The 55875-nt window shown below is 69.2% G+C and carries 62 protein-coding genes and 1 pseudogene; 34 read left to right on the top strand and 29 right to left on the bottom strand.

Translation table 11 applies throughout. The features are described 5' to 3' along the window. The first annotated feature begins 131 nt into the window (after window positions 1-131). The gene (locus tag AU194_RS11320; protein ID WP_369804094.1) at window positions 132-551 is read left to right on the top strand and encodes a transglycosylase family protein; all 420 of its coding nucleotides are present in this window, start codon (window positions 132-134) and stop codon (window positions 549-551) included. A gap of 64 nt (window positions 552-615) precedes the next feature. Here AU194_RS11320 and AU194_RS11315 read toward each other — a convergent pair whose 3' ends face one another. The 8 genes from AU194_RS11315 to hisD form a co-directional block, all read right to left on the bottom strand. Next, window positions 616-1356: an enoyl-CoA hydratase/isomerase family protein gene (locus tag AU194_RS11315; protein WP_231743302.1), complete on the bottom strand. Its 741-nt coding sequence runs from the start codon at window positions 1354-1356 to the stop codon at window positions 616-618. Further along, window positions 1356-2870, bottom strand: a complete 1515-nt coding sequence (locus tag AU194_RS11310; RefSeq protein WP_059089330.1) for an aldehyde dehydrogenase — start codon at window positions 2868-2870, stop codon at window positions 1356-1358. Before AU194_RS11310 ends, AU194_RS11315 begins: the two co-directional genes overlap by 1 nt. 55 nt (window positions 2871-2925) lie before the next feature. Further along, on the bottom strand, window positions 2926-3693 hold the full coding sequence (locus AU194_RS11305; protein ID WP_059089329.1) for an ABC transporter ATP-binding protein: 768 nt from the start codon (window positions 3691-3693) through the stop codon (window positions 2926-2928). Window positions 3694-3723: 30 nt separating this feature from the next. Next, window positions 3724-4569: an ABC transporter permease gene (locus AU194_RS11300; RefSeq protein ID WP_082698594.1), complete on the bottom strand. Its 846-nt coding sequence runs from the start codon at window positions 4567-4569 to the stop codon at window positions 3724-3726. A 2-nt stretch (window positions 4570-4571) separates the two neighbouring features. Beyond that, window positions 4572-5408, bottom strand: coding sequence for an ABC transporter permease (locus AU194_RS11295; RefSeq protein ID WP_059089328.1), 837 nt, complete (start codon window positions 5406-5408; stop codon window positions 4572-4574). Then, a complete protein-coding gene (locus AU194_RS11290; protein ID WP_157576021.1) occupies window positions 5405-6448 on the bottom strand; it encodes an ABC transporter substrate-binding protein in 1044 nt (347 codons plus the stop codon). Before AU194_RS11290 ends, AU194_RS11295 begins: the two co-directional genes overlap by 4 nt. Next, window positions 6445-7191 (bottom strand): GntR family transcriptional regulator, encoded by a 747-nt coding sequence (locus tag AU194_RS11285; protein WP_059089327.1) that lies wholly within the window; start codon window positions 7189-7191, stop codon window positions 6445-6447. The genes AU194_RS11290 and AU194_RS11285 overlap by 4 nt, the downstream gene beginning before the upstream one ends. 87 nt (window positions 7192-7278) lie before the next feature. Then, the gene (gene hisD, locus AU194_RS11280) at window positions 7279-8622 is read right to left on the bottom strand and encodes a histidinol dehydrogenase (RefSeq protein ID WP_059089326.1); all 1344 of its coding nucleotides are present in this window, start codon (window positions 8620-8622) and stop codon (window positions 7279-7281) included. Window positions 8623-8776: 154 nt separating this feature from the next. Here hisD and AU194_RS11275 point away from each other — a divergent pair, with 154 nt between their 5' ends. Further along, the gene (locus AU194_RS11275) at window positions 8777-9769 is read left to right on the top strand and encodes a LacI family DNA-binding transcriptional regulator (RefSeq protein ID WP_059089325.1); all 993 of its coding nucleotides are present in this window, start codon (window positions 8777-8779) and stop codon (window positions 9767-9769) included. A gap of 9 nt (window positions 9770-9778) precedes the next feature. Here AU194_RS11275 and AU194_RS11270 read toward each other — a convergent pair whose 3' ends face one another. After that, window positions 9779-10765 carry an amidohydrolase family protein gene (locus AU194_RS11270; RefSeq protein WP_059089324.1) on the bottom strand — a complete coding sequence of 329 codons (987 nt, stop codon included), beginning with the start codon at window positions 10763-10765 and terminating at the stop codon, window positions 9779-9781. 156 nt (window positions 10766-10921) lie between these two features. Between AU194_RS11270 and AU194_RS11265 the strand changes: the two genes are divergently transcribed. The 3 genes from AU194_RS11265 (at window position 10922) to AU194_RS11255 (ending at window position 14321) form a co-directional block, all read left to right on the top strand. Next, complete coding sequence (locus AU194_RS11265; protein WP_059089323.1) at window positions 10922-12487, top strand: CdaR family transcriptional regulator; 1566 nt, start codon at window positions 10922-10924, stop codon at window positions 12485-12487. A 95-nt stretch (window positions 12488-12582) separates the two neighbouring features. After that, window positions 12583-13554, top strand: a complete 972-nt coding sequence (locus AU194_RS11260) for a cyclase family protein (protein ID WP_059089322.1) — start codon at window positions 12583-12585, stop codon at window positions 13552-13554. Between the two features lie 8 nt (window positions 13555-13562). Next, window positions 13563-14321 (top strand): SDR family NAD(P)-dependent oxidoreductase, encoded by a 759-nt coding sequence (locus AU194_RS11255; RefSeq protein WP_059089381.1) that lies wholly within the window; start codon window positions 13563-13565, stop codon window positions 14319-14321. Between the two features lie 13 nt (window positions 14322-14334). Here the strand turns inward: AU194_RS11255 and AU194_RS11250 are convergent, their stop codons facing one another. Further along, window positions 14335-14985: a hypothetical protein gene (locus AU194_RS11250; RefSeq protein WP_059089321.1), complete on the bottom strand. Its 651-nt coding sequence runs from the start codon at window positions 14983-14985 to the stop codon at window positions 14335-14337. 116 nt (window positions 14986-15101) lie between these two features. Between AU194_RS11250 and AU194_RS11245 the strand changes: the two genes are divergently transcribed. From AU194_RS11245 to AU194_RS11220, 6 genes are all read left to right on the top strand, one after another. After that, a complete protein-coding gene (locus AU194_RS11245; protein WP_059089320.1) occupies window positions 15102-16400 on the top strand; it encodes an acyltransferase in 1299 nt (432 codons plus the stop codon). Further along, window positions 16393-16728 (top strand): hypothetical protein, encoded by a 336-nt coding sequence (locus tag AU194_RS11240; RefSeq protein WP_157576020.1) that lies wholly within the window; start codon window positions 16393-16395, stop codon window positions 16726-16728. Before AU194_RS11245 ends, AU194_RS11240 begins: the two co-directional genes overlap by 8 nt. Next, on the top strand, window positions 16719-17264 hold the full coding sequence (locus tag AU194_RS11235; protein ID WP_369804086.1) for a class I SAM-dependent methyltransferase: 546 nt from the start codon (window positions 16719-16721) through the stop codon (window positions 17262-17264). The genes AU194_RS11240 and AU194_RS11235 overlap by 10 nt, the downstream gene beginning before the upstream one ends. A gap of 30 nt (window positions 17265-17294) precedes the next feature. Further along, complete coding sequence (locus tag AU194_RS11230; RefSeq protein ID WP_059089318.1) at window positions 17295-17906, top strand: hypothetical protein; 612 nt, start codon at window positions 17295-17297, stop codon at window positions 17904-17906. A 25-nt stretch (window positions 17907-17931) separates the two neighbouring features. Beyond that, complete coding sequence (locus AU194_RS11225) at window positions 17932-18726, top strand: glutaminyl-peptide cyclotransferase (RefSeq protein ID WP_059089317.1); 795 nt, start codon at window positions 17932-17934, stop codon at window positions 18724-18726. 97 nt (window positions 18727-18823) lie between these two features. Next, window positions 18824-19051 carry a hypothetical protein gene (locus tag AU194_RS11220; RefSeq protein WP_231743299.1) on the top strand — a complete coding sequence of 76 codons (228 nt, stop codon included), beginning with the start codon at window positions 18824-18826 and terminating at the stop codon, window positions 19049-19051. 13 nt (window positions 19052-19064) lie between these two features. On the opposite strand, the gene AU194_RS11215 is transcribed toward AU194_RS11220, so the two are convergent. Then, window positions 19065-19415 carry an STAS domain-containing protein gene (locus AU194_RS11215; protein WP_231743297.1) on the bottom strand — a complete coding sequence of 117 codons (351 nt, stop codon included), beginning with the start codon at window positions 19413-19415 and terminating at the stop codon, window positions 19065-19067. 648 nt (window positions 19416-20063) lie between these two features. Between AU194_RS11215 and AU194_RS11210 the strand changes: the two genes are divergently transcribed. Beyond that, window positions 20064-20873: an RNA polymerase sigma factor SigF gene (locus tag AU194_RS11210; protein ID WP_059089315.1), complete on the top strand. Its 810-nt coding sequence runs from the start codon at window positions 20064-20066 to the stop codon at window positions 20871-20873. Between the two features lie 5 nt (window positions 20874-20878). On the opposite strand, the gene AU194_RS11205 is transcribed toward AU194_RS11210, so the two are convergent. Beyond that, window positions 20879-21517 (bottom strand): heme-binding protein, encoded by a 639-nt coding sequence (locus tag AU194_RS11205; RefSeq protein ID WP_059089314.1) that lies wholly within the window; start codon window positions 21515-21517, stop codon window positions 20879-20881. 164 nt (window positions 21518-21681) lie between these two features. On the opposite strand from AU194_RS11205, the gene AU194_RS11200 reads away from it, so the two are divergent. Next, complete coding sequence (locus AU194_RS11200; RefSeq protein ID WP_059089313.1) at window positions 21682-21936, top strand: CsbD family protein; 255 nt, start codon at window positions 21682-21684, stop codon at window positions 21934-21936. Between the two features lie 51 nt (window positions 21937-21987). On the opposite strand, the gene AU194_RS11195 is transcribed toward AU194_RS11200, so the two are convergent. From AU194_RS11195 to AU194_RS11165, 7 genes are all read right to left on the bottom strand, one after another. After that, window positions 21988-23463, bottom strand: coding sequence for an AMP-binding protein (locus tag AU194_RS11195; RefSeq protein WP_059089378.1), 1476 nt, complete (start codon window positions 23461-23463; stop codon window positions 21988-21990). Window positions 23464-23465: 2 nt separating this feature from the next. Further along, window positions 23466-24623 carry a PP2C family protein-serine/threonine phosphatase gene (locus AU194_RS11190; RefSeq protein ID WP_059089312.1) on the bottom strand — a complete coding sequence of 386 codons (1158 nt, stop codon included), beginning with the start codon at window positions 24621-24623 and terminating at the stop codon, window positions 23466-23468. A 14-nt stretch (window positions 24624-24637) separates the two neighbouring features. Further along, on the bottom strand, window positions 24638-25435 hold the full coding sequence (locus AU194_RS11185; RefSeq protein WP_059089377.1) for an alpha/beta fold hydrolase: 798 nt from the start codon (window positions 25433-25435) through the stop codon (window positions 24638-24640). Window positions 25436-25474: 39 nt separating this feature from the next. Then, window positions 25475-27085 carry a GAF domain-containing sensor histidine kinase gene (locus AU194_RS11180; protein WP_369804092.1) on the bottom strand — a complete coding sequence of 537 codons (1611 nt, stop codon included), beginning with the start codon at window positions 27083-27085 and terminating at the stop codon, window positions 25475-25477. Between the two features lie 247 nt (window positions 27086-27332). Continuing rightward, window positions 27333-28997 carry an acyl-CoA synthetase gene (locus AU194_RS11175; RefSeq protein WP_059089311.1) on the bottom strand — a complete coding sequence of 555 codons (1665 nt, stop codon included), beginning with the start codon at window positions 28995-28997 and terminating at the stop codon, window positions 27333-27335. A gap of 45 nt (window positions 28998-29042) precedes the next feature. After that, the gene (locus tag AU194_RS11170; RefSeq protein ID WP_059089310.1) at window positions 29043-29465 is read right to left on the bottom strand and encodes a hypothetical protein; all 423 of its coding nucleotides are present in this window, start codon (window positions 29463-29465) and stop codon (window positions 29043-29045) included. A 77-nt stretch (window positions 29466-29542) separates the two neighbouring features. Continuing rightward, window positions 29543-29923 carry a hypothetical protein gene (locus tag AU194_RS11165; protein ID WP_059089309.1) on the bottom strand — a complete coding sequence of 127 codons (381 nt, stop codon included), beginning with the start codon at window positions 29921-29923 and terminating at the stop codon, window positions 29543-29545. 80 nt (window positions 29924-30003) lie between these two features. Between AU194_RS11165 and AU194_RS11160 the strand changes: the two genes are divergently transcribed. From AU194_RS11160 to AU194_RS11150, 3 genes are read left to right on the top strand one after another with little or no spacing between them, the layout of a single operon-like run. After that, window positions 30004-30828, top strand: coding sequence for a nuclear transport factor 2 family protein (locus tag AU194_RS11160; RefSeq protein ID WP_059089308.1), 825 nt, complete (start codon window positions 30004-30006; stop codon window positions 30826-30828). Between the two features lie 9 nt (window positions 30829-30837). Beyond that, the gene (locus AU194_RS11155) at window positions 30838-31026 is read left to right on the top strand and encodes a hypothetical protein (RefSeq protein WP_059089307.1); all 189 of its coding nucleotides are present in this window, start codon (window positions 30838-30840) and stop codon (window positions 31024-31026) included. A gap of 53 nt (window positions 31027-31079) precedes the next feature. After that, complete coding sequence (locus AU194_RS11150; protein WP_059089306.1) at window positions 31080-31652, top strand: hypothetical protein; 573 nt, start codon at window positions 31080-31082, stop codon at window positions 31650-31652. On the opposite strand, the gene AU194_RS11145 is transcribed toward AU194_RS11150, so the two are convergent. Further along, complete coding sequence (locus AU194_RS11145) at window positions 31649-32743, bottom strand: alpha/beta hydrolase (protein WP_059089305.1); 1095 nt, start codon at window positions 32741-32743, stop codon at window positions 31649-31651. The two genes, AU194_RS11150 and AU194_RS11145, sit on opposite strands and share 4 nt — an antisense overlap. Before the next feature lie 74 nt (window positions 32744-32817). Between AU194_RS11145 and AU194_RS11140 the strand changes: the two genes are divergently transcribed. From AU194_RS11140 to AU194_RS11125, 4 genes are read left to right on the top strand one after another with little or no spacing between them, the layout of a single operon-like run. After that, the gene (locus AU194_RS11140) at window positions 32818-33375 is read left to right on the top strand and encodes a type 1 glutamine amidotransferase domain-containing protein (protein WP_059089304.1); all 558 of its coding nucleotides are present in this window, start codon (window positions 32818-32820) and stop codon (window positions 33373-33375) included. Between the two features lie 8 nt (window positions 33376-33383). Beyond that, window positions 33384-34706 (top strand): NAD(P)/FAD-dependent oxidoreductase, encoded by a 1323-nt coding sequence (locus AU194_RS11135; protein ID WP_059089303.1) that lies wholly within the window; start codon window positions 33384-33386, stop codon window positions 34704-34706. A gap of 32 nt (window positions 34707-34738) precedes the next feature. Further along, the gene (locus AU194_RS11130) at window positions 34739-34930 is read left to right on the top strand and encodes a hypothetical protein (protein WP_059089302.1); all 192 of its coding nucleotides are present in this window, start codon (window positions 34739-34741) and stop codon (window positions 34928-34930) included. A 3-nt stretch (window positions 34931-34933) separates the two neighbouring features. After that, complete coding sequence (locus AU194_RS11125; protein ID WP_059089301.1) at window positions 34934-35401, top strand: NUDIX domain-containing protein; 468 nt, start codon at window positions 34934-34936, stop codon at window positions 35399-35401. Between the two features lies 1 nt (window position 35402). On the opposite strand, the gene AU194_RS11120 is transcribed toward AU194_RS11125, so the two are convergent. Next, a complete protein-coding gene (locus AU194_RS11120) occupies window positions 35403-36752 on the bottom strand; it encodes a serine/threonine-protein kinase (RefSeq protein WP_059089300.1) in 1350 nt (449 codons plus the stop codon). A 40-nt stretch (window positions 36753-36792) separates the two neighbouring features. Here AU194_RS11120 and AU194_RS11115 point away from each other — a divergent pair, with 40 nt between their 5' ends. Then, the gene (locus AU194_RS11115) at window positions 36793-37137 is read left to right on the top strand and encodes a hypothetical protein (RefSeq protein WP_059089299.1); all 345 of its coding nucleotides are present in this window, start codon (window positions 36793-36795) and stop codon (window positions 37135-37137) included. A 3-nt stretch (window positions 37138-37140) separates the two neighbouring features. Here AU194_RS11115 and AU194_RS11110 read toward each other — a convergent pair whose 3' ends face one another. Further along, entirely contained in the window at window positions 37141-38247 is a 1107-nt protein-coding gene (locus AU194_RS11110) for a PDR/VanB family oxidoreductase (RefSeq protein ID WP_059089298.1), read from the bottom strand. After that, on the bottom strand, window positions 38248-39147 hold the full coding sequence (locus tag AU194_RS11105; RefSeq protein ID WP_059089297.1) for a metal-dependent hydrolase: 900 nt from the start codon (window positions 39145-39147) through the stop codon (window positions 38248-38250). 105 nt (window positions 39148-39252) lie between these two features. On the opposite strand from AU194_RS11105, the gene AU194_RS11100 reads away from it, so the two are divergent. From AU194_RS11100 to AU194_RS11090, 3 genes are read left to right on the top strand one after another with little or no spacing between them, the layout of a single operon-like run. Continuing rightward, a complete protein-coding gene (locus AU194_RS11100; protein WP_059089296.1) occupies window positions 39253-40098 on the top strand; it encodes a lysophospholipid acyltransferase family protein in 846 nt (281 codons plus the stop codon). 10 nt (window positions 40099-40108) lie between these two features. Further along, the gene (locus AU194_RS11095) at window positions 40109-40543 is read left to right on the top strand and encodes an SRPBCC family protein (RefSeq protein ID WP_059089295.1); all 435 of its coding nucleotides are present in this window, start codon (window positions 40109-40111) and stop codon (window positions 40541-40543) included. Window positions 40544-40545: 2 nt separating this feature from the next. Then, window positions 40546-41334, top strand: coding sequence for an SDR family oxidoreductase (locus AU194_RS11090; protein WP_082698592.1), 789 nt, complete (start codon window positions 40546-40548; stop codon window positions 41332-41334). Between the two features lie 2 nt (window positions 41335-41336). On the opposite strand, the gene AU194_RS11085 is transcribed toward AU194_RS11090, so the two are convergent. Both AU194_RS11085 and malQ read right to left on the bottom strand, forming a co-directional pair. Continuing rightward, window positions 41337-41747, bottom strand: a complete 411-nt coding sequence (locus tag AU194_RS11085) for a hypothetical protein (RefSeq protein WP_059089374.1) — start codon at window positions 41745-41747, stop codon at window positions 41337-41339. Between the two features lie 91 nt (window positions 41748-41838). Continuing rightward, window positions 41839-43977 (bottom strand): 4-alpha-glucanotransferase, encoded by a 2139-nt coding sequence (gene malQ / locus AU194_RS11080; RefSeq protein ID WP_059089294.1) that lies wholly within the window; start codon window positions 43975-43977, stop codon window positions 41839-41841. Between the two features lie 127 nt (window positions 43978-44104). Between malQ and AU194_RS11075 the strand changes: the two genes are divergently transcribed. Further along, entirely contained in the window at window positions 44105-45304 is a 1200-nt protein-coding gene (locus AU194_RS11075) for an MFS transporter (RefSeq protein ID WP_059089373.1), read from the top strand. Here AU194_RS11075 and AU194_RS11070 read toward each other — a convergent pair. Together AU194_RS11070 and AU194_RS11065 are read right to left on the bottom strand one after the other, a co-directional pair. Next, window positions 45273-45596 (bottom strand): multidrug efflux SMR transporter, encoded by a 324-nt coding sequence (locus AU194_RS11070; RefSeq protein ID WP_059089372.1) that lies wholly within the window; start codon window positions 45594-45596, stop codon window positions 45273-45275. The two genes, AU194_RS11075 and AU194_RS11070, sit on opposite strands and share 32 nt — an antisense overlap. Next, entirely contained in the window at window positions 45596-45934 is a 339-nt protein-coding gene (locus tag AU194_RS11065; RefSeq protein WP_059089293.1) for a multidrug efflux SMR transporter, read from the bottom strand. The genes AU194_RS11070 and AU194_RS11065 overlap by 1 nt, the downstream gene beginning before the upstream one ends. A gap of 39 nt (window positions 45935-45973) precedes the next feature. On the opposite strand from AU194_RS11065, the gene AU194_RS11060 reads away from it, so the two are divergent. From AU194_RS11060 to AU194_RS11035, 6 genes are all read left to right on the top strand, one after another. Continuing rightward, window positions 45974-47533: a carboxylesterase/lipase family protein gene (locus AU194_RS11060; protein ID WP_059089292.1), complete on the top strand. Its 1560-nt coding sequence runs from the start codon at window positions 45974-45976 to the stop codon at window positions 47531-47533. Between the two features lie 38 nt (window positions 47534-47571). Further along, window positions 47572-48510 (top strand): sterol desaturase family protein, encoded by a 939-nt coding sequence (locus tag AU194_RS11055; protein ID WP_059089291.1) that lies wholly within the window; start codon window positions 47572-47574, stop codon window positions 48508-48510. A 30-nt stretch (window positions 48511-48540) separates the two neighbouring features. Next, on the top strand, window positions 48541-49062 hold the full coding sequence (locus AU194_RS11050) for a cation:proton antiporter regulatory subunit (protein ID WP_059089290.1): 522 nt from the start codon (window positions 48541-48543) through the stop codon (window positions 49060-49062). A 3-nt stretch (window positions 49063-49065) separates the two neighbouring features. After that, the gene (locus AU194_RS11045) at window positions 49066-50220 is read left to right on the top strand and encodes a cation:proton antiporter (RefSeq protein WP_059089289.1); all 1155 of its coding nucleotides are present in this window, start codon (window positions 49066-49068) and stop codon (window positions 50218-50220) included. Between the two features lie 10 nt (window positions 50221-50230). Next, entirely contained in the window at window positions 50231-51637 is a 1407-nt protein-coding gene (locus AU194_RS11040) for an FAD-binding oxidoreductase (protein ID WP_059089371.1), read from the top strand. 117 nt (window positions 51638-51754) lie between these two features. After that, window positions 51755-52426 carry a hypothetical protein gene (locus AU194_RS11035; RefSeq protein ID WP_059089288.1) on the top strand — a complete coding sequence of 224 codons (672 nt, stop codon included), beginning with the start codon at window positions 51755-51757 and terminating at the stop codon, window positions 52424-52426. Window positions 52427-52430: 4 nt separating this feature from the next. Here AU194_RS11035 and AU194_RS11030 read toward each other — a convergent pair whose 3' ends face one another. After that, entirely contained in the window at window positions 52431-52871 is a 441-nt protein-coding gene (locus AU194_RS11030) for a nitroreductase/quinone reductase family protein (RefSeq protein WP_059089287.1), read from the bottom strand. Between the two features lie 103 nt (window positions 52872-52974). Here AU194_RS11030 and AU194_RS11025 point away from each other — a divergent pair, with 103 nt between their 5' ends. The 3 genes from AU194_RS11025 to AU194_RS11015 are packed head-to-tail and all read left to right on the top strand — an operon-like array spanning window position 52975 to window position 55685. Next, complete coding sequence (locus AU194_RS11025; protein ID WP_059089286.1) at window positions 52975-53652, top strand: TetR/AcrR family transcriptional regulator; 678 nt, start codon at window positions 52975-52977, stop codon at window positions 53650-53652. 45 nt (window positions 53653-53697) lie between these two features. Next, window positions 53698-54195, top strand: a complete 498-nt coding sequence (locus tag AU194_RS11020; protein WP_059089285.1) for a VOC family protein — start codon at window positions 53698-53700, stop codon at window positions 54193-54195. Then, complete coding sequence (locus AU194_RS11015; protein ID WP_059089284.1) at window positions 54192-55685, top strand: FAD-binding protein; 1494 nt, start codon at window positions 54192-54194, stop codon at window positions 55683-55685. Before AU194_RS11020 ends, AU194_RS11015 begins: the two co-directional genes overlap by 4 nt. Here the strand turns inward: AU194_RS11015 and AU194_RS32560 are convergent. Next, window positions 55682-55875: pseudogene (locus tag AU194_RS32560) on the bottom strand (hypothetical protein); the annotation flags it as partial. The gene AU194_RS11015 and the pseudogene AU194_RS32560 sit on opposite strands and share 4 nt — an antisense overlap.

Here is a 55875-nt window from a genome sequence, read left to right as displayed (position 1 = left end):
TGAACAACTATCACGATCTCCACAAGGTTCACTGTGATAACGCCAGTAACAATACGGTCACGCATTCGGCGGCCGAAGGGATTCTCGTGGACCTTGCCAAGGGAGTGGGCGTGGCGCTCACCGCGGCAGCACTGTCGGCGACATCGCTGTCGGTCGCCGCACCGGACGCCGCTGCCAGCACCGTCAACTGGGATGCGATCGCCCAGTGCGAGTCCAGCGGCAACTGGTCGATCAACACCGGCAACGGCTATTACGGCGGACTGCAGTTCCTGCCGTCGACGTGGAAGGAGCACGGCGGGGTCGGCTCGCCGGAGAAGGCGCCGCGCGAGTACCAGATCCTCGTCGCCGAACGCGTCCTGCGCACGCAGGGGATCGGCGCGTGGCCCGTCTGCGGCGCGTTCGCGCTCTCACCGCGGTCCACGGCCCCGCCCGGAACCGGCAGTACATGCCGCCTGATGGCCGGTGTGGTGCTCGGCGTGGTGAATCTCAACAGGATGTGCGTCGCGCTGACGAACCAGGCCCGCATGGTTGCGGCCGCGCTCGTGCGCTGACCCGGGTCGCCCCGGCAACGAGAACGGGGGAAGCCGGGTCTCCCAGCTTCCCCCGCGATCGATCTCAGTGACCGGGTGTGTGCAGACGCTTGAGTGACCCCAGGACCAGTCGGTCGGCGGCCAACTCGTAGGCCTGCGGCACCGACAACGACTCCACCGAGCGCAGCATGGACTTGATCCCGTTGTGCACCCGCGGTTCGCCGGCCAGCAGCGCCTCCACCTTGGCGGTCACCGCGGCGTCGAGTGCGTCGACGTCCTCGACGACCTCATTGAGAAGACCGATGCTCACCGCCTCCTCACCGGAAACCGGCGCACCACTGGCGGTGAGCCAGAACGCCGCCCGGCGGCCCACCATGTGCGGCAGCCACGCCAGCACCAACGCCGGCGCCAGGTTGATGCGGACCTCCGGGAAGCTGAGCCGGGCCGCCCGCGTCGCGACCGCCACATCGCACAGCGCGGCCAGGCCGACACCGAACCCGGCGGCGTCGCCGTGCACCCTGGCCACGGTCACCAGCGGCGTGGCGGCCAACGCCTCGTTGACGGCGATGAGCCTGCGAACCTCGGTCGGCAGGTCGTCCGGCGTTGCTGCGGTGCGTTCGCGTCCCAGGCAGAAGCTGTCGCCGGCCGCGGACAGCACGAGCACGTGCACCCCGTCCGGCGGGTTGGTGAGCACCCCGGCCAGCGCGTCACACATGTCCATCGTCATGAGGTTGCCGCCGGGGCTGTCCAGGTGGACGGTGAGGACGGCGCCCTCCCGTTCGAACGTCAGTCCTGGGACCGTGGCGATCTCGTCGGTCATCGTCATCAGTTGAGCCTCTCCGTGGCGACCCCGCCGTACCAGTCGACGTCGTCGGGCGCGGTGCGGATGGTCACCGCACGGACGTGGGTGAACGCGTCGAACGATTCGGTGCCGCCTTCGCGGCCGTGTCCGCTCTCCCGGACCCCGCCCCACGGCGACGACGGATCGAGCCGATGGTGGTCGTTGACCCAGACGATGCCGTGCTCCAGCTTCGACGCGACCCGGTGGGCCCGCGCCACATCGCGCGTCCAGATCGACGATCCGAGGCCGTAGGGCGAATCGTTGGCGATGGCGATCGCGTCGGCCTCGTCCTTGAAGGGAATCACCACGAGGACGGGGCCGAAGATCTCCTCCCGCGCCACCCGCATCTGGTTGGTCACGTTCGAAAGCACCGTCGGCGCAACGAAATAACCGTCCAGACCCGGAACGTCGACGGCCTTTCCGCCGGTGGCCAGCGTCGCGCCCTCATCGATGCCGATCTGGACATAGTCGAGGATGCGCTTGCGGGCCCGATCCGAGATCACCGGGCCGAGTTGGGTGTCGGCCAGGCTCGGATCGCCGATCCGGATCTTCTCCGCCTGAGCGACCAGACCGGCGACGAACTCGTCGTACACGCTCTCCTGCACCAGCACCCGCGTTCCGGCGATGCAGGTCTGGCCGGCACCGACGAACCCGCCGAATGCCGCGCCCCGCGAGGAAACCTCGGGGTCGATGTCGTCGAACACCAGAACCGGGGTCTTACCGCCCAGCTCCACCGTCGAACTCGCGAACCGGCGCGCGGTGGCGACCGAGATGATCCGCCCGACCTCGGTGCCGCCGGTGAACACGACCTTGTTCACCAGCGGGTGTTCGGCCAGGCCCGCACCGGCCACCGGCCCCAGACCCGGGATCACGTTCAACACGCCCGGGGGGATACCGGCCTCGAGCGCGAGATCGCCGATCAGCAGCGCGGTCAACGGCGTCTGCTCAGAAGGCTTGAGCACCACGCTGTTTCCCGTCGCCAGCGCCGGCGCCACACTCTTGGACGCGATCATCAGCGGGTGGTTGAACGACGACAGCGTCGCGACCACGCCGAGCGGGAAGCGCGAGGTGTAGGAGTGGTACGGACCCGACATCGGCACCACCGCATTCCGGTCGGCCAGCAGCAGGGCGGCGTTGTACCGGTACCACTCGGCCAGCCGGGTGATCTGCGCCTTGGTCTCGGTGATCGGCCTACCGTTGTTGTCGGCCTCCAAGCGGTACAGCTTGTCCATCTCCCGCTCGAGCAGATCACCGAACCGGTTGAGGATGCGCGAACGCTGGTGGATCGGCATCTCGGACCACACACCGGAGTCGAACGCTTTCCGCGCGGAGACGACGGCGTCATTGGTGTCCTCGGCGCTGGCACTGTGGCAGCGGGCGAACACCCGCGCGGTGGCCGGGTTGATCACCTCGAGGATCTCACCTCCACCCGGGCGGTGCTCACCGTCGATGAGCAGGCCGTGCACGTGTTCGCCGTTGAGCGAATCCGGCGTGGCCACAGCGGAAGTCGTAACCGATTGAGACAATTTGCTTTTCCTTCTGATTCGATAGGTATCAGGCGCCGGCGGGAACCGCGGAGCGCTGACGGGCGCTGGCTTCGAGCTCTTCGAAGCGGCGCAGGATCGACGACTCCAGCACCGCGACCTCGGTATTGGAGGCCTTGCGCGGACGAGGAAGATCGACGGTGATGTCCTCGTGGATGGTGCCGCCCGGTGCCAGCATCAGGATGCGGTCCGAGAGCTCGGCCGCTTCCTTGACGTCGTGGGTGACGAAGACGACGGTCTTGCGGGTCTGCGCCCAGATCTCTTGGAGGTGCTCGCGCAGACCGCGCGCGGTGATCGCGTCGAGGTGGCTGAAGGGCTCGTCCATCAGCAGCACGTCCGGTTCGATCGAGAGCGCGCGGGCGATACCGACGCGCTGCTGCTGCCCGCCGGAAAGCTGTCCGGGCCACTTCTTTTCGGCGTGGCCGAGTCCGACGCGCTTGAGCGCCTCGTGCACACGCTGTTTGGCGGCGTCGTCGCGCACCTGCTGGACGTACATCAGGTTGTCGAAGATCGACCGCCATGGCAGCAGCCGCGGCTCCTGGAAGACGTAGGCGAGTTTGGCCGACTGGCCGGGGCCGCCGATGGTGACGGTGCCCGAGGTGGCGGTCTCGATTCCGGCGATGATGTTGAGCAGCGTGGTCTTCCCGCAGCCCGACGGCCCCACCAGGGAGACGAAGGACTGGTCGGCGATCTCGAATCCGATGCGGTTGATGACGGTCTGCGGTCCGGTGGGTGTGCTGAACACCTTGAGTAGATCTGTCACGGTGACGTTGGCCATGAGGAATCTCCTTGGGGGATGAGTGCGGGTCTACGCGGCGGCTGCCGCAGTGGGTTCGCCGGGTTTGGCTTCGCCGTCGCGCCAGCGGAAGGCACGTCGGGACAGGCGCTCGAGCAGGACGCGGTCGGTCAGCACCATGAAGGCGATGAAGAACGCGATCCAGGCGACGAACCCGGGCAACTGATTGGCGTCGTACCAGTAACGGGCCCGGTGTCCGACACCGTCGGCCGATCCGAACCACTCCGACAGGAGCAGCCCGTTCCAGCCCGACATGACGCCGAATCGGATACCGGCCACCACGTAGCCGGTGACCGACGGCAGCACGGCATGGCGCAGGCGGCGCGCCGGCGGGACGTCGTAGGACTGCGACATGTCGAGCAGCGCCGGTGGAATCGACCGCGCTCCGGCCGCGACGTTGACCACGACGAACGGGATCGCCGACAGGATGACCGTGAGGATCGGCGCGGTGTCGGAGAACCCGAACCACATGGCGCACAAAAGCGCCCAGATCACGGCCGGGATGGCCAGGCCGACGAGGTTCACGTCGCCGAAGAGGTCGTCGAAGACCCGGAACGTGCCGATCGCCAATCCAATGATCACCCCGAGGACGATCGAGATGACCATGCCGATCACGAAACGCTGCATGCTGATGGCGAAGTTGAAGAAGAACTCGCCGCGTTGGATTTCTTCGATGGCGGCCTCGACCACCGGGGCGGGGCCGGGGATGCGGTCGCCGAACGTGCCGGCCAGCTGCCACAGCAGCAGGAACAGCAGTCCGGCTGCGGCGGTGGCGCCGACCGGGCCGGTCAGCCAGCCGGGTGCGGCCTTGCGGCTCGCGGTGACCGTGTCGCCACGGTCGATCACGGGTGCGCTCATTGTCAGCGACCCCCTCTCCATGCGAAGAACCGTTGTTCGAGGCCGGCCAGGATGACGCGCTCGATCAACAGAATGAAGAGCACGAAGAACCCGGTCCAGGCCAGCACACCGGCCACTGAGAACTCTTGGAACGATTGGCGAATCATGAAGCCGATGCCGCTGCGGCCACCGAACACCTCGGTGAGCGCCTCGACCTTCCAGGCCATCGCGAAGCCGTAGCGCAGCGCGGCGAACAGGAACGGCATGACCGACGGCAGGAACACCGACTTGATGACGTCACCACGCCCGAGCCCGTAGACCGTGCTCATGTCGACCAGGCGGCGGTCGACCTCTTCGACACCCTGGGCGACGTTGAGGGCGACGTAGGGCAGGGCGACGAACGAGACCACCACGATGGGCCCGATGGCCCCGATGCCGAACAGGATCAGCGCGAATACCGCGAAGGCGAGGCCCGGCACGTTGCCCAGCACCAGCAGCGGCTGCTGCCAGAAGTACTTCTGGTAGCGGACACGGCCCATCAGCAGGCCGAGGGGAACACCGAAGAGTGTGCCGATGGCGAAGCCGAGCGCGATTTTGACGATGCTCGAACCGAACTGGACGAACGCGGTGCCGTCGGCGGCGAGGTGCCACATCTCGGCGCCGACCGTCCACGGTGCGGGCAGCACGTACTCGGTGAACACCACCAGTGAGCAGAATGCCCAGACCGCAAGCAGGAGCGCGTATCCGACGAAGTGGAGTCCGATCCGCCGTGCCGAGGCGGCGATCGCGCCGACGGGCGCCGCCCCCGTTGCCGGGGGAGCGGTCGCCGTCTCAGCGGGATCGTTGGCGGTCACGGTCACGACTGGCCGCCCTGCTCAGAGGGGCGGAACTTCGGGAGCGACTGATCTTCTGCCATGAAACCGGTCTCCTTGAGGAACGGGAAGACCTTGCCCTCGTTGTCCGCCCAGGCCTGGTCGAACCGGACGTCGCGAACAAACCAGTCGTGTTCGGCGATGTAGTCCTGTACGAACGCGATGTCCTCGGGTGCCTCCACCGCGAAGTGCTGCGGGTAGGTCTTGATGATCTCGGCCTTGTTGGCCTCCCACTCCTTCAGACCGCGCTGCCAGACGTCGAGGAAGAACTCGACCTTGTCCGGGTTCTCCTTCGCCCACTCGTTGCCGGCCAGGAACACGTTGATCATCGGGCCCTCGTGGCCCTGGACGACGAGTTCGGAGTACATGTCGGCGGCCGACTTGCCGTCGTAGAGCACCTTGAGCTCACCACTGCGCAAACCGGGGGCGGCGAACTCGGGCAGGCACACGCACGCGGCGACCTCACCCTTGGTGACGAGATCGGCCTGCTGCTGGGGATCGGAGACGATCAAGTTGTAATCGCCACCGCCGGTGCGGAAGTCGACGCCGTGCATTTTCTGTGCGTAGGCGCCCCAGAGCAGAGTCGCCGATACTGCGGTGTAGACCGACACGTCCTCGCTCTTGATGTCCGCGAGACTCTGTGCGGGGTTGTCCGCACGGGTGATGATCACGCTTCGGTCGAGGTTGTACTTGCCGATGATGATGGTGTCGCGGCCGGTCTCCTCTTCGATGACCGGCACCTCGTAGGACGCCGAGGAGACGATGTCGGCGTGCCCGCCGGCGAAGACGCCGAATTCGTCCCAGGTCGACGAGGCCTCGATGTTGATGCCGGACTCGGCCTCCATCTCCTCGAGGATTCCCTGATCGGTGATGAAGTCCCACACCGGATCCGGTGCGAAGGTGAACCGGATGGTCCCGCCCTCCCCGCCGCCCCCGCCGGAGTCCGGGCGGGAGACGCATGCGGTCATCGCGAGCGCGGTTGTGGTGGCGAGCACCGCGGCGGCGATCCGGCGTCCGAGTACTTTCACGATTGTGTTCCCTTCGTTCTGTCGCCCCTTGGCGTCGTTGCCGAGGGTGCGGATGCTTGCTGATCGCGATCGTGGTAGCTGATGAGGTCGTCGCCCCCGGTCGCGGACGGGTGCTCCAACAGGTAGGACAGGATGAAGTCGTGCGAGGTCGCCAGGTGTTCGCGAGTGAGCTTGGCCGCCAACCCCGGGTCGCCGCTCTCTACCGCGCTGAGGATTGCGGCGTGTTCGGCGTGCAGGTGCTCGGTCTGACCGATCACCTCCAGGTGCATGAACAGGTAACGGTCGGTGAGCCGGCGTAGCTGTTCGACGAGGTCGATCATTCGGGGACGTCCCGCCCGCTTGTAGATCGCGGCGTGGAATTCCGCGTTGGCGGCCAACCAGATCGGCGTCTCGCTACTGGTCTCCATGACCGCCATCTGCTTGCGCATCATCAGGATGTCGGCCCTGCCGACCTTCGGGACCGCGATCTGGGTGGCCAGCGGCTCGACCGCTTCCCGCAGTTCGTAGAGCTCCTGGAGTTCCGGGATCGACATGCCGATGACCACGGCGGTGGCGTTGGAACTGGGGTGCACCAAACCTTCGCCGGCGAGCATCTGCAGTGCATCGCGAACGGGGATGCGGCTCACCCCGAACCGCTCGGCGATGCTCAGCTGCGACAGCCGTGACCCGGGTGCGATCTGGCCCTGCAGGATCTCGATTCGCAGTTCCGCCGCGATGCGACTGGCAGCACTGGTGTATGCCATTTGGATCTCCTTGTCTACCAACTGCAGGAAATGTATACATCCGAATTTGTGTTGTCAATCACTTCGGACCTCGCTGGATGATCGGCCTCACACCTGCGCGTTGACCTGCGTCTTCGCCCAGGCAGGGGCGCTGTCGGGTGCCCACGGCAGGGGAGCGCCGGCGTACTTGGTCGCCCGCACGTCACCGGAGCGGGCATGTCCCTCGAAAAACTCGACCCGCGCTGCGCGGCCGAGCACCTCGCCGAGTCCCGCGCTGGCGGCTTGATCGGTGACCTCCTGATAGGTCACCGTTTTGAGGTACTTGCCCACCCACAATCCGCCGGTGTATCGCGCCGCGCCGCGGGTGGGCAGGGTGTGGTTGGTCCCGATCACCTTGTCGCCGTAGGACACACACGTGCCCTCGCCGAGGAAGATCGCACCGTAGTTGCGCATCGCTGTCAGGGCGTCGCGTGGTGTCGCGGTCAGGATCTGGACGTGTTCGCTCGCGGTTTCATCGGCGAGTTCGTACGCCTCGTCGAGACTGCGGGCGACGATCACCTGTCCGTGGTCCCGCCACGCCGCTTCGGCGTAGTCGCGGGTCGACATCGTCGGCAGGATGTCGTCGACCAGATCGATCACCTCGCGACCCAGCGCCTCTGACGTGGTGATGAGGATGGCGGGGGAGTCGGGTCCGTGTTCGGCCTGCGACAGCAGGTCGACCGCGACGATGAACGGATCGGCCGTATCGTCCGCCACGATCAATGTCTCGGTGGGCCCGGCGAAGAGGTCGATGCCCACCTCGCCGAACAACTGCCGCTTCGCCTCGGCGACGAAGGCATTGCCCGGTCCGGCCAGCAGGTCGACCTTGCCGATGGACTCGGTGCCGATCGCCATCGCTGCGACGGCCTGGACGCCGCCGAGCAGGTAGATCTCATCGGCGCCCGCCAGGCTCATCGCGGCCACCGTCGCCGCGGGGACCTCGCCGCGGATCGGCGGCGTGCACGCGGTGACCCGTTCGACCCCGGCCACCTTCGCGGTGACGATCGTCATGTGGGCCGAAGCCACCAGGGGGTAACGGCCACCGGGGATGTAGGCGCCCGCGGCCGTCACCGGAATGTTGCGCTGTCCGAGGAACACGCCGGGTTCGGTCTCCACCTCGAAGTCGCGGATCGAGGCCAGCTGGTGTTCGGCGAACCGCCGCACATTGCGCTGCGCGAGTTCGATGTCCTCGATGGTCTGCCGCGGCACCGTCGCGATGATGTCGGCGATCTGCTCCGGCGTGAGCCGGAAGCTGTCCGGGTTCCAGTTGTCGAAGCGCGCGGAGTACTCCCGGACGGCTTCGTCGCCACGGCGGCGGATATCGGCGATGACGCCGGTGACGGTCGACATGATGTCTGTGTTGCGTTCGGCGCCTGCGGTATTGACCGCCGCGCCCTTGAGTACCTGGCCCATGTGAAAGAACTCCCCTTGCGTCGGTTGTGGCTGTGACGGCGACCATATTTGCATACGTATGCAAAAGTCAATGGTGATGGAAATCGACTGGGTGATCAGGAAAGATGATCGGCGCGGGTAACAGTGCACGCATACGTAGGCAGGAGCATCGAGAGTGGCGTTCACCAGTCATGACGTCGCCAAGATCGCCGGCGTCTCGCAGTCGACGGTGTCCCGGGCGCTGCGGGGCGTGCCAGGGATCGCGCCGGAGACCGTTGCCAGAGTGCGGGAGGCGGCCGAGGCGCTGGCCTATGTTCCGAGTGAAGCGGGACGGTCGCTGTCGACCCGGCAAGCCCGGTCTGTCGGGGTGTTCACCGAGGACCTGACGAACCCGTTCTATCCGGCGCTTGTCGAGCCGGTGCGAAAGAAGTTGGAAGAACGCGGCTTTCGCACCATTCTGTTGACGGAGCCGGACGCCGCCGGTGCGGCCGACAGCCTTCCGCGCGGGGTCATCGACGGCGCGATCATCGCGACAGCGCACCTTCGCTCTCGGTTACCCGCCGATCTGCGCGCCCGCGGCGTACCCTTCGTGCTCGTCAACCGCTCCGTCGACGGGGTCGACTGCGACCGCAGCACGGTCGACAACATCGCCGGCGGCCGACTCGCCGCGGAGTTCCTGTGCGAACTCGGCCACCGGAATGTCGCCGCAATCTTCGGACCGCCCGACACGAGTACCGGACGTGACCGCGAACTCGGGTTCCGCCAGGGGCTGAGTCAGCGCGGCCTGAACCTGCCCGAATCCAGTGTTCGCCGTGGGGCCTTCACCTTCGAGACCGGCTACGACGGCGTCGCGCGGTTGCTGCGCAGACGGCGCCGCCCGACCGCGGTCTTCTGCGGCAACGACGTGATCGCCCTCGGGGCGTTGAATGCGGCGCGGGCACAGGGCTGTCGCGTCGGCGAAGACCTGACCGTCATCGGGTTCGACGACATCGCCATGGCGTCCTGGGAGCTGGTCGACCTGACCACCGTGCGATGTGATGTGACGTCGATGGCGCAGACGGCAGCGGATCTGATGGTCGACCGCATCACCGACCCGGAGTCCCCGTTCCGCGAGGTGATCCTCGAACCACTCATGGTGGTCCGAGGATCACACCACCGCCCCGGCTGATCGACGGGGTCACGACCAGTCCAGCCACCTGAGCGCGTTGGCGCGCAACACATCTCGGTCGAGCCCCAGCGCGGTGGCTGAGCGGACCGGGTGCTGATCGGCCATGTCGAACGGGTAATCGGAGCCGAGGGTGATGCGGTCGGGGTGCACGGTCTTACACAGGAGTTCGCCGGCCTCGACCGAATGGGCCAGGCAATCGGCGTAGACGTGCTCACGGAACACCTCGCTGGGAGGTGTGGCGCTGTCGGCCGATACGTCCCGGCGCATGCGCCACCCATGGTCCCAGCGCCCCAGCAGCGCGGGCGCCACCCCGGCGCCGTGCACGAACGCGATGCGCAGGGACGGTGCGCGGTCGAAGGTGCCACCGAGCAGGATCGAGGCGATCGCCGTCGCCGACTCGACGGGGTTGCCGATCAGATTCTGCAGGTAGTGGTGGTTGAAGCCGGGCCTCGGCTGCTGCGTCGGATGCACCAGCACCGCGAGGCCGGCCTCTGCGCAACTGTCCAGTACGTGGTGCAGCTCGGGATCCCCCAGCGTGAGCGAACCGACGACCGGCGGTACCGAGACACCCCGGACGCCGTCGGCGACAAGCTGTTTCACCTCCGCCGCCGTTGCGCTGCGGTCCTGCAGCGGCAGCACGCCCAGGGGAACGAGGCGATCGGAATCCTTCTCGCACATCCGCATGAGCCCCACGTTGACCCTGCGCGCGTAGTCGGCGGCGGCGTCGGGCGCGGCGGTGACGGCGAATGCGTAGGGCGGTGCGGACACCACCCGAACCGCGATGTCTTCGTCGTCCATATCGGCCAGGATGCGCGGGACACCGGAGATCTGATCGCGGGTCACTGCGATGGGAAAGTCACCGAGGTGGAGCTCGTCGGCGCCACGCTCCGCCAGGTGGCGGGCACCGTCGGCGCCCGGAATCTCGTAGCAGTCCTCCGGCAGCAGATGTGCGTGGATGTCGATGTGGCCCGGTGCGAGCGTGGGCGGGGTCGTCACGTGGATTCCAGTCTCTTTCGTCGTCGCGTTTCGTGCCGGCTCGCTGAAGTGTAGGAGGCGCCGAGCGAGCGCTGCTCCTCCAATCGGAGGAAGATGGACTGTCGCCGCGCTACGAAGGGTTAACAGCCGGCGCGCTGGGTCCGGCACACTGACGGGGTGACCACCGCGCTCAACCCCCCGGACGTCGCTCGCCTACTCGGTGAGGACGTGGTGACGACGGTGGTCCCCTCCGGCGATGCGAACACCAGGATCCGATCGGTCGGGGTGTTCGACGCAGCGTCGGACGTGTGCCCGGAGGTGCTGCTGCTGGTGGGCGCATCACCGACCGATTGGCCCGATGTGATCACCCGGTCTGCCGCCATGGGCACCTGCGTGGTGGTCCTCGGCCCCATCCCCGGTGGCGTGCGGGATGCTGTTCGCTCGGCGGCGGTGCAGGCCGGGGTCGGCCTGCTCGAGCGCAGTCCCGATGTGCCGTGGCTGACGCTCTCCGACCTGATCCGCGATCTCGTCTCTCAGGTCGACACCGATGAGATCCGCGAATCCGGTGTGGCAGTGGAGGACTTGGCGGGTCTTGCTGAGTCGCTCGCCGAGATGCTCGGCGGCCACGTGATCATCGAGGATGCGAAGTTCCGTGTGCTGTCCTACTCGAGTTCCACCGGGCAGGTCGACCGCGGCCGCGACATCGCGATCCTCGGTCGTCGCATTCCTGACGACTGGCTCAAGCACCTGGAGTCCCTCGGTGTCATCGACACACTGCTCGGCACCGACGAGGTGGTGACCGTCGACGACGGCCCCTTCGAGGCGAAGCGCCGCCTGTTGTGTTCGATTCGCGCAGAACGATTCCTGCTCGGTGTGTTGTGGGTGGCCGAGGGGGAGAAGCCGTTACCGGACGACATCCAAGGGCGGATGATCGCCGCAGCCCGCACCGCGGCGCCGTTCCTCCTGCGGCATCAGGAGGCAGGCTTCCAACGACGTGCGATGCAGAACAGGCAGATGCGTCTGTTGCTGGAGCAGGGCACCATCCCGCGATCCACGGCCGAGGAGTACGGGCTGTCGCCCGCTGCCGGGTACACCGTCCTCGGCCTGCGTGCCTTCCCGGACGCGTTGCTGACGAACCTCGACCGAAACCGGACCGTCGAATCGCTGCGCATGTACTGCCAGTCCTACCGTCGGCGCGCGGCGACCACGACGATCGGGCACACCGTGTACTGCGTGCTCGCCCATGAGGGCGAGAGCTCCGACGCGCGGCTGGGTGATTTCGCCTCCGCGGCCGGTGAACACGTACGGCGGGCACTGCTGGGACGCGGCGTCCAAGTGTCGCTGAGCCGCACCGTCGGCCAGCTGCACGACATTCCCGCCGCGCGCCGCCAAGTCGACGAGGTCTTCGAGACCTGTTCTCCCACAGCCGATCTCACGGTGACCACCTACGATGACGCGTTGGCGCGGATCGCACTGTCGCGCGTCTCGCAGTTCGTGACGTCCACGGGGATCGACTACCCGAAGCTCGCCCGCCTACGCGCCGAAGACGAGGCAAGCGGTTCGGACTACACCGCGACGCTCACGGCGTACCTGTCGGCGTTCGGCAACGTCGTCGCCGCGGCACGGCGGATGAACGTCCACGTCACCACATTGCGGTACCGGCTGAAGCGCATACAGGCGATCTCGGGTATCGACCTCGACGATCCGGCGGAGCGGCTCCTGTGCGAACTGCTCCTGCGGTAGCTCGCCGCGCGCTTCCTCTGATCGTCGAGTCGTCGGGCCCGACTTCTCGTCTTTGAGAGCAATCGATGGAACGCTGTGCGCCGTAGATTTCCGCCATGACCACCAGCCAGCAACAGTCCATCACCTTCGACCTCTTCCACGAGCTGTACGAGTCCTGCAACAACTGGGGACGCTGGGGGACCGAAGACCAAAGGGGCACACTGAACTTCATCACCCCCGACGTGATCAGTGCCGCCGCCACGATGGTGCGGACCGGTAAGGCGATCTCACTTCAGCTCCCGCTCGACGGGGCGGGCCCGCAGACCGGCGCGTTCGGACGCGTCAACCCCGTGCACCAGATGGCGGCGACCGGCACCGACCACCTGGCGGGTACGCAGACCTACAGTGCCGACCCGCTGGGTTGGGGTTTCGCCGACGACAGCCTGTTCCTGTTCCTGCAGGGGGGAACGCAGTGGGATGCGCTCGGGCACATCTTCCGCGACGGCAAGATGTTCAACGGGTTCAGTGCCGGTGAGGTGACGTCGTCGGGTGCCGCACGCGGCGGCGTCGAGCACATGCCGACGATCGTGACACGCGGTGTGCTGTTGGACATCCCGCGGGTGAAGGGCAAGACGCACCTCGAGCCGGGGGAGGCGATCTACCCGGAGGACCTGGATGAGGCGTGCGAATTCCACGGGGTCACCGTGGGACGCGGGGACATCGTGTTGATCCGGACCGGCGACATGGCCGCGCGTCGCAACCTGCCCGGCTGGGGCGGCTACTCCGCCGGCGATGCCCCCGGGTTGTCGCTGTCGGTGGCGCGATGGTTGTACGACAAGGAGGTCGCGGGGATCGCGACCGACACCTGGGGCGCCGAGGTCCGGCCCAACGAGCTCGAGGGGACGTTCCAGCCCCTGCACCTCGTGATGATCGTGTCCATGGGGCTGCTCGTCGGCGAGATCTGGTACCTCGACGCGCTGGCTGACGATTGCGCCGGCGACGGCCAGTACGAGTTCCTCCTCGTAGGACCCCCGCTGGTGATCCCCGGTGCGGTCGGCTCGCCGGTGAACCCGCAGGCCATCAAGTGAGTTCAGCGGTGGACGCCCTGGTCGGGGGGACATCCCTCGCCGGCAAGCACGCGTGGGTGACGGGTGCCGGCTCCGGGATCGGCCGGGCGTCGGCCGTCGCGCTCGCCCGGCTGGGCGCCACCGTTCACCTCGTCGGTCGAACCGCGGAGAACCTCCACGAAACCGCCCGTATGGTCGGTGACCACGGCGGATCGGCCGAGGTGCACGCCGGCGACGTGACCGACGGCGCCTTCGTGGCATCGCTGATGACCGGTCAGCGTGTCGACGTGCTGGTCAACAGCGCCGGGCGCAACATCGCCCAACTCGTCGACGACATCACCCGGGACACGTACGCCGCCGTCATGGACGTCAACGTCGGGGCCGTCCTGTTCGTCACGCAGCAGGCGGTCGCCCGTATGCGCGAGCACGGAGACGGCGGATCCATCGTCTCGATCGGCTCGCAGATGGGACACGTCGGCGGCCCCCAACGGACCATGTACTGCGCTTCGAAGTGGGCGCTCGAAGGGATGACGAAGGCACTGGCACTGGAACTGGCGGCCGAGGGAATCCGGGTGAACACCGTCGCGCCGACGTTCGTGGAAACCGAGTTGACGGCCCAGAGCCTCGCGAGGCCGGAGTTCAGGGACTGGGTGCTGGGGGAGATTCCGATGCGCAGGCTCGGCACGGTGGACGAAGTCGCGGCCGCCGTCGCCTACCTGGCCTGCCCCGCGTCAGCCCTGACCACCGGTACCTCTCTGCTGGTCGACGGTGGGTGGACCGCCCACTGAGCCGCCGTCGCCGCTACGGCTTCATCGAGCCCAGGTAGTACGTCTCGCGTCCGGTGGGGTAGCCGCCGCCGTTGGTGGCGATGTGGACGTGGTCGTAGTGGTTGGCGGTCTCGTTCCCGTAGTCGGCGGTCCAACTCGGCGCGCCGATCCCCGGGTAGAACCCCTGGCGCCAGATGACGTGCAGCACGCCCCAGCGCTTCGCATTCGCCAACGCCAACCCCGCGACCTGGTTGCCGAGTTCGATGCCCTCTTCGGAGCCGTGATTGGGGATCATCACGTCGATGGCCAGCCCGTTCGGATGCCATTTCAGCGGATCCTGCCGGTATCCGCCGATGGTCTTGATCTCCGGGAACATCGCGTTGATCGCGCGCGCCACCCAGATCGTGTGGACCTGCAGTCCGCCTTCGGGGGCGATACCGGCCGGCAGTTCCACATTGAAGTTCTGCGCGACGGTCGGCGCACTGGCGGCCAGCAGCGCGGCCTCCGCGGGCGGGGCGGTCTGCACCGGTTCCGGCAGTGACGGCGGCACCGCGGCCTGCGCAACCGGCGTCCGGGCCTCCGATGCCGGTTCGGGGTGCGAGGCGTAGACCATCCCCGCCGAGATGGCGAGCGATGCGGCGAGCGCCACCCAGCGGCCCGCCCCGTTCGCCATCTGCCAACCCATGGGCAGCACTTTAGAGTCCGACCGCAGGCATTCGGCGCTGATTCGCCGTGTTGTGTCCGCGTTGCCGCGTAGTCCTACTCATGTGCACACACGGCACGGCGGGGAATGCTGTACCCATGACGCACCAGGACCCGCCGCGCAGCCGTGACCGCGCCGTCGACGTCGCCCGCCTCGCCGCGCTGGTGATCGTCATGTTCGGCCACTGTGTCCTGCTCCTCGCCACCATCGACGCCGACGGCGTGTGGATCGGCAACCTGCTGGGCGAACTGCCCGCGCTCGCGCCCGTCACCTGGGTCGTCCAGGTGATGCCGCTGTTCTTCCTCGCTGGCGGAGCGGCGGGCGCCTACGGCTGGCACGACGGACGCCGTTGGGGTGCATGGCTTTTCACCCGCGCCCAACGGCTGTGCCGCCCGGTCTTCTGGTATCTGGCGGTCTGGGTGGCGGGTCTGCTGCTGGTCCGGCTGATTCTCGGGGCGGAGTCCGCGGATGCGCTCGGCCGCGAGAGCGTCGCGCTGCTCTGGTTCCTCGGCGTGTATCTCATCGCACTGGCCTTCGTGCCGGCCCTGACCCGCCTGCGGTCCGGCCGGGCGTTCGCGACCGTGGTCGCGGCGCTGCTCGCGACGGCCTGGGGGATCGACACCGTCCGGGCGGCCGTCGGCACACCCGAGGCCGGCGTCGCGAACTTCGTCATCGTCTGGCTGATCCCCGTCGTCATCGGGGTGGCCTACGCCCGCGGGGTGCTGCGCGCGCCGATCTCGCTCAGCGTCGCCGCGGCCGCGCTCGTGGCCCAGACCCTCCTGGCGGTCACCGGGGTCTACGAAGTCGCGCTCGTCGTGACCGGCGCCGAACACGTCTCCAACGTGTCGCCGCCAACCCTGTTGCTCGCGCTGCACTGCACATGGATGTCGTGCGCCTTCGCCGCCGTCGCCGGACCCGTCCGGCGCTGGGCCGACCGGCCACGTGTCTGGCGGATCGTCGCCACCGGCAACGGCGGGGCGATGACCCTGTACCTCTGGCACATCCCCGCCATCGCGATCGCGGCCTTCGCCCTGCACGCCGTCGGCCTGGACGCCTATGACGTGGACGCGCCCGACTTCTGGTCGATGATGGCGGTGCGCGCCGTCGTGTTCGCCACGGTGATGGCAGTGCTGTTCCGCCTGCTCACGCCGCTGGAGCACCGGCCGCTCCCGTGGTGGGACCGGCCGGTGGCGACCGGTTCCCGGGCGACCGCCAGCGGGGTGCTCACCTGCCTGGCCGGCATCGCGCTGGTCCTGATGGCCAAACAGGGGCTGGCCGGCGGGGAAGGCTGGGCGGCACTGGCCGGATTCCTCACCGCGGCGGTCGCCGCCCGGCTGTGCGCGGGCTCGTCGGCCGCGACATGTCGGAGCCAAGATGCACACTTCACCCGTGTATGACGCCACCCCGTCCATCGACCCGACGCCCCGGGTGCCCGGGTTCCATGACGTGTACTGCCGCCTGACCTGGACCCCGCACGATGCCGCGGCGCCGACCACCACGGTGACCGGGGCCTACCTCGACGCCGAGTCGCCCTCGGGCACCGTGTCGCTGGGTTGCGGAATCGGATCGGCGCTGACCGATCTCGGGATCGCCGACCTCGTCGACTACGACCACCTGGTGCCACTGGCCGATGCGGTGAGCAACCAGCTCGCAGGCTCACCCGCGGCGCAGGTCCGGTGCCGGCTCGGCACCGCGCGCGTCGAACTGGTGCCGCGGTGGCCCTGAGCGACGCCGCCCACTGGGACCGCAGATACGCCGGGACCGCACCGGTCGACGAGGCCGGACTGCCCGCCGTCCTCGCACCGTTCGCCCCGGAGTTCCCCGCCACCGGCACGGCACTGGACATCGCGTGCGGACAGGGCCGAATCGCGTTGTGGCTGGCGGCGCGGGGCCTGAGCGTCACCGGCTACGACATCTCCGCGGTGGCCGTCGAGCACGCCAGGGTCGCGGCCCGAACCCAGGGCCTGGCCGACCGCTGCCGCTTCGAGGTCGCCGACCTCGACGACGGATTGCCCGCGGGCCCGCCCGTCGACGTCATCGTGTGCCACCTGTTCCGGGATCCGCGGCTCGATCGGGCGCTGACCACCCGCCTCGCGCCCGGCGGCCTGCTGGCCGTCGCCGCGCTCAGCGAGGTCGGCGGGGTCCCGGGGCGCTACCGCGCCCGCGCCGGGGAACTCACCGACGCGTTCGCCGGACTCGACGTCGTCGCGTCCGGGGAGGGGTCGGGGACAGCCTGGCTGCTCGGCCGCGCGTCATGTTGAGATCCGGGCGGTCTGGGTAGCCAGACGCTTATGGCTGAGACTCTGGCAGCGTTGCCGTCCGCTCTGCGATCGACCGTCTCCGGCGCGCTGGGAGACCCGTTGCGGGTGTTCGCCGAACCGGGACCCGTCTACGAGGCCGACGTGGCGTTCGACGAGGACGTTCCGCTGCCCCCGCTGACGCAGCTGATGCGCCCCGGCCGGCGGTACACCACTTACGTCCGGATCGCGCCGACGGCCGCCACCGCCGTCGTGCGCACCGTGTGCGTCAAGTTCCCCGACGCCTACGGGCCCGGCAGTGACCAGGACTTCCTCTTCGCCTCCTCCGGTGACGGTGCGCCGTTGCACCACTTCACGTTTCCGCGCGGGCACGCCGACGACCAGCTCTACTCCTCGCTGTGGCTCTACCTCGCCGGGGTGCGACCGGTGGTCTTCGGTGCCGCGGCACCGCCCGGCTCGCAACCGGGCGCACTCGGCCGCGGGGATCGACTCGACTTCCTCGTCGGCGGTGTCATCGGCCGCTTCCGCCGGGTGGGCGATATCCGGCTGGGCAGCGAGATCCCGCAGGCGTCGTTGACGTTCGCCGCGAGCAACTCCGGGGGCGGATTGCGACCGCTACCGCCTGCGCTGTTCTACCGTGGCTGAACCCCGTCGCCGGCGATGGGGCACGATGTCGGTGATGAAGAGGTTCCGGGTCGCGACCGCGCTGTGCGCCACCACCATGCTGCTGGCGGCGGGGTGCGCCGACGCCCAGGACGCTGCGGCCGCACCGGACACACCGACGCAGATGCGCATCACCGAGCTGGGTGAAACCCCGCACGACACCGCGGCGTTCACCCAGGGCCTCGAATTCGACGGTGCCGCGCTGCTGGAGACCACCGGACTCGCCGGGCAGTCGCAGCTGCGCGAACTCGACCCCGCCACCGGTGCGGTGCGCCGCGCCGTGCCCCTTCCGGGTGGCTACTTCGGCGAGGGCATGACCGTCGTCGGCGACCGGGTGTGGCAGGTGACCTATCGCGACGGCGTCGCAATCGAATGGGACACAGCGACATTCACCCCGCTGCGGGAAGTGCCCATCGACGGTGAGGGCTGGGGCGTGTGCCTGGACAGCGATCGCATCGTCCGCAGCGACGGCACCGACCAGCTCCGGTTCGTCGCCCCCGCCGGCTTCACCGAGACCGGCAGGGTGCGCGTCACCAGCCCCGGCGGCGAACCGGTCGGTGGCCTCAACGAGTTGGAATGTGTGGACGGTCAGGTGTGGGCGAACGTCTGGCCCACCGACGAGATCGTCCGGATCGACCCGTCCACCGGTGCGGTGACCGCATCCGTCGACGCCTCGATGCTGCGCGGTGACGAGCCGGAAACCAACGTGCTCAACGGAATTGCCTATGCCGGTGACGGGGAGTTCCTGCTCACGGGCAAGAACTGGTCGACGGTCCACCGGGTGCGTTTCGACCCGTCCTGAGACCGGAGATGTGACGAAGGTCACCGATTGGTCTCGATTTTCGCCGACGCGGCGCGGGGTCCCCGGGTGACGGCCAAGGCGGCGTGAGACTTTCCGCATGCGGGTCGAGGAAACCATGTGGGATGTGCTGTTACCGAAGGACGTTGACGAGCGGTGCGGGTATGCGCCGCGCGCCGCACTGGCCGAACTGGTGGCCAAGAAACTGCCGTCGTACAAGCGGCTGCTGCGAGTGGTGACCTGGTCGCCCGACGCGGGCCACCTGTTCCGGCCCACGCCGAACTTCCGGCGCTACGCGGTGTGTTACGAGGTGGAACTGGCCACCTAGCGGGCGGCGGTGGTCAGCCGGCCCAGGAGACCGGCTGGCGCCGCCGCGCGACACGGTCGAGCCGAGTGCGGGCCGCGTCGACCGTGTCGGCCAGCGGCAGTTCGCCCTGCGGATCGCAGATACGCAGCAGTCGGCGTACCTCTCGACCCGGGACGATGACCCAGTCGACGTCGATTCGAGTGCACCCCACGCTCATGTAGTGCAGCGCGCTGAAACCCTGTGACCCGAAGAAGGTGACGCCCGTCAGGTCGACGATCAGTTGGGTCGACGACGTGATGTGGCGCTCGACGTACCTGCCGAGATCGCGCCCGTTCGTCGCGTCCACTTCGCCGACCGCGCGAACCGTGGACAGCGTCGAAGACACTGGGCGAATTGAGAACTCGGCCCGCCCACACCGTTGCGGCGCCTCCGCTGCCGACGGGTCGGGACGGAAAACCCGGATGGTTCCGACGTCGATCATGGGTGGGACTCCCTCGATTGTGATGCCCCGTCGGTTTGTGCGATCACCGCGATCGGCAGCTCGCTCGCGGCCGGGGGATGGGCCGGCAAGCCTCGCGCGGTGGATCGCCGCTGGCTGCTGTTCTCAACCTGTGACGCAGATTACTACGGAATGCGTCGTATTACTACAAGCCTTAACAGCTTCTCAGAAACCTCGTCACCTGCATGTTTGCTGGATCGTCCGGAAGCAGCGTCCGATATTTACGGCTGCGTCGGTCCGGCGACGACGGATTGCGTGGTTCTCGAAATCGGTGTTGTCGCACTGGGGACGAAAGCCGATCAAGGGAGTAGAGTCTCTGGTATCCCGTTCGGGAGGCGACACCGTTTAGTTCCAAGCGGCCCGCTGAAAGCGGTGGTCGGATCAAGCCAACGGTCCCCGCCGGGTTCCGCTGATGTCTCCGCCGAGTGACGACGCTTCGTGGCGACTTCACTTGACTGCCTCTCGGGCAAAGCAAAGCCAACGCGCGACCACGCGCGCGCTTTCGCGTCCGCACCGAGTCCGGAAGGACCCGCGATGACGATTATCGACGAATCACCCCAGTTGGCGGCGCGCAAGCCCGCCACCCGTACCCAAGACGACTACTCGGACGTGCCCGACATGTTCCGGCTCCTCGCGGCGTTGGCCGCCGAGTCCCCGGAATTCGCCCGCCAGCGCGAACGCATCGTGACGCGGTGTCTGCCGTTGGCCGACCACATCGCCTTCCGTTATCACCGCAAGGGCGAGAACCTCGACGATCTGGTGCAGATCGCCCGGGTCGGGCTGATGCACGCCGTCAACCGCTTCGACCCCGAGAACGGTGCGAACTTCCTGTCCTTCGCGGTGCCGACGATGCTCGGCGAGATCCGCCGCCACTTCCGCGACAACGGCTGGGCCATGCACGTCCCGCGCCGGCTCAAGGATCTGCACGTGCAGATCACCAGGGCCACACCCCGGCTGACGCAGACGCTCGGACGTGCACCGACCGCCACCGATCTGGCCCGTGAGTTGGGGGCGGATCGGCAGGAGGTGGTGGAATGCCTCGTCGCCGGCGACGCCTACAGCCTGCGCTCGATCGACAGCCCGATCTCCTCGGCCGACGACACCACCCGCTCGCTCGCCGACACCCTCGGTGAGGTCGACGGCGACATGGAACACATCACCGACCGCGAGTCGCTGCGCCCCCTGCTGGCGGCGCTCACCGAACGCGAACGCACCGTGATCAGCCTGAGGTTCTTCGCGTCGATGACCCAGACGCAGATCGCCGAGCGCATCGGTGTCTCGCAGATGCAGGTCTCGCGAATCCTGGCCAAGACACTGCAGCAACTGCGCGACGGGATGAGCTGACCCGCTCAGCCCTTCGTACGCTCCCGTACGGCGATCGCGACCTCGTTGCGACGCCGAAACGGGAGCGTCCACGGTGGATCGTAGAACCACGCGGCCGGTTCGCCGACCGCTTCGAAGTCGCTGTGCCGCAGCGCGTTCCGCAGCTTCTCGGTGTGCTTCGCAACAGCATCGGGGCTGCGGTCGCCGGTGAACGTCAGCACCGCGACCGTCTCCGGCGGCACCACCGTCAACCGGACGCGCTCGTCGTTCGGGGTCGGGAGCGTGTCCATCGTCCACTTCGACGGCATGAAGAACCGGATGGTCCATTCGCCGGGGGAGTCGGCCGACTGGGCGACCGGCGCCGTCATCGCGATCGTGGTCCCACGCTGCTGGGTGACCGGCGCGGTCATCGCGATCTCGGTGTCCCGATGGTTACCCCCGAAGATGTAGGACGCCAGCCGGCGGAAGCCGTCGTTGCGGGCCGACTCCTCGTCGGCGGCCACGGTGGTCTCCGCGGCGATGCGCTGCTCGTAGCGGCGGATCTCCACCGAATCCGACAGGCGTTGTGTCCTATACGGCGGCTCCTCGGTGCCGTGGCGGATCCCGACCAGGGCGCCCGCTCCCTCGGCCACCTGGCCGCCGATCTTCAGTAGTGAACCCAGCACAATTTCGGTCCTTTCGTCGTACCCGGGTTAGCCCCGCCTTTCGCCTGACAAACGGTCACGTCGGCAAGCGTCACCGACGGGACAGGTTTGGCACATGATCACTTTCGGGAACAGACCCCGCGAGTGCCCCGGTGCGGGGCGTCGACGAGAAGGGACGAGCCGACATGGCCGACGACAGCAGCGGTAACACCGGCCCGGAAGAAGCCATCAAGGGCACGGTCGAGGGCGTGAAGGGTAAGGCGAAAGAGGTCGCGGGCGCGGTGCTCGGCCGCGACGATCTCTACCGCGAGGGCCAAGCCCAGCAGGACAAGGCCGACGCACAGCGCGACGCCGCCAAGAAGGAGGCCGAGGCCGAAGCCGCACGCGGTTCTGCCAAGGTCGCCGAGGAGCGGCAGAAGTCCGAGCAGACCGGCAACTGACTCGACACAGTCGGCCCGCACCACACGGTGCGGGCCGCTCGTGTCTGCGGGTCACCTCCCCAACGCGGCCCTGGCCTGCCTGCGGATCTGGTTCTTGTCGACTTTCCCGTTCGTCGTCAGCGGCAGCGCGTCGACGAACAGCACATGCCGGGGGCGCTTGAACGCCGTCAACCGAGCACGCACGTGCTCGACGAGCAGCGCCTCGGTGGGACGCGCACCGGGAGCCGCCACCACGACCGCGCACACCGCCTCACCCCAGTACTCGTCGGGCACACCCACGACCGCCGCCATGGCGACGTCCCGGTGATCGGTCAGGACGTCCTCGACCTCACGGGAGGACACGTTCTCTCCGCCCGTCACGACCACGTCCTTACGGCGGTCCACCACATACAACCTGCCGTCGGCGTCGATGCGCCCGATGTCGCCGGTGCGCAGCCACCCGTCGACATCGACCGCGGCCCGGTCGGGCCAGTAGCGGGGCGTCACCTGGGCTCCCCGCACCGCGATCTCCCCGTCTCCGGTGATCCGGACGTCGACGTGCGGATGCGCAAAGCCCGCGCTGCTCAGCACATCCGGCCGGTCGGCCAGCCCGCGGCGGTGGTCCCCGGGCCCGAGGAAGGTGACGTTGCCGCCGGTCTCGGTCATGCCGTAGCCCTGGTGGAAGTCGACGTCGAGCCGGTCGAGGGCGGCGCGCAGCAGATCGGCCGGGATGGCGGCGGAGCCGTAGGCGATCGAGCGCAGCGTCGGCAGCGCCGCACCGGTCTCCCGCAGATGCGTGAGCAGGGCGTGCAGCATGGTCGGCGCGAGCGAACACGACGTGACCCCGTGCTCGACGACCGCATCCGCGAAGGCGTCCGCGCGGAACTGCGCGGCGAGCACGACCGTGGCGGCGACGGCGTGCTGGACGAGCATGTTGTATCCGGCGATGTGGCACATCGGGAACGGCAGCAGGTACACCCCACCGGGGTCGACCGCACGTCCGATGACCGAACCGCCGACCGCGGCCAGGATCGAACGATGGCTGTGCACAACCCCTTTCGGGGTACCGGTCGATCCGCTCGTGAACAGCACCCAGGCGGCATCCTCGGCGGTCGGACGCCCGTCGGCGGGACGGTCCGGGTGCGCGGTGAGTTCGGCCGCATCGGTGGCCAGCACCCGGCGCACCGACGGCACCTGCGAGTGCAGGTCCGCCAGCGCGGCCAGGTACGCGCGGTCGCCGACCACGACGGTGGGTGCGGTGGTCGCCAGTTGCGCGTACTGCTCCGCCGCCTTGAGTCGTTGGTTGACCAGGACCAGGACCCGCCCGGCGCGCGGCACCCCGTAATACAGCCGTGCGTAGGCGGTGCTGTTGTCGGCGACGACGGCGATGCGGTCCCCGGGTGCGGTGTGCCGGTCGACCCACCCGCTCACCGCGCCGATCTCCCGGTCGAACTGTGCGAAAGACGTTGCGGCGCCGTCGGTGTCGATGACTGCCGGGCGATCCGGTGCGGTGGCGGCCGCGGACGCCACGAGGTCGTGCAGGAGCATCGTCACCGAGGCACCCCGAGTGCGAGCACCGCAGCGTCGTCCTCCACGCCCGCCCCCAATTCACTGAGCAGATCCCGCAACGTCTCGACGATCGCGACGGCGGTGGTGGGTGCGTGCGCGCGGGCGAGGTCCATCAGCGCGTCGTGGTCGTCGTACCGCTCGACACCGCTGCCGATCCGGGCCTCGGTGACGCCGTCGGTGTACATCACCAGCGTGTCGCCTGCGCCGAGATGGACCCGGGCCGAGGCGAACCGGGCGTTGTGGAAAATGCCGACCGCCTGACCGCCCTCGGTGCTGACCTTGTGCACGCCGCCGTCGGCGCGCAGCAGCAGCGCGGGCGGATGGCCGCCGCTGGCCAGGCGCACATCGAATCCGTCGTCGTGGCGCACCAGGAGCCCGAAGATGACCGTGCAGAAGTGGGAGCGGTCCGCGCCGAACTCGTTGAGCAGCACGGTGTCGAGGTTGTGCAGCACCGCCTCCGGATCCTCGTCGAACACAGCGGCCGCGCGCAACGTGTACCGCGTCAGCGACGCCACCGTCGCCGCGTCGACACCCTTACCGCAGACGTCGCCGAGGAAGAACGCCGACCGGCCCGGCGCCAGCGCGAAGAGGTCGTAGAAGTCGCCGCCGACGTCGTCGTGCGACGCGGTGTGCAGGTGTGCGCACGCCTCGAGTCCGGCGGGCGGGGACAGCGCGGGCGGCAACAGGGACCGCTTCAGCGTGCGCGCCAGCGCGGTCGCCCTGGCCTTCTCCTGTTCGGCGCGGCGCCGTTCGGCCAGCAGCTCCTGCTCGTAGGCCCGGCGGTCGCTGGCGTCCTGCAGGACGAGCCGGATCGTCTCCGTCGCCCCGGTCGGTCCGGTCCGGACGTTCGCGGCGATCAGGGCTGGCAGCCGCTCACCCGTTCCGGTGACGAGTTCGACTGCCACGCCCTGCAATTGCCCGGTGAGGTGAAGCAGCGGCGCGAAGTGTGTCTCGAAATGGATGCGGCTGCCGACGCTCAACAGGTCGGTGAACGGGCTGCCCAGCAGGTCCTCGCGGGAACGGCCGAGCCATCGGACCAGCGTCTCGTTGACCGACAGGATCCGGCGGTCGGGCCCGGTGGCGAGCTGGCCGCACGGGGCGTTCTCGTAGAGATCCTCGACGATGTGCTGCGGCGCCATGCCGTCGGGCCGTCTCACGTCGACCGCGCGAACGCGGCGATGGCCTCGGTGGTCTCCTCCGGGGCGCTCAGATGCGGACAGTGGCCGGTGGTGTCGAGGGTGAGCAGCGTGCTGTCCGCGATACGGCCGTGCACGAACGCGCCGACCCCCTGCGGCGCGATGGCGTCGACGGCGGACTCGATCACCAGCGTCGGGATACGTACCCCGTCGAGGTCGCCGCGATTGTCCGACAGGAACGTCGCGCGGGCGAACACGCGCGCCCGGATGGGGTCCGTACGGCAGAAACTCTCGGACAACTCCTCAGACAGCTCGGGCTGCCCCGGCGCACCCATGATGACCGGGGCCATCGACCGCGACCAGCCCAGGTAGTTGCTCTCCAGCGATTCCAGGAGTTCCTCGACGTCGGCGCGAGAGAACCCGCCCCGGTAGTCGCCGTCGTCGACGTAGCAGGGCGACGGGGTCAGCAGCACGAGTTTGGCGAACCGGCTGGGGTCCGCGCAGACCGCGAGCACACCCATCATGGCCGCGACCGAGTGTCCGACGAACACGACGTCGTGCAGGTCGAGTTCACGCACCAGGTCGAGGATGTCCTCGGCGTAGCCGCCCAGGGTGGCGTAGCGGTCGGCGTCCCACGCGGCCGGATCCGAGGCCCCCGAGCCGACGTGGTCGAACAGCACGACCCGGAACTCGGGCACCAACCGCGCCGTCACCAACCGCCACAGGTTCTGGTCGCATCCGAATCCGTGCGCGAGCACCACCGTGGGTCCGCTGTCACCGATGATCCGGACGTTGTTCCGTGCGCGCACATCCATCACCACGATCTTTTCATTCCCGCTGCGCGGCGCGGGCACTCACAGGGGGATTCGGACCGTCAACGCGGTACCGGCGCCCGGACGGCTGGCGATGTCCAGGTGTCCGGACACTGCCTCCACCCGGTCCTTCAGCCCGATCAACCCCGACCCCGCCGCGATGTCCGCGCCGCCCACGCCGTCGTCGGCGACCGTCAGGTGCAGGGCATCGTCCTCGGCGTGCGCGGACACCGAGACCTCCGAGGCGGCGGCGTGTTTGGCCGCATTGGTCAGCGCCTCGGCGACGACGTAGTACGCGGCCACCTCGACCCGTTCGGGCAGTCGGCGGGTCACGTCGAGGTCGAGTTCCACCGGGACACTCGAACGGCGGGCCAACGTCTTGATGGCGGGGCCGAGACCGCCGCGGGACAGGATGGCCGGGTGGATGCCGCGGGACAGTTCCTGCAGGTCTTGGTGCAGGTCGCCGAGGCCGGACACCACCGCGGTCAGTGCCTTGCGGACCTGGTCGGCGTCGGGCGGCAGCGACGCCTCGAGCGCGCGGACGTCCAGGCCCAGCGACACGATGCGCTGCTGGGCACCGTCGTGCAGGTCCCGTTCGAAGCCTCGGCGCGCATGGTCGGCCGCAGTGATGATGCGGGCGCGGGAGGCCTGCAGTTCGGCGCGGGTCTCGGCGTTGGTGATGGCCGTGGCGATGAGGTCGGCGAAGTCGCCGACCCGCGCCTCGCATTCCGGTGGCAGCGGATCCTCGCTGAGCGAACCGACCAGCACCGCGCCGCGCACCTGCCCGCCGACGAGCACCGGCGCACCGACTCCGGTGCGCACCTTCAGATCACGCAGCCGGGTGGCGATGGGCCCGGCGAGCGGGTCGTAGTCGTCGATGCGGGCGGGCGCGCCGGTGTCTCGGATCCGGCGGCTCAGGCTGTCCCCGGCGAGATCGAACCGGTCACCGACGGCGAGCGGCCGGAGGTCCCGGCTGTCATGGGCGGCCAGAACCACGCATTCGTCGGCCTCGAAACCCACGAGCGTGACGTGCTGGACGCCGAGGCCCTCGGCCAGTTCGGCCACCGCGGCCGGATACACCTGCGCGGGCTCGGCGCCGCGGGCGACCATCGTGGCCACCCGGCGCAGCGCGGTCTGCTGATCGGCGAGCGCGCTGACCTCGGCGTGGCTGGCCGCCAGCGCGGCGTTGATCCGCTGGCGCTCCCGGGTCGCCACCAGCAGCGCCTCCAACGATCCGAGGATGCGCTCGACGCGTCTGCGCGCATCGGCCGACAGGTCCGCGGGGACCACCAGGCTGCCGACCCGGGTCGCGCCGTCGTGCAGCGGGATCACACTGACCCCGTCACCGCCCGGGGGGTCGTCGAGTTCGAGTGCGGCGAAGGGCAATTCGAGGACGTCGGCGATGCGCCGGCCCGCGTGGCGCAGCGCCTCCCGCAGATCACCCGCACCCAGCGTGGAGCGGGCGAGTTCGGCGGACAGATCGGCCTCGAACCGCCGCTGTTCGGCCTCGGCCGCCCGCAACCGCGCCTGCCCGGCGAGCAGGTTGGCCAGCAGGGCCAGCGGCAGGAACACCGCGAGCGCGGGCACCAGGCTGTCGGAGCCCTCCAGATGGAAGTAGAGGTAGACCAGGGCGCTGACCAGCGACGTCGCCACCGCCAGGCCGAAACCCCACCCGGCCGAGACGACGAGCACCCCGAGCAGGAACAACGCGCCGAACGCGTTCTCGGGCGCCACCCGCTTGAGCTGCAACACCAGCAGCGTCTCGAAGCCGATGAACGCGGCGGCCACCACGATGCCGAGCCACAGCGGGGGAGCGGTGGTGCGGAGCAGCAACCGGAGCAGCCGGTCTTGCACGCCGGTCACCCCGTGATCGTAGAGCGGGCGGGCCGGCGCCGCTTGATCAGCTGGTGACGCTCTCGGTGGCAAGGGCTCTGGCCCAGCGGTAGTCGGCCTTGCCCGCGGGCGAGCGCACCACCTTGCCGGTCGGGATGAAAACCTTGGGCACCTTGTACCGGGCGATCGAGCGCGAACACACCTCGGCGAGTTCCTCGTCGGTGGCCGAACCACCCTCGGCGAACTGGACGATCGCCACGACCTCGCTGCCCCAGCGTTCGGAGGGCCGGCCGACCACCACGACGTCGTACACGGCGGGATGGGCGGCCACCGCCCGCTCGACCTCCTCGGCGAAGATCTTCTCCCCACCCGAGTTGATGGTCACCGAGTCGCGGCCGAGCAGCTCGATGCGCCCGTCCGGCAACACATTCGCGCGGTCCCCGGGCACCGACCAACGCACCCCGTCGATCGTCGGGAACGTTCGAGCCGTCTTCTCCGCATCCCCGAGATAACCGAGCGGGACGAGGTCGCGGCGCGCCAACCAGCCCTGGCCCTCACCGGGTTGCAGCACCCGGCTGAAGTCCTCGGCGACCACCGCGGTGTCGCTCTGCGGGGTGAACGTCGCGGCCTGGACCGGTGCGCCCGCGGCGGCGTAGGTGCTCATCTGCGCGCCGGTCTCCGAGGACCCGACGGCGTCCATGACGATGACGTGCGGCAGCGCGGCCAGGATACGGTCGCGCACCGTGGGCGACAGCGGTGCGCCGCCGTTGGTCACCGTCACCAGACCCGACAGGTCGTAGTCGCCGCGTTCGATCTCGTCGAGCAGGGGACGCGCGACCGCGTCGCCGACCATCGGGATGCTCAGGACCCGTTCGCGGGCGGCCACCCGCAGGGCGTCGTCGGCGTGCAACCGGTCGACGTGGTCGGGGATCGCGATCCGGCCGCCCATCGTCACCGCGTTGTAGGCCGCCCACTGGGCGGCGCCATGCATGAACGGCGGGATCATCAGCAGTCCCATCGCCCCGGCGCCGGCGCGCGCCCGCTCGGCGAGCTCTTCGTAGGACGCCAGGAACGTGTCGCTGCCGAACGGCCGGCCGCCCATCGACGACAGGAAGATGTCGTGCTGGCGCCACAGCACACCCTTGGGCATCCCGGTGGTGCCGCCGGTGTAGAGGATGTACAGATCGTCGCCGGTGGGCAGCGGCATCCCGCCCTGGGGCGCCGGGGTGTTGACGATCGACTCGTAATCGACTGCGCCGGGCAGCAATTCGTTGCCGGAGTCGTCAGCGACCTGAATGAGCACCCGCAGATTCGGTAGCCGGTCCCGCACGGCGGCGACCTGGGGTGCGAACTCGGCGGCGTAGACCAGCGCGCGGGCGTCGGCGTCGGTGAGCAGATAGGTGAGCTCTTCGCCGACGTAGCGGTAGTTGACGTTGAACGGGGCGACACGGGCGCGGTAACTGCCGATCATCGCCTCGAGGTACTCGTTGCCGTTGCGCACGTAGATCCCGAGGTGATCCTGCCCGGAGGCGTGTCCGGGCAGCCGGTCGCGCTCGGTGTGGCAGCCCAGACCGACCGACGTCAGGTAGTGGGCGACACCGTCGACGCGGGCGTCGGTGTCGGCGTAGGTGAACCGGCGATCCCGCCACACCAGGAACGTGTTGTCCGGAACCGCTTCGGCGACCGTCCTGAAGACGGTCGACAGATCGAACTCAACACCGGCGTCGGTCATGACAAGACCATACAACTACAAGTTGTCCGTATGGTCGGGGTTCGGTCAGGCGGGGAACAGTCCGTTACCGGTGAGCACCGTGGGCTGCCAGCCCTGCGCGCCGACGCACAGTAGCGGCCTGCCGTCGGGGGCCTGGGCGGTGGACTGCGGGCCGGGGCACGGGGCGCCGATGTCCTGCACGCCGTACAGCGCGTACGTCGTGGTCCAGAACCCGGTCTGCACCGGCGGCCACTGGTTGGGGATCCACTTGCACTGCAGCGGCTCCCCGCCGCGGCCGCGTCCGAACACGTTGCGCTGCCAGCTGTAACAGGGCGCGCCGAGTTTGGCCTCGTAGCTCATCCCGGGCACATCGGTGGAATAGCGGCCCGGATCGTCGTGGTAGTCGTTCGACGGATCGGCGCTGGCGCCGGGCGCCAGCGCGAGCGCCGCTGCGGCGATCGTCGTGGCGACGAAGAGTTCACGAAACATGTCCCACCCTCACGGCTGACTCGATGGCCCTGCGGCAAAGAGTAACCGGTGGCCCACGGGTGCGACCGCTTTCGGTCTCAGTCGGTGTGCGGTTCGGCGTGCGGTTCGGTGTCGAGCACGCTGACCGCGATCCCGTACGGCAGGAACCGCACCCTGCGGGTCGGGTCGGTGTTGTCCTTGTTCGCCCGTAACGCGTCGAGCTCGGTGGGGAACACCTGCTCGATGTGGGCGCCACCGTCGGCGTCGACGGTGTAGATCGCCCACACCCCGTCGCCGGCCTCGCCGGTGGTTTCGGGTTCGGGCCGCGCCCGGCTGAACCGGCCCAGCTCGTCGAGCAGTGCGCTCCAGCCGGCGCGCTCACCCGAGGTGGTGAAGAAACGGCCGACACCCTCGAGTGCCTCCCGGGCGACCCGGTCGAGATCGTCGGGGTCGAAGCCGAATGGTCCGTTGTTGCTCATGATCGTTGCCGTCCTCCTCAAGTACCGCAACACTCACGGTACTCACAATTGGTTCCCAGCCGCGCGAGACAGGTGACCGTATGACCTTCACCCGAGTCGATCTACTGACCACCGTGGAACGCTCCCCACAACTGCTGGCCGAGCGGGACCGTGACGGCTGGGTCGGTCTCTTCACCGCCGACGGGGAGATCCAAGATCCCGTCGGCAGCCGGCCCCACCGTGGCATCGGGCAGATCGACCGCTTCTACGCCACGTTCATCGCTCCGCGGGACATCACCTTCCACGTGCGCGACGACATCGTGGTCGACGATGCGGTCGTTCGGGACGTCGACCTGGAGGTCGCGATGACCGGCGGGGTGACGATGCGCATTCCGGCGATCCTGCGGTACGACCTGGCGACCGTCGCCGGTGAACTCAGGATCAGCCGGCTGCAGGCGTTCTGGGAACTGCCGGGTATGGCCGGACAGTTCCTGCGCAACGGGGTGCGTGCGGTACCCGCGGGCGGTGCGCTCACGGCCGCGCTGCTGCGCAACCAGGGACCCGCGGGCGCGGCGGGTTTCCTGTCCGGGCTGTGGGGTGCGGGTGCGGCCAGGAAACGGCACGTCGAACGGTTCCTCGCCGATGCGTGCGCCGGTGACGAGGTCGCGGTGCGGCGCCGACTGGGCAGGGGCGCACGCATCACGCTCGGCGAGTCGCAACCGCTCAGCGGGGCCGAGTTGCTGGGGCGCCTCGTCGGCGCCCGGTGCGACAAACTCATCGCGGCGGGCCGCCACGTCGCGGCCATGGTGCGGGGGCCGGGCGGGGTGCGCGCGGTGGTGATCGCCGACGTCGAGAGCCGGCCGTTCGCGATCACCCGGCTGCGCGTCTTCGCCGAGCCGGGGTTAACCGGCTCGGACCGCGGGTAGTCCTGCGGCGTGAGCACGCCCAGCGATGACGACGACAAGAGCGAATCCGACGTCGGCGACGACCAGAAGGTCGCCTCGTCCCGTGCCGGTAAGGAAGGCGACGAGGAGGACGGCACCTACGTCGGCCGCACCGGCAGCGACGACGCTCTCGACGACGAGACCTCCGGTGCGGAGGCGCGCGCCCAGCAGGGCAACTGAGCAGGGACGACACGGCGGGGTTGCACCCTGCCGGCCTGGGGACGTGAGACGGTATGACGACCATGTCTGACCGCCACCACATGACCTACGAGGACTTCGGCCGCAAGTTCTTCGAGTTCGCCGTCACCGAGGACCGCGTCGCCGATGCGATCGGCGCGATCGCCGGCGAGGCGTTCGAGATGGGTCCGATGGGTCAGGGCCCCGGCGGGATCGCCAAGGTGACCGCCCGGGTGAAGATCCAGCAGCCGCGGGTGACCCGGCACGTCGGCGAGATGATCACGTTCGCCATCCGGATTCCGCTGGAGATCGACATGGTCGTCGACCTACGGATCGACAAGCCGAAATTCGTGGTCTACGGCGAGATCTCGCTGCGGGCGTCGGCCCTGGCCGCAGAACCGCTGCTGCTCATCCTCGACGTCAAGAAGCCGCGGCCGTCGGACATCTCGATCCACGTGACGTCGAAGTCGTTGCGCGCGGAGGTCGTTCGCATCATCGGCGGTATCGATTCGGAGATCAAGCGGTTCATCGCCGCTCACGTCGCCGGCGAGATCGACAGCCCGGAATCCAAACAGGCACAGGTCATCAACGTCGCCGAGATGATCGACGAGTCCTGGACCGGGATCTAGCCGGGCGCCAGCTCCGCACCGAATGCGCGGCCGGCCGGTCGGCGAAACGGCTCCGCCAGCGCGTCGGCGACGATCCGGTAGGCGACGTCCTCCTCAGGGTGCACCCCCGGGAAGAAGTAGTAGCCGTGCGGCATCCCGTCCGGGAAGTAGTCGACCGTGCGGCCGCCCGCCGCCCGGATCCGGTCTGCGAACGCTCTGGCGGAGTCGACGATCGGGTCGTGGGTGCCCGCGGTGATCACCGCGAGCGGATAGCCGGACAACTCACCCTCGATGGGGCTCACGTACGGATGGTCCCAGGCAGTGGCACCGACGTAGGCGCCGCGGATGAATCCGGCGAACGACATGTCGTAGACGATGCCGCGGGGCGCCTGGGTGCGGAACGACTCCCAGCGTTCGAACTGGAAGTCGGGCATCGCGCCCAGCATCACCACCGCGTCCGGGATTCGCACCCCTTCGTCGCGAGCCCGCAGCGGAAGTACCGCAGCGAAATTCGATCCAGCCGAGTCGCCCGCGACCGCGATCCGATCCGGATCCCCGCCCAGGACACCCGCGTTGCCGGTCACCCAGCGGTATACGTCGAAGGCGTCGTCGAGGGGGGTGGGGAACATGAATTCGGGCGCCGAGCGGTAGTTCGCCGAGACCACCAGGGCGCCGTTGGTGAACGCGAGCTTGCGGGCCAGGAAGTCGCAGTCCTCCGAGACACCGACGGTGAACCCGCCGCCGTGGTAGTAGACGATCACCGGCAGCGCTTCGGCAGGCGGCCCCGCGCCTGCCGGCCGGTACAGCTGACAGCGCGCCACCCCGTCGCGGACCGGGAGGTACACCTGGTCGACGTCGACGCCAGGTACTGCCTCGGCGCCGCTGGGCGGGACGAGAGCCGGATCCGGCTGATGGCCGTCCCCGATGTAGCCGCTGCGGACGGTGCGGATCATCAGGTCCCGCAACGCGACCGGCTGCCGGTTGTTGGCGATCACCCGGTACATCGGCATCGCGGGATCGTCGGCGGCGATGTAGGTCAGACCGTCGATGGCCACCGGTGCGGTGACGTCGGTCTGGCCCGTGGGCACGCGACGCAGTTCGGCGGGGATCACCTGGCGAACCTTAGGACGTGTTCGACCGCGTCCGCGCGGGTACGCCATGAACTGCGTCGGAGAAAGGACCACATATGCCAAACGAGCTCAAGGGCCGCAAGATCGCCATCCTCGCCGCGGACGGCGTGGAGAAGGTCGAACTCGAACAGCCGCGCGCCGCGGTGGAGACCGCGGGCGGACAGGTCGAACTGCTGTCGGTCGCGTCCGGTGAGATCGAGGCGCGCAACCACGACCTCGAACCCGCGGGCAAGTTCGACGTGGACCGCCCGGTGGCCGAGGTCAGCGTCGACGACTTCGACGGCCTGATCCTGCCCGGCGGCACGGTCAACCCCGACAAGCTGCGGATCGACGAGAAGGCCGTCGCCTTCGTCCGTGACTTCGTGCGCTCCGGCAAGCCGGTCGCCGCGATCTGCCACGGTCCGTGGACGCTGGTGGAGGCCGACGTCGTGCGGGACCGCACGCTGACGTCGTACCCGAGCATCCGCACCGACCTGCGCAACGCCGGCGCCACGGTCGTCGACCAGCAGGTCTGCATCGACGGCAACCTCATCACCAGTCGGTCGCCGAAGGATCTGCCCGCCTTCTGCCAGGCGATCACCGATCAGTTCGCCAACACCCCCGCCCACACCTGAGCCGGCCGATGACATCGGTGGTGATCGTCGGCAGCGGATTCACCGGCTTCGAGTGCGCGCGGCACCTCGCCAAACGCCTGCGCCGGAACCAACCACCCGGCAGTGAGCCGGTCGAGATCACGCTGATCTCCCCGGTCGACTACATGCTCTACACCCCGCTGCTGCCGGACGTGGCCGGCGGGCTGGTCGACGCACGGTTCGTCACCATCCCGCTGGCCAACAGCCTGCGCGGGGTGCGGGCCGTGCGCGGCCGCGTCGACGACGTCGACTTCGACCAGCAGACGGTGTCGTTCACCGACCCTGAGGGGCGGGTGCGCAGCATGCCCTGGGACCGGTTGGTGCTGACCCCGGGTTCGGTGACGCGGCTGTTCGACGTGCCCGGGCTGGCCGAACACGCCCGCGGCCTCAAGTCGACCGCCGAAGCGCTGTACCTGCGCGACCACGTCCTCGAGCAGCTCGAGCTGGCCAACATCGACGACGACCCCGCCCTGGCCGCGGCCCGGCGGACCATCGTCGTGGTCGGCGCCTCCTACTCCGGCACCGAACTGGCGGTCCAGCTGCGGGCGCTCGCCGACGCCGCGGGCCAGCAGATGGGCTTCGACCCCGACAGCGTGCGGTTCGTCCTGCTCGACCTCGCCGAACAGGTGATGCCCGAAGTGGGCGAGAAGCTCGGTGCGGCCGCCCAGCGGGTGCTCAAGGACAAGGGCATCGACGTGCGGCTCGGCGTCACGCTCGAAGAGGTGCATCCCGACCACGTTTTGCTCACCGACGGCACCCGCATCGACACCCACACCGTCGCATGGGTCACCGGGGTCACCGGCGCACCGCTGATCGAGAAGCTCGGCCTGCCGACCGAGAAAGGCCGGCTCAAGGTCGACGCGGACCTGCAGGTGCCCGGCCATCCGGGGGTGTTCGCCGCGGGCGACGCGGCCGCAGTCCCGGATCTCACGCAGTCCGGGGCCATCACCCCGCCGACGGCGCAGCACGCGACGCGGCAGGGAAAGGTGTTGGCGCGCAACGTCGCAGCGAGTCTCGGCTACGGCACCAAGAAGCTCTACAAGCACCGCAACATGGGCCTGGTGGTCGATCTGGGCCCGCGGTACGCGGTTGCCAACCCGCTCGGCGTGCGGTTGTCCGGGTTCCCGGCCAAGGCGGTCACCCGCGCCTACCACCTCTACGCCATCCCGCGGTTCGTCAACCGCTGGGCGGTGTCGCTGGCCTACCTGACCGACGTGTTCTTCGCCAGATCGGTGGTGTCGATCGGGTTGTCGTCGGCCGACGACGCCCGGTTCTCGGCCAGCGAGGGCATCCCCATGCCGAAAGCGGACTGATTCAAAGTTCCCGCAGCGGGAACAGTACTGGCATGGCTACCTACCGTGTCTTGAATCCGAAGGGCGATGTCGTCGAGACCAAGGACATCGAGAGCGCCGACGATGCGCACGCCTGGTTCGTGGAGCAGGTGCCCGGCAACGAACTCGGCTACCGGATGGAAGTCAAGGTCGAGGGCGACCGGTGGGACTTCGTCGACGACAGCGAGGGTGACCGCTCGTATTAAACGGTGCCCAAACTCAGTGCGGGAGTGCTGCTCTACCGCATCGTCGACGGCGCGCTCGAGGTGCTGCTCGGACATCCGGGCGGACCCTTCTGGGTGCGCCGCGACGACGGCGCCTGGTCGATCCCCAAGGGGGAGTACACCTCCGACGAGGACCCGTGGGTGGCGGCGCAACGGGAGTTCACCGAGGAACTCGGCGCGCCGGTTCCACCGGGCGAACCGCTGCGGCTCGAGCCGGTGAAGCAGGCGGGCGGCAAGATCGTCACCGTGTTCGCCGTCCGCGGTGACTTCGATCCGGCCACCGCGGTGAGTAACACCTTCAGCATCGAATGGCCAAGAGGCTCAGGCACATTGCGTGAATTCCCGGAGATCGACCGGGTCGCCTGGTTCCCGATGGACACGGCGCGGACGAAACTGCTCGCCGGTCAGCGGCCGGTGCTCGACGAACTGATCGCCGCCGTGAGCCACGGATAGGTCAGGGCCCCAACTCGTTGCTGCGCCGGATCTCCTCGCGGCATTCGCGGCGGGTCATCCCGGTCTGCTGCATGCACACCCGCACCGGTGACTCCTGCGCGAACGGCAGCACCTCCTCGGTGGGCGCCACGGTCACCGTCGGTTCGGGGACGTCCCCGGGGGTGAGCGACCAGATCGTGGCACCGGTGGACTGCAGGGATTCGCAATACGCCGTGCTGCCGTCGGCCGTGGTCGACGTCGTGCCGACGCCCGAGCAGTCCGCGCCGATGACCGCGGGCGCGGCCGTCGTCGGGGTAGGTGCGGCCGTGGTGGTGCTCGTCGTCGGGGGCGGGGCGGCAGTGGGCCGCTCATCGTCGGCGCGCTGGAACTCCACGACCGCCACCACCACCGCGATGATCAACAGCACGGCCAGCACCGCCGGCACCAGCACCGCGGGACGCAGCAGCGGACGGCGCGACGACGGTTCCGGTTGCGTTTGCGGGACGGTCGGGATCCACGCCTGCGTCGCACCGGGATCGTTGCCGGCGAGATGGTGTTCGAGGGCGCGGGCGAAATCCGCACACCGCGCGAAGCGGTCCTTCGGGTCCTTGGCCAGCGCGCGGGCGAACACGTCGTTCGCGGCGGCGAGTTCGGTGCGGTGCGCACCTGGAGCCGGCGGCGACGCCGACAGGTGCTGGCTGATCACCACCGCCGGATTGGAATGCTCGAACGGCGGCTTGCCGGTGAGCAGGTGGAAGGCCGTGGCCGCCAACGCATACTGGTCGGCGCGTCCGTCCAGCTCGCCACCCATGAGCTGCTCTGGGGCGGCGTAGGAGACGGTGCCGACAGTCATGTTCGTCTCGGTGAGCCCGCTGATGTCGTTGACCCAGCGGGCGATCCCGAAGTCGGCCAACATGATCCGCTGCTCATCTCGCGCGACGAGGATGTTGGCCGGTTTGACGTCGCGGTGCAGCAGCCCGCGCTGGTGGGCGTAATCGAGTGCGTCGGCGACCGCGTGGACGACCTTGACGACCTCCTCGGCGGGCATCCCGTCGGGATGGCGCTCGCGCAGCAGCCGGGCCGCGTCGGTACCCGCGACGAAGTCCATCGAGATCCACAGTTGACCCTCGTACTCGCCGCGGTCGTGCACGCCGACGATGTGTGGATGCCACAGAGTCGCGGCGATATCGGCTTCCCGGTTGAACCGCTCTCGGTACTCGTCGTCCGCTGATACGGTCGCGGGCAGCACCTTCAGTGCGTCGCGCCGGGGGAGACGCGGATGGCGGGCCAGGTACACCTCGCCCATCCCGCCGGACCCCAGCAGTCGCTCGATGGTGTACCCCGCGAACGTCGCCCCCTCGCCCAACGGCATGGCGCGATAGTACAGATGGACACGACCGAAGGGCAGGCCAGTGGCAACGCTTCACGTCGGCGGGCAACCGCTACCCGGCACGTTCACCAACCACTTCCTGGCGCACCTGCAGGTGGCCGCGGCGGCGCGGTTCGCCGCCGGGAAGGGGTTCTTCCTCACCACCGCCCAGCGGGGTGAGGACGGTGTCGAGCAGACCGTGAGCCACTGGCTGCACCCGAGCGTGCCGCTCGGCTTCGGCTACGACGTGACCGACGATGGCGGCGCCCACGTCGCGCCGGTGACGCTCGACCACACCGAGATCGAGGAGATCACCGCCGCCATGGACTCACCCAACGGCGTGCGTGGCAGCGACGGCCTGTGGTGGCCGTTCGCCGAACACGGCTGACCGTCACAGGTCCAGCGTCAACCGCTCACCCTGCTGCGCGCGGGACACGCAGGTCAGCATCATCCCGGCGGCCCGCTCCGGATCGGTGAGCAGCGTGTCCCGGTGGTCGACCGTTCCGTCGAGCACCCGGGTGCGGCAGGTGCCGCAGAACCCCTGACGGCATGAGTAGGCGGTGTGCACCCCCGACCGGTTCAACGCGGCGAGCAGCGTCTCGTCGGCCGCCACCGCCACCGTCGCCCCGGTCGAGGCGACCGTGACCTCGAACGGCGCACCGTCGACGACGGGCGGGGCGGCGAACCGCTCGAAGTGCAGTTCGACATCGGCGCGGTCGGCCAGTGCCGCACGCACCGCGGTGAGCATCGGGGCCGGACCGCACGCGTACACCGTTGTGCCCGAGGGGCATTCACCGAGCAGATCGGCCGCGCTCGGTAGGCCGTGCACGTCGTCGGTATGCACCAGGACGCGCCCGCCGTACGCCTCGACCTCGTCGAGGAAGGGCAGGCTGGCGCGGCTGCGGCCGGCGTAAGTCAGCGTCCACGGCACCTCGTACCGCTGCGCGAGCGCCAGCATCGGCAGGATCGGGGTGATGCCGATACCGCCCGCGACGAAGTGCAGGCGCTCGCCGGGGGATCCGTATCCGGGCAGGGTGAGCGGAAAAGCGTTGCGGGGGCCGTGAGTTCGCACGGTGGCGCCCTCGCGCAACTGTTCGTGGACTTCGACCGAGCCGCCGCCGCCGTCGGGGATCCGGCGGCACGCGATGCGGTAGCTGTCCCGTACGCCCGGGTCGCCGCACAGCGAGTACTGCCGCAGGCGCCCGCTGGGCAGCTGCAGGTCGAGGTGTGCCCCCGGATGCCACGCCGGCAGCGCACCCCCGTCGGCGGCGGTGAGTGTCAGCGCGATGACGTCCTGATCGCGGGCGACCACACGCCGGTCCGCCACGGTGAGCGGGATGACCGGGGCCTCGCGCTGCGGTGCGGAGATGTCGCGCATGCGCCCCGACAGCGCCCACATCGCGGAGATCGCGGTGTCGGCCATTGCGATCGCGAGGTCGTGGCGCAGCCGGCCGAACGCGCTCGGCGGCGCCTGGCGCCATCGGCCCGGCAGTGCCATCTACAGGTGGGCGGCCCGCGCCGCCGGTGAGGTCGCCAGATACGCGACGGCCTGCGCCGTCGACCCCATCTGGTCGGGGGTGAAACCAGGCCGGAAGTACATCAACGTGTTGGCGCCGAACAACTTCCGGTACCGGGGCAGCAGGCCCAGTTTCGAGTCCCGCATGCGGAGCCGGTTGAAGCGCCACCACCCGATGTCGGTGTTCGGATCCCGTTTGACCAGATACCACGCCGCCCGCTGGAAGAACACGAAGATCATCACCACCGCGATCGACATGGCGCGGATCCGGTCGAGGTAGCTGTCGTGGAAGTACACCGCGACGTCGTGCGCGACGCTGCGGTGCTCGACCTCCTCACTGCCGTGCCAGCGGAACAGGTCCACCATCGTCGGGTCGGCGCCGAAGTCGTCCCACGCGCAGTTCAGCGCGAAATCGCCCATCACGGCGGTGTAGTGCTCGATGGCCGCGATCAGCCACAGCCGGTCGCACAGATGATTGAGCCTGCGTTTCGGATCCGCGGAGGTGTCCGGAGCGAGCATGCGGCCGAATACGTACTCGATCTGCGCCAGCACCGGATGCGGATCGATGCCGCGGTTCTCCAGGTACTCGTGCAGCACCTGCTCGTGCACGTCGGCGTGGGTGGCCTCCTGGCCGATGAACCCGCGCATGTCCTCGGCCAGCCGGGGATCGCGTACCAGCGGCAGCGCCTCGTTGAACGTGTCGACGAACCAGCGTTCGGCGGCGGGCAGCACGACGTTGAGGAGGCTGACCACATTCGAGGCGACGGGGTGACCGGGAATCCAGTGCAGGTCGGCGCCCGTGACGTCGAAGGCCACGCGGCGGGCTTGGATCTGGACGGGTCCGGGGTCGACTTCCACCGCGAACCGGCGGGGTCGCAGCATGGCACCTCCCTGTCGCCAGCTCTGATGGCCCTGATGTTCCGCAGTTTACGACGGTATGTGGGAACGCAGGTTTCGGCTATCCCCCCGGCGTCAATACGACGTGCCATGGCTGGGATCAGCGACGTTCTCCAATGGGCCAAACACCAGGTGTCCTCCCGGGTCCCGAATGCGGATATGGATCAGCGCGATTCGGACTACATCCGCGAGCAGCTGCCCGGTACCTGGCTGCTGGCGTCGCTGTACTTCCGCGCCGACGTGCGCGGGCTGGACCGCATCCCCGCCGACGGGCCGGTCCTGCTGGTCGGCAACCACAGCGGGGGCAACATCCCGCCCGACACGTTCGTGTTCACATTGGCGTTCTGCTCGTACTTCGGGGTCGAGCGGCCGTTCTACCAACTGGCGCACAACCTCGTGGTCTCCGCGCCGGGGCTGGGCTGGCTGCGCAAGTTCGGCACGATCGCGGCCAACCACGACAACGCCCGGATGGCGCTGGAGTCCGGGGCCGCGCTGCTGGTCTATCCCGGCGGCGACTACGAGGTGTTCCGTCCGTCATGGGAGCGTCACCGCGTCGACTTCGGCGGCCGCAAGGGCTACGTGAAGCTGGCCCGCGAGGCAGGCGTGCCCATCGTGCCGGTCGCCAGCGTCGGCGGGCAGGAGGCGGCGCTGTTCCTCGACCGTGGCCAGTGGCTGGCCCGGCTGCTGATGGTCGACAAGCTGGCGCGGCTCAAGAGCGTCCCCATCCTGCTGGCGCCGCCGTGGGGGCTGGTGATCAGCGACCTGATCCCGCGGCTGCCGCTGCCGACCAAGATCGTCATCGAGGTGCAGGAGCCCATCGACGCCTCCGACATCGCCGACGCCGACGACGACGTCATCAACGACAAGGTCGTGGCAAGCCTGCAGGACGGGGTGGACCGACTGGCCGCGGAACGACGATTCCCGGTGCTGGGCTAGGGGTGAGGCGATGAGGCTGGAACGGAAGTGCGTCCTCGACGCCGACCGCGACGCGGTGTGGAAGGTCGTCAGCAACCCGGACTGCTATCCGGAGTTCATGGCGAGCCTTGAGCGATGGGAGACCGTCACCGAGGGGCCCGCCGACGTCGGGTCCCGGTTCACCGCGCACTGGAAGGTGGGCTCGGTGCCCATCGGCGGCGTCGTCGAGATCGTGGAGTTCGACGCGCGACGGGACCTGGCGTGGATCGGGATCACCGGGGTGACCCTGCGCGGCCGCTTCCGGTTGCGGGACGCCAACGACGGCCGGACCAAGGTGACGTTCCGGCTGTCCTACGAGGCGCCGGGCGGGGTGCTGGGCCTGATCGCCGACTGGGTGGCGGCACGTCAGGTGGGACGCACGATGTCCGAGACCCTCAAACGACTCAAGAAGATGGTGGAGGGCTGAACATGGCCGCAGACAGACTGGCCCTGGTCACAGGCGCCTCGACGGGGATCGGATTCGAACTGGCAAAACTGTTCGCCCGCGACGGGTACGAGCTGGTGATCGCCGCCGACGAAGCGCAGATTCACGTTGCGGCGCAGGAACTTTCGCGAATCGGCCGGAAGGTGACGCCCGTCGAGGTGGATCTGCGCACCGAGGACGGCGTCGCCTCGCTCTACGAGAAGGCCACCGCCGACGGGCGCCACCTCGACGCGGCGGCGATCAACGCGGGCATCGGGCGGGCGGGCCGGTTCGTCGACGGCGATCTGCGGGAGGACCTCGCGATCGTCGACCTCAACGTGCGCTCCACGGTCCATCTCGCGCGATTGGTGTTGGGGGACATGGCCGACCGCGGCAGCGGACGGGTGCTGTTCACGTCGTCGACCGTCGCGGCGATGCCGGGGTCCTACCAGAGCATGTACAACGCGTCGAAGTCGTTCGTGCAGAGCTTCGCCGAGGCGCTGCACGACGAGATGCGCGACACCGGGGTGACCGTCACCGCGCTGATGCCCGGGCCCGTGGACACCGAATTCTTCACGCGCGCCAAGATGCGCAACACCCCGATCGGCGGTCTGCTGCCCAAGGACGACCCCGCCGCCGTCGCCCGCCAGGGCTATGAGGCGATGCTGCGCGGCGACCGCAAAGTGGTGGCGGCATCACTGATGTCGAAGGCGCTGGGTGCGGCGAACACGGTGCTACCCGACGCCGTCAAGGCGCGGATGAACCGGCTCATCGCGCGGCCGATGAATCGCTGAGGTCAGCCGACCGGCGGGGGTGTCCCCGCGCCCGGCGCCCCCTGGATCGGCACGATCGGGGTGGGCGTGACGGTGGTGATGCCGTTGGAGCCGACGCGCGGACCCCCGGCGGGCTGGGTCGCCTTGAGGCGGTCGGCGGCGGCCTGGCTGCAGTCCAGCATCAGGATCATCTTGCCCGCGGAGGTCAGCTTCTGGCTGTCCACCAGGCAGTTCGACTGCTGCAACACACTGCCGAACGAGCCGCCGAAGGTGGCCTTGACACCCTGCGCACGCAGGATCTGCATCGCCTTGCCGTACGGCTCGCCGACGACGTTGTAGCTGCCGCCCGGCTGGGACGCGGCCACACCCGTGCTGATCACGACTGCGGCTCCGGCGGCGAGCACTCCCGCGCCGAGCGTCACGAGCTTCTTCAACATGGCCTCCGTCGGTTGTGGTGCGGTGCGAACATATCGCAGCGGTGTCGAATGTGAAACCGGAGCAGAGGCCCCAGGCGTTACATCCGCCTCACTGCTCCGGGTGCACCAACGACCCCATGACGGCACCGAGAGCGGCCGCCCTCGGGTCGGTGAACACGTCTTCGACGAGGCGTTGCCGCCCGTCCGGACCGCGCAGCGGCACCCGCCAGTTCGGGTACTCGTCGCTGGTCCCAGGCTGGTTCTGGGTCTTCAGATCACCGACCGCGTCGGCCAGCGACAGCGACAGCAGCTTGGACGGGGTGCGGCCCAGGTACCGGTGCAGCGCCGGGATCACCGTGTCGGGATCGGGGTCGGTGTTCTGGTCGCCGTCGGGGAGCAGGCCGACCCGGCGCAGTTCGGACAGCCATGCGGCCTGCGCCTCACGGTCGTCGGCGAGCTCCTCGTCGGCGGGACGGGTGAGCAGGCCCAGCTCGTCGCGCAACCGGACGTGTTCGCCGGCCAGGTAGCCGGCGGTCGGCGGCAGATCGTGCGTCGTCACCGCCGACAGGCAGTACTCCCGCCATCGCTCGGCGGGCAACGGGCCGCCCGCGCCGTCGCGGTCCTGTTCGAACCACAGGATCGAGGTGCCGAACAGCCCCCGGTCACGCAGGTAGTCCCGCACCCAGGGTTCGACGGTGCCGAGGTCCTCCCCGACCACGACCGCGCCGGCCCGGTGCGCCTCGAGCGCGACGATGCCGATCATCGCCTCGTGGTCGTAGCGGACGTAGGTGCCGTCGGTCGGTTTCGCGCCGCGAGGGATCCACCACAGCCGGAACAGTCCGATGATGTGGTCGATGCGAACGCCGCCCGCGTGCCGCAGCACGGCGTTGACCAGCGCGCGGAACGGTTCGTAGGCATGTTCGACGAGCTGATCGGGCCGCCACGGCGGCTGCGACCAGTCCTGACCGAGCTGGTTGAACTCGTCCGGTGGCGCACCCGCGGTCACCCCGAGTGCCAACGCCTCCTGCAGCGCCCACGCGTCCGCGCCGTTGGGGTCCACCCCGACGGCCAGATCGTGCATGACGCCGATGTCCATCCCCGCGCCGATCGCGGTGGCGTGCGCCGCGGTGAGCTGTTCGTCGAGCTGCCACTGCAACCAGCGGTGGAAGTCGACCTTCTCGGCGTTGGCGGCGGCGAAGGCGGCCACCGCCTCGTTGCGGGGGTGCTGCAGGTCGGTGGGCCAGCCGTGCCAGTCGTTGCCGTACTTCTCGGCCAGCGCGCACCACACTGCGAAGTCGTCGAGGGCGCGGCCCTCCCTGGCCCGGTAACCCGCGTAGGCCAGTTCGCGGCCCGCGGAACGGTCGACCTCGTAGACCGCGGCCAGCGCGGCGCGTTTGGCCCGCCACGCGGAATCGCGGTCGACGAGCTCCTTACGCCGCGCCTTGGCCTGCACCTCGGTGCGGGAACGTCGTAACCGGCCGCGGTGGCGCAGTTCGGCGTACTCCGGGATGGCCTCCGGCCGCAGATAGAGCGGGTTGACGTAGCGGCGGGAGGTCGGCAGGTAGGGCGAGGGTTCCATCGGCGCGGCCGGTGCGGCCGCGTGCAGCGGGTTGACCAGGATGAAACCGGCGCTGTGCCGCGTCGCCGACCACACCGCGAGGTCGGTCAGGTCGGTCAGGTCGCCGACACCCCACGAGCGGTGCGAGCGCACGCTGTACAGCTGGGTCGCCAACCCCCAGCTGCGCCGCGAGCCCAGCCGCGGCGGGACCGGCAGATGGGCGGGGGAGACGATCAGGGGCGCATCCGCGTCGACCGTCCCGCTGCGCATGTGCACCCGGTGGTAGCCGAGCGGCAGGTCGGCGGGCAGTTCGAAGCTCGCCTCGCCGACCAGGCGGCCGTCGAGGTCGAAAGGCGGTGTGTCGTTGGTCAATTGGCGCAGCCCCGAACGGGTCGACCCGTCCTCGAGGGTGACCCAGACCTCGACGTCGTCGCCGTGGGTGACGTGCACCCAGAACGACGACGTGCTGCCGGTGCGGCCCAGCAGGGTGGGCGGTAGCGGTCGCCGCCAGTAGGCGCGGTCGTGCTCGCGGAGCGCGGCGGTGCGTTCGTCCTCGTCGCGGGCCGCGACGCCGAGTGCGTCCAGCACCGAGACCAGCGTCGACTCGGGGACCGCGACCTGCGTACCGGTCCAGTCCTCGTAGTGGGTGGCGACGCCGTGACGGGCGGCGAGTTCGGCCAGGGAGCTCATAGCCGACCATCCTGCCGGTAGCCGAGCGTGGGCGCGGAACGGGAGACCGGAGCTGATGTCATAGCTGGCACGGGCGCAGGGATTCCCGTTCGAAGGGAAAGTAACCGGCGTGGGTATCGTCACGGCCATGGCGTCCGGAGTGCTCGACCAGACCGCGGCGCGGAACCGCCGGGCACGGGTCGCGGTGGCGGCACAGTTCCTCACCAACGGCGCGCTGTTCGCCAACCTGCTGCCGCGGTTCCCGGAGATCAAGACCGACCTCGCGTTGTCGAACACGGTCTACGGCATCACGATCGCGGCGTTCTCCGCGGGTGCGTTCATCGCAGGCCTCACCGCGGGAGCCCTGATCCGGCGGTTCACCTCGGCGAAGGTCGCGGTGACGGGCACCGTCGCGATCGCGGTGTTCGTGTTCGCCGCCGGACTGGCGCCGTCGGCGCTGCTCGTGGGGTGTGCGCTGTTCCTCGCAGGAGCGTCGGACTCGGTGACCGATGTGGCGCAGAACGCGCACGCGCTGCGCCTACAGCGGTACTACGGCCGCTCGATCATCAACTCCGCGCACGCCGTCTGGGCCGCAGGCGCGGTCCTGGGCGGGCTGATGGGCGCCGGGGCCATCGCGTTGCACATCCCGCGGCCGGTGCACCTGGGGGTGTCCGCCGTGATTTTCACGACCGTCGTGCTGGTCGCCTACCGCTTCATGCTGCCGGGCGCCGACCACGACGACCACCCGGCCGCGGCGCAGACCACCAGCACCGGCGCGGGCCGCAAGGTGTACCTCGTCCTGATCGCTCTCGCGCTGATCGCGATCGCCGGGGCGACGGTCGAGGACGCGGGCAGTTCGTGGGCGACGCTGTATCTGCGCGACAGCGTCGGCGCACCGGGCGCCATCGCGGCGTTCGGCTATGTCGCGCTCGTGGCATTCATGTTCGTCGGCCGGCTCCTCGGGGACCGGTTGGTGGACCGGTTCGGCGAGACCACCGTCGCCCGCGCGGGCGGTGCGCTGACCGCCGCCGGAATGGGTGCGGCGCTCGCGTTCCCCAGCGTGCCGACCACGATCGCGGGGTTCGCCGTCGCCGGGCTCGGCGTGGCCACCGCGATCCCGGCCGCCATGCACGCCGCCGACCAACTCCCGGGGCTGCGACCCGGTACCGGGCTGACCATCGTCACGTGGCTGCTGCGGATCGGATTCCTGGCCTCCCCGCCGGTGGTCGGGCTGATCGCCGATTCGACGAGTCTGCGGGTCGGGTTGCTGAGCGTTCCGGCCGCCGGGCTGGTGATCCTGCTGTTCGCCGGCGTGCTCAATGCGCGATTCGGGCGAACTCGATCGTGAGCACACCCGCGACGATCAGCGCGATTCCGGCACCCATCCTGGGGGTGAGGCGCTCCCCGAACAGGAATCGCGCGACCACCGCGACGAGCGCGACACCGCAAGCGGTCCACACTCCGTAGGCGATACCGACCGGCATACCGAGGTGCAGCGTCAACCACAGCAGGTAGAACGACCCGATGTAGCCGGCGACCACGGGCACGATCCAGGTCTTCTTCCGGAACCCTTCGGAGGCACGCAGGCACAACGTCGCGACCACCTCCAGCAGGATGGCGGAGCCCAGAGCGAGATACATCACAGTGCGGCACCCGATTCCGGCCGCGATCCGGATTCGACCAGTAGCACGCCGGCGATGATCAACGCGATACCCGCGGCGATCGGCCAGGTGAACGGATCCCCGAAGATCGCCGCGGCCAGTACCGCGGTGGCCGCGGTGCCCGCAGCGCCCCAGATCCCGTATGCCACACCGATGGACATGCCCTCCCGCAGCACCGCGGTCAGCAGGACGAACGCGCCCAGATAGCCGGCGACCACGACGATCAGCCACCACGAACCGTCCTGGGAGGCCCGGAGGGACAGGGTGGCGGTGACCTCACTGGCGATGGCGGCTGTCAACAGCGCTGGTTTCCGCACTGGGCCAACCTATCCGAAGGCGTGAGTAGCCTGGTCGGAGTGACGACCGAATCAACTGGACGGACGGTGCTCGCCGAGCCCGTCGTCGACACCGCGTACGGACCCGTACGGGGTACCGACGACGGTGCGGTCAAGGCGTGGAAGGGCATCCGCTACGCCGCGGCGCCGGTCGGCGAACTCCGTTGGCGCGCCCCCGAACCGCCGCAGCCGTGGCGCGAGGTCGCCGACGCGCGCCGGGTGGGCCCGGTCTGCCCGCAACCGACCGATCCGCGGATACCGCTGGACCTCGGGGGCGTCCAGGACGAGGACAGTCTGCGGCTCAACGTGTGGGCCCCGTCGGGCACCGAGGCCGGTGACGCCAAACCCGTGATGGTGTGGGTGCACGGCGGCGCGTATGTGCTCGGCTCGGCCAATCAGCCGCTCTACCACGGGCGTGCGCTGGCCACCGGGGGCGACGTCGTGGTCGTGACGATCAACTACCGCCTCGGCGCGTTCGGATTCCTCGACCTGTCGGCCTTCACCACCTCGCGCACCCGGTTCGACACCAACCCCGGTCTGCGTGACGTGCTGGCCGCGCTGCACTGGGTGAAGGACAACATCGCCGCATTCGGTGGCGATCCGGCGCGGGTCACCCTGTTCGGGGAGTCCGCGGGCGGCGGCATCGTCACCACGCTGCTGACGAGTCCTGCTGCGGCGGGGCTGTTCTCGGCGGCCATCGCGCAGAGCTCACCGGCGACGTCGGTGTACACCGCCGAACGGGGCAGGCGCACCGCCGAACAATTCTTCGCGCGCCTCGGTGTCGCGCCCGCCGATGCCGACCGCCTCGTCGACGCACCGATGGCCGCGGTGCTGGCCGCCTCCAAACGCCTCTTCGACGAGGTGCCCGCGAACACCCCGGGCACGCTGGCCTTCGCGCCGATCATCGACGGCGACCTGGTCCCGGATCTGCCCGTCAAGGTGGCCCGCACCGGCGGCTCGCTGCCGGTGCCATTGATCATTGGCACCAACAAGCACGAGGCGGCGCTGTTCCGCTGGATGAAGTCACCGCTGCTGCCGATCACCCCGCAGGCCATCGAGGCGATGTTTGCCGAGATCTCCGCCGAACAGCCCGGTCTGCAACTGCCGTCGGAGGCGGACCTGGTCGGCGCATACCCCGGGTTGCGCGGTAAGGCCAGGGGCATGGGCGTGGCCCGCGACATCGGCTTTCGGATGCCGTCGCTGTGGTTCGCCGAGGGGCACAGCGCCGTCGCGCCGGTGTACCTGTACCGCTTCGACTTCGCCACCCCGGTGCTGCGGCTGGTCCGTCTGGGCGCCGCGCACGCGACCGAACTGCCCTACGTGTGGGGCAATCTCGTGGCGGGCCCGAAGGATCCGACGTTCAAGCTGGGCGGCCTGAAGGCGGGCACCGCGGTCTCGGAGCGGATCCGGCGGCGGTGGACGGGGTTCGCCGCGACCGGGACGCCCGGGGGGTCGCCGCAGTGGCGGCCCTACCGCGCCGACGACCGGGCCACTCTGGTGATCGACAAGGACGACGCCGTGGTCGACGATCTCGACCGCGACGTGCGGACCGCATGGGGCGACGAAGTCCTCAGTTTCTGAGCGGCCGCGGCGGTTAGACTGCCGCCGGAGGTGACGTGATGGGTGCGATCGTCGACGCGATCGGTGCGTTTCTGCAGTTCTTGCCGCCGCAGATGCGGGAACCGGTGCTGTTCGCGATCCCGTTCTTTCTCCTGCTGCTGATCCTGGAGTGGGTCGCCGCGCGCAAGCTCGAACACCTCGAGGCCGACGAGCAGCACCCGCCCGGGTCGTACGTCGCGCGCGACGCGTGGACGAGCCTGGCGATGGGGCTGATCTCGGTCGGCACGATGTCGGTGTGGAAGTTCGGCGCGCTGATCGGCTACGCGGCGCTCTACACCTACGTCGCGCCGTGGCATCTGCCGTCGGACCGGTGGTACACGTGGGTGATCGCGATCGTCGGCGTGGACCTGCTGTTCTACCTCTATCACCGCGTCGCGCACCGGGTCCGGCTGGTGTGGGCCACCCATCAGGCGCACCACTCGAGCGAGTACTACAACTTCGCCACCGCACTGCGGCAGAAGTGGAACAACAGCGGTGAGATCGTGATGTGGCTCCCGCTGCCGCTGTTGGGGGTTCCGCCGTGGATGGTGTTCTTCGGGTTCTCGATCAGCCTCATCTACCAGTTCTGGGTGCACACCGAGCGCATCGGAACGATGTGGCGGCCTTTCGAATTCGTGTTCAACACGCCGTCGCATCACCGCGTGCACCACGGCCGCGACGCCGAGTACCTCGACCGCAACTACGGCGGCATCCTGATCATCTGGGATCGCATGTTCGGCACGTTCCAGCCGGAGATCTTCCGCCCGCACTACGGGCTGACCAAACCGGTGGACACGTACAACATCTGGAAACTGCAGACCCACGAGTACGCGGCGATCGCGCGTGACGTCCGCCGGGCGACGCGCTGGCGTGACCGCATCGGGTACGCCTTCGGCCCGCCGGGATGGCGGCCCGTCGAAAGCCGACACGTGGAGGACAAGGCCGCCGTTCGCGCCTGATTTGGCCGCGGGCGCAGCAAGATGGGGGCCATGGACGTCAAAGAGGTGCTGCTGCCCGGGGTCGGGTTGCGGTTCGAGTTCGACAACCGCGACGGGGACCGCATCGGCGTGGTCGCGCGGCGGACCGGTGACTTCGAGGTGGTGGTCTACCCGCGGGAGGACCCCGACCTGGCCCAGCAGGTGTTCCGGCTGACCGGCGACGAAGCCGAGGCGCTCGCCCAGATCCTCGGCGCACCGCGGATCGCCGAGCGGTTCGCCGACCTCACCCGCGAAGTGCCCGGCCTCAACGCCGGGCAGGTCACGGTCCGTGCGGGCAGCCCGTTCGTCGACAAGCCCCTCGGCGACACCAGGGCCCGCACCCGCACGGGCGCGTCGATCGTCGCGATCGTGCGCGACGAGGAGGTGATGGCCTCGCCCGGCCCGGCCGACCTGCTGCGTGCCGGTGACGTCCTGATCGTCATCGGCACCGAGGAGGGGCTGGCCGGTGTCGAGGCGATCGTCACCCAGGGGCTCGGAGGCGAGGCGCAGTCCGGTCCGCCCGGCCGGGGCTGACCGGTGGAGGTCTCTGCGACGCTGCTGCTCGAGCTCGGCGTCATCCTCGCCGTGCTCACCGCGCTCGGCACCCTCGCCCGCCGCTTCGCGCTGTCGCCGATTCCGCTGTATCTGACGGCCGGGCTGGCGCTGGGAGACGGTGGGTTGGCGCCGGTGCCCGCCGCGGGGGAGTTCGTCGAGACCGGCGCGACGATCGGTGTGGTCCTGCTGCTGCTGACGCTCGGACTGGAGTTCTCGATCGGCGAGTTCGCGACCAGCCTGCGCCGTCATCTGCCGTCGGCGGGTGTCGATTTCGTCCTCAACGCCGCGCCGGGCGCCATCGCCGGCTGGCTGATCGGCCTGGACGGGGTGGGGATCCTGGCGCTGGCCGGGGTCACGTGGATCTCGTCGTCGGGGGTCATCGCACGGCTGTTGTCGGATCTGCGGCGCCTCGGCAACCGCGAGACCCCGTCGGTGTTGTCGATCCTGGTGCTCGAGGACTTCGCGATGGCGGCGTATCTGCCGCTGCTCGCGGTCCTCGCCGCCGGCGGCACCTTCCTGCAGGCGATGCTGGGGATGGCGATCGCGATCACCGCGCTGGTCGCGGCGTTCGTGGTGTCCTACCGGTGGGGCCACCACGTCGGACGGCTGGTCGCGCACCCGGACAACGAGCAGCTGCTGCTGCGCATCCTCGGCCTCACGCTGATCGTCGCGGCGCTGGCGGAGTACATCCACGCCTCGGCCGCGGTCGGCGCGTTCCTGGTGGGGCTGACGCTGACCGGGGAGGCGGCCGAGCGGGCGCGCACCGTGCTGACCCCACTGCGGGATCTGTTCGCGGCGATCTTCTTCCTCGCCATCGGGGTGTCGGTCGAACCTGTCGCGCTGCTGCCGATGTTGCCGGTCGCGTTCGCGCTGGCCGTCGTGACCGCAGGCACCAAGGTGCTCACCGGTCAGTTCGCGGCCCGGCGCGACGGGGTCGGCAGGCCGGGGCAGTTGCGCGCGGGGACGGCGCTGATCGCGCGCGGGGAGTTCTCGTTGGTGATCATCGGGCTCGTCGGCGCCTCGGTGGATTCGCTCGAGGCGGTGGCGACGCCGTACGTGTTCATCCTCGCGATGGTGGGTCCGGTGCTGGCCCGGTTCGCCGGTGGACGGATGCCCGCGCGGCGGCGGCCCGGATAGTCTCCCCGCTGTGCAGACGGTTTTCGATGCGCCGGTCGACGCGACGCTGATCGACCGGGCGCTGGCGCCCAGTGTCTCCGGTTCGATGTGGTTGGACGTGCCGCGGCCGCGGTACGCGCCGCTGTCGGGGGCGGTGACGGCGGACCTCGTCGTGGTCGGTGCGGGTTATACCGGGCTGTGGACCGCGCTGCACGCCGCCGAACGACGGCCCGGCAGCCGCATCGTGATGGTGGAGTCCGACCGCGTCGGATGGGCGGCGTCGGGCCGCAACGGCGGATTCGTCGACGCCAGCCTCACCCACGGCGCGGAGAACGGGAAGTCACGCTGGCCCGACGAGATCGAGCTGCTGGGCCGGCTCGGCATGGAGAACCTCGACGGGATGCAGGCCGACATCGAGCGGCTCGGCCTGGATGTGGAGTGGCAGCGCACCGGGATGTTGACGGTGGCGACCGAACCGCATCAGGTGGCCTGGCTGGCCGACGCCGCGCAGGAGGGTGAGGGCCGCTTCCTCGACGAGGCGGCGGTGCGCGAGGAGGTCCGGTCCCCGACGTACCGCGCCGGGTTGTTCGAAGCGGACAGCTGCGCGATCGTGCACCCGGCCAAACTGGCGCTCGAGTTGGCGCGGGCGGCCACCGAGGCCGGTGTGCAGATCCACGAGCAGACCCCGGCCACGGCCGTTGAGACCCGCGGTTCGACGGTGTGCGTGCGCACGCCCGGCGGTCAGATCACCGCGGACCAGGCCGTGCTCGCGACCAACGTCTTCCCGAGTCTGTTGCGGCGCAACCGTTTTCATACCGTTCCGGTGTACGACTACGTGTTGGCCACCGAGCCGCTGACCGAGGACCAGTTGAAGCGCATCGGCTGGCGGAACCGGCAGGGTGTCGGCGACTGCGCGAACCAGTTCCACTACTACCGCCTCAGCGCCGACAACCGGATCGTCTGGGGCGGGTACGACGCGATCTACCACTTCGGCCGCAAGGTGAAGGCCGCCTACGAGGAGCGGCCGCAGACCTACCGGCGGCTCGCCGCGCACTTCTTCCTCACCTTCCCGCAGTTGTCCGACGTCCGGTTCGACTACCGGTGGGCCGGTGCGATCGACACCAACACCCGGTTCTGCGCGCACTGGGGCCTGGCCCGCGGCGGCCGGATCGCCTACGTCAACGGGTTCACCGGCCTCGGCGTCGCGGCGACCCGGTTCGCCGCCGATGTCTGTCTGGACCGGCTCGAGGGCGCCGACACCCCGCGCACCAGGTTGGAGATGGTGCGCAAGAAGCCGTTGCCGTTCCCACCGGAGCCGTTGGCGAGCATCGGGATCAACGTCACCCGCTGGTCACTCGACCGCGCCGACCATTCGGCCGGTCGGCGCAACCTGCTGTTGCGCACCCTGGATGCGGTCGGGTTGGGGTTCGATTCGTGACCGGATTCTGCGTTGACCGTGATGCTTCCGTAACGTGAGGTGACGCGTCCCCGATAGAGCACACGAGCGGCCACTGATCAGGGGTCGCGCCGCTGTAACCGTCGGGAGGGAGCAGAAGTGCGCCGACACCTGCTGAACGCGATCGCCGCCGTCGCGGCGCCGTTGGCCGCGCTGCTCGCGCCGCTGGCCCCAGCGTCCGCCGACCCGGGCACCGTCGTCTCACCCGGCATGGAGATCCGTCAGGACACCAACCTGTGCACGCTCGGGTTCGTCGACTTGGAGCGGCGGGTCGCCTACACCGCGGGCCACTGCCGGGGCAGCGGACCGGTCAACGACCGCGGCGGCGCCTTCATCGGCGTGCAGACCGCCTACGTCGACAACACCCCCGACGGCACCACCGTCGACGTGAACCACCAGATCTCGGACTGGCAGACCATCGCCCTGGATCCCACGGTGCAGGTCAACAACATCCTGCCCAACGGTCGCGCGCTCGTCGTCGACCCGTCGGTGGTGCCCACGAAGGGGATGCCGGTGTGCCACTTCGGCGTGGTCACCGGAGAGAGCTGCGGCAACATCGAGGCCGTGAACAACGGTTGGTTCACGATGGCCAACGGGGTGGTCAGCCGCAAGGGCGACTCGGGTGGCCCGGTCTACTTCAACGCCCCGGACGGGCGTGCGGTGATCATCGGGATGTTCAACAGCACCTGGGGTCAGTTCCCGGCCGCGGTGTCGTGGCAGGCCGCGACGCAGCAGGCCGGCGAGGCCGTCATCATCACCGCGGGCGCCTGAGCCCTCAGCCGACCAGTTCGAACACCGGGATCGACGGCGCCACGGCGCGGATCTCGTAGTCGCTCGACTGCGGCGTCAGCCCGCCGACGTGCCCCTTGACCTCCCAGTACCAGCGGTCGAGGTAACGCCTCAGCAGCTCCGGCTTGTCGGCGTCGGCGACCTCGGTGAGCCCGACGGTCCTGCGGTCCCAGCGCGATCCGGCCTCGACGGTGCCCGCGACGCGGGCGTTGCGCGCCCACTGGGTGTTGCCGCGGGGTGAGACGACGTAGCGCCTGCCGTCGACCGTCAAGATGTTGACCACGACGCTGCGGAGCTGGCCGGTCTTGCGGCCGCGTACGCGCAGGGCGTGCGATCCGGCGATGCTGATGCCGGCCTCGGCGAGGTGGCGGATGACGGTGTTGCCGGCGCGGGCGAGTGGGCCCGGTTCATCGTAACGAGTGCTCATCGGCGGTCCTTCCGTTTCAGTGAGCGGTGCTCTCTTTCTCACTGTGCACCCGTCTCGGCGATATTGCAAGAGCAGTGCTCTCCGTTTGTGCGAGACTGGCGCCATGGGTGTACGTCAGGACGGCAGAGCGCGGATGGAGGCGCAGATCGTCGAGGTCGGCCGTCGGCATCTGAGCACCGACGGCCCGGCCGGGCTCTCGCTGCGGGCGATCGCGCGCGACCTCGGTGTGGTGTCGTCGGCGGTGTACCGATACGTCAGCAGCCGCGACGACCTGTTGACGTTGTTGCTGATCGACGCCTACTCCGACCTGGCGGCGCGGGTGGACGAGGCTTCGGCCGGTCTGTGGCGGGAGTGGATCCTGCGGATGGCGCACGCCGCGCGGGACTGGGCGGTGTCGGAGCCGGCGCGGTGGGCGTTGCTCTACGGGACACCGGTCCCCGGGTATCGAGCCCCGGCCGAGCGCACCACCGGACCGGGCACCCGGGTGGTCGGCGCTCTGTTCTCCGCGGTGGCCGCCGGTGTGGCGGCGGGGGAGATCGACGGCGGCGGCGTTGTGCCCGAACCGCTTTCGGTGGACTTCGACGGTGTGCGTGCGGAGTTCGGGGTGTCGATCGGCGACGGGGCGATGGCGAAGACGGTCACGCTGTGGGCGGGGCTGGTCGGGGCTATCAGCCTCGAGGTCTTCGGACAGTACGGCGCGGACACGTTCACCGATCCCGCACAGCTCTTCGATCTGCACATCCGGGGGCTGATCGACCTGCTGGCTGACACGCCAAACTAGAACACGTTCTAGCGCGCCGCCGGGGTGGGCGATATTCTCGGACCGATGGCCGACCAGACACCTGTCCAGATCGCCTGGGTGACCCGCGACCTGGACGCCACCGAGCGGGCGTTGTCCACGCTGCTCGGCGCGCGCAAATGGGTGCGGATGCCCGGCGTGCACTTCGGGCCGGACACGTGCCGGTACCGCGGCGCGCCGGCCGACTTCGTCGCCGACGTGTCGCTGAGCTACGCCGGTGACACCCAGCTCGAGGTCATAACGCCCGTGCGCGGCGAGAGTCTCTACACCGAATTCCTCGACCGGAGCGGCCCTGGGCTGCACCACGTCTGCCGCGAGGCCGTCGACGAGGACGCGTTCGCTGCCGCGGTGCGGGAGGCCGAGGCGCACGGCCTGCCGGTCGTCGCGGAGGGCGTGATGGCGGGCGGGATGCGCTTCGCCTATGTCGGCGCGGCGGAGGCCGGTGTGCCATATATCGAAATCGCTTGTCTCACAGACGATATCCGCACGTTCTTCGACTACGTCAAACAGGAGCAGCTGGCATGAGCACCGAGATCCCCGAAACTGTCGCGGCCGGTACGGTCGCCGAGTGGTCGGATGAGGTGGACGTCGTGGTGGTCGGCTTCGGCATCGCCGGAGGCTGCGCCGCGGTGAGCGCCGCCGCGGCGGGAGCCCGGGTACTGGTGCTGGAGAAGGCGGCCGCAGCGGGCGGAACGACGTCGATGGCCGGTGGCCACTTCTATCTCGGCGGCGGCACCGCGGTACAGCAGGCCACCGGCTTCGAGGACAGCGCCGAGGAGATGTACAAGTACCTGGTCGCGATGTCGCGCGAACCGGAGCACGACAAGATCCGCGCGTATTGCGAGGGCAGCGTCGAGCACTTCGACTGGCTGGAGAGCCTGGGTTTTCAGTTCGAGCGCAGCTTCTACCCCGGCAAGGTGGTGGTGCCGCCGGGGACCGAGGGGTTGTCGTACACCGGCAATGAGAAGGTGTGGCCGTTCTGCGAACAGGCCAAGCCGGCCCCGCGTGGTCATTCCGTGCCGGTGCCGGGGGAGTTGGGCGGCGCGGCGATGGTGATCGATCTGCTGGTGAAGCGGGCCGCCGATCTCGGGGTGCAGATCCGGTACGAGACCGGTGTGACCAACCTGGTCGTCGGCGACGACGGCAGCGTGGTGGGCGCGCGGTGGAAGCACTTCGGTGACACCGGTGTGGTGAAGGCGAATGCGGTGATCGTCGCCGCGGGCGGATTCGCGATGAACCCCGACATGGTCGCCGAGCACACCCCGGCGCTCGGTCACAAGCGACGCACGAAGCACCACGGCGAGGTCGAGCCGTACATCCTCGGCAACACCAACGACGACGGGCTCGGCATCCGGATGGGGATCTCTGCCGGTGGAGTGGCCAAGAACCTGGATCAGCTGTTCATCACCGCGGCGGCGTATCCGCCCGAGATCCTGCTCACCGGCGTGATCGTGAACAAGGACGGCGAGCGGTTCGTGGCCGAGGACTCCTACCATTCGCGCACTTCGGCGTTCGTGTTGGAGCAGCCGGATCAGACGGCGTACCTCATCGTCGACGAGGCGCACATGCAGATGCCCGAGATGCCGCTGATCAAGTTCATCGACGGGTGGGAGACCGTCGCGGAGATGGAGGCCGCACTCGAGATCCCTTCGGGCAAGCTGGCTGCGACGCTCGCGCGGTACAACGAGAACGCCGCGCGCGGTGAGGACCCGGATTTCCACAAGCAGCCGGAATACGTTGCAGCACAGGACAACGGGCCGTGGGCGGCGTTCGACCTGTCGCTGGGTCGAGCGATGTACTCCGGGTTCACCATGGGCGGGCTCGCGGTGTCGATCGACGGTGAGGTGTTGCGCGAGGACGGTTCTCCGATTCCCGGCCTGTACGCGGCTGGGGCGTGCGCGTCGAACATCGCCCAGGACGGCAAGGGGTATGCCAGCGGTACCCAGCTGGGTGAGGGGTCGTTCTTCGGCCGGCGCGCCGGGTCGCATGCGGCGTCGCATACTCAGCGCGGCTAGAACGGGGGAGGTTCGTCGTGTTCGGCGTTCACCTGCGTGCTGCCGAAAAGGTCGGCGAGACAATCTGATTCGTCGTCAATTTTCGGTGGCGGTGGCCTGTACTGGTCGAGGTGGGCCTGGTTGCGCGCGCGTTCGGCGGCGATGTGAGCGCGGCGTTCGGCGGCGCGGGTGCGGCGGCGTCTGGGCATCT

The sequence above is a fragment of the Mycobacterium sp. GA-2829 genome (assembly GCF_001499965.1).
GTDB lineage: Bacteria > Actinomycetota > Actinomycetes > Mycobacteriales > Mycobacteriaceae > Mycobacterium.
Note: the sequence above shows the minus strand (reverse complement) of the source record. Positions and strands in the feature narration are given on the sequence as shown.

Bases quoted from the DNA above. Each gene is read 5' to 3' on its own strand.
- AU194_RS11315 (WP_231743302.1), bottom strand. From the start codon at position 1,356: ATGACGATGACCGACGAGATCGCCACGGTCCCAGGACTGACGTTCGAA.
- AU194_RS11305 (WP_059089329.1), bottom strand. From the start codon at position 3,693: ATGGCCAACGTCACCGTGACAGATCTACTCAAGGTGTTCAGCACACCC.
- AU194_RS11300 (WP_082698594.1), bottom strand. From the start codon at position 4,569: ATGAGCGCACCCGTGATCGACCGTGGCGACACGGTCACCGCGAGCCGC.
- AU194_RS11285 (WP_059089327.1), bottom strand. From the start codon at position 7,191: ATGGCATACACCAGTGCTGCCAGTCGCATCGCGGCGGAACTGCGAATC.
- hisD (WP_059089326.1), bottom strand. From the start codon at position 8,622: ATGGGCCAGGTACTCAAGGGCGCGGCGGTCAATACCGCAGGCGCCGAA.
- AU194_RS11260 (WP_059089322.1), top strand. From the start codon at position 12,583: ATGACCACCAGCCAGCAACAGTCCATCACCTTCGACCTCTTCCACGAG.
- AU194_RS11250 (WP_059089321.1), bottom strand. From the start codon at position 14,985: ATGGGTTGGCAGATGGCGAACGGGGCGGGCCGCTGGGTGGCGCTCGCC.
- AU194_RS11245 (WP_059089320.1), top strand. From the start codon at position 15,102: ATGACGCACCAGGACCCGCCGCGCAGCCGTGACCGCGCCGTCGACGTC.
- AU194_RS11230 (WP_059089318.1), top strand. From the start codon at position 17,295: ATGGCTGAGACTCTGGCAGCGTTGCCGTCCGCTCTGCGATCGACCGTC.
- AU194_RS11225 (WP_059089317.1), top strand. From the start codon at position 17,932: ATGTCGGTGATGAAGAGGTTCCGGGTCGCGACCGCGCTGTGCGCCACC.
- AU194_RS11220 (WP_231743299.1), top strand. From the start codon at position 18,824: ATGCGGGTCGAGGAAACCATGTGGGATGTGCTGTTACCGAAGGACGTT.
- AU194_RS11210 (WP_059089315.1), top strand. From the start codon at position 20,064: ATGACGATTATCGACGAATCACCCCAGTTGGCGGCGCGCAAGCCCGCC.
- AU194_RS11200 (WP_059089313.1), top strand. From the start codon at position 21,682: ATGGCCGACGACAGCAGCGGTAACACCGGCCCGGAAGAAGCCATCAAG.
- AU194_RS11195 (WP_059089378.1), bottom strand. From the start codon at position 23,463: ATGCTCCTGCACGACCTCGTGGCGTCCGCGGCCGCCACCGCACCGGAT.
- AU194_RS11190 (WP_059089312.1), bottom strand. From the start codon at position 24,623: ATGGCGCCGCAGCACATCGTCGAGGATCTCTACGAGAACGCCCCGTGC.
- AU194_RS11185 (WP_059089377.1), bottom strand. From the start codon at position 25,435: ATGGATGTGCGCGCACGGAACAACGTCCGGATCATCGGTGACAGCGGA.
- AU194_RS11175 (WP_059089311.1), bottom strand. From the start codon at position 28,997: ATGACCGACGCCGGTGTTGAGTTCGATCTGTCGACCGTCTTCAGGACG.
- AU194_RS11170 (WP_059089310.1), bottom strand. From the start codon at position 29,465: ATGTTTCGTGAACTCTTCGTCGCCACGACGATCGCCGCAGCGGCGCTC.
- AU194_RS11165 (WP_059089309.1), bottom strand. From the start codon at position 29,923: ATGAGCAACAACGGACCATTCGGCTTCGACCCCGACGATCTCGACCGG.
- AU194_RS11160 (WP_059089308.1), top strand. From the start codon at position 30,004: ATGACCTTCACCCGAGTCGATCTACTGACCACCGTGGAACGCTCCCCA.
- AU194_RS11150 (WP_059089306.1), top strand. From the start codon at position 31,080: ATGACGACCATGTCTGACCGCCACCACATGACCTACGAGGACTTCGGC.
- AU194_RS11140 (WP_059089304.1), top strand. From the start codon at position 32,818: ATGCCAAACGAGCTCAAGGGCCGCAAGATCGCCATCCTCGCCGCGGAC.
- AU194_RS11135 (WP_059089303.1), top strand. From the start codon at position 33,384: ATGACATCGGTGGTGATCGTCGGCAGCGGATTCACCGGCTTCGAGTGC.
- AU194_RS11130 (WP_059089302.1), top strand. From the start codon at position 34,739: ATGGCTACCTACCGTGTCTTGAATCCGAAGGGCGATGTCGTCGAGACC.
- AU194_RS11120 (WP_059089300.1), bottom strand. From the start codon at position 36,752: ATGCCGTTGGGCGAGGGGGCGACGTTCGCGGGGTACACCATCGAGCGA.
- AU194_RS11110 (WP_059089298.1), bottom strand. From the start codon at position 38,247: ATGGCACTGCCGGGCCGATGGCGCCAGGCGCCGCCGAGCGCGTTCGGC.
- AU194_RS11105 (WP_059089297.1), bottom strand. From the start codon at position 39,147: ATGCTGCGACCCCGCCGGTTCGCGGTGGAAGTCGACCCCGGACCCGTC.
- AU194_RS11100 (WP_059089296.1), top strand. From the start codon at position 39,253: ATGGCTGGGATCAGCGACGTTCTCCAATGGGCCAAACACCAGGTGTCC.
- AU194_RS11095 (WP_059089295.1), top strand. From the start codon at position 40,109: ATGAGGCTGGAACGGAAGTGCGTCCTCGACGCCGACCGCGACGCGGTG.
- AU194_RS11090 (WP_082698592.1), top strand. From the start codon at position 40,546: ATGGCCGCAGACAGACTGGCCCTGGTCACAGGCGCCTCGACGGGGATC.
- malQ (WP_059089294.1), bottom strand. From the start codon at position 43,977: ATGAGCTCCCTGGCCGAACTCGCCGCCCGTCACGGCGTCGCCACCCAC.
- AU194_RS11075 (WP_059089373.1), top strand. From the start codon at position 44,105: ATGGCGTCCGGAGTGCTCGACCAGACCGCGGCGCGGAACCGCCGGGCA.
- AU194_RS11070 (WP_059089372.1), bottom strand. From the start codon at position 45,596: ATGTATCTCGCTCTGGGCTCCGCCATCCTGCTGGAGGTGGTCGCGACG.
- AU194_RS11055 (WP_059089291.1), top strand. From the start codon at position 47,572: ATGGGTGCGATCGTCGACGCGATCGGTGCGTTTCTGCAGTTCTTGCCG.
- AU194_RS11050 (WP_059089290.1), top strand. From the start codon at position 48,541: ATGGACGTCAAAGAGGTGCTGCTGCCCGGGGTCGGGTTGCGGTTCGAG.
- AU194_RS11030 (WP_059089287.1), bottom strand. From the start codon at position 52,871: ATGAGCACTCGTTACGATGAACCGGGCCCACTCGCCCGCGCCGGCAAC.
- AU194_RS11025 (WP_059089286.1), top strand. From the start codon at position 52,975: ATGGGTGTACGTCAGGACGGCAGAGCGCGGATGGAGGCGCAGATCGTC.
- AU194_RS11020 (WP_059089285.1), top strand. From the start codon at position 53,698: ATGGCCGACCAGACACCTGTCCAGATCGCCTGGGTGACCCGCGACCTG.
- AU194_RS11015 (WP_059089284.1), top strand. From the start codon at position 54,192: ATGAGCACCGAGATCCCCGAAACTGTCGCGGCCGGTACGGTCGCCGAG.